The organism is Sphingomonas immobilis (assembly GCF_030580995.1).
Classification (GTDB): Bacteria; Pseudomonadota; Alphaproteobacteria; order Sphingomonadales; family Sphingomonadaceae; genus Sphingomonas; species Sphingomonas immobilis.
The window spans coordinates 113,922-169,534 of sequence record NZ_JAUQSZ010000006.1; the positions used below are offsets into that span (position 1 = coordinate 113,922).

Annotated in this window: 56 protein-coding genes (2 of these 56 cut by a window edge); 27 read left to right on the plus strand and 29 right to left on the minus strand. The window is 67.3% G+C overall.

The window, feature by feature from the left end; genetic code table 11:
- The 3 genes in view from ntrC to dusB are tightly spaced (at most 19 nt apart) and all read right to left on the minus strand, a layout consistent with a single transcriptional unit that may run on beyond the window.
- Positions 1-883 carry the 5' portion of a nitrogen regulation protein NR(I) gene (ntrC, locus tag Q5H94_RS10285; RefSeq protein WP_304561173.1) on the minus strand. The gene continues 539 nt to the left of window position 1, outside the view, so the window shows 883 of its 1,422 coding nt (coding positions 1-883); it begins with the start codon at positions 881-883; its stop codon lies beyond the left edge, outside the window.
- Positions 880-1,941 (minus strand): two-component system sensor histidine kinase NtrB, encoded by a 1,062-nt coding sequence (locus Q5H94_RS10290; protein WP_304561174.1) that lies wholly within the window; start codon positions 1,939-1,941, stop codon positions 880-882. The genes ntrC and Q5H94_RS10290 overlap by 4 nt, the downstream gene beginning before the upstream one ends.
- A 19-nt stretch (positions 1,942-1,960) precedes the next feature.
- The gene (dusB, locus tag Q5H94_RS10295) at positions 1,961-2,965 is read right to left on the minus strand and encodes a tRNA dihydrouridine synthase DusB (protein WP_431312155.1); all 1,005 of its coding nucleotides are present in this window, start codon (positions 2,963-2,965) and stop codon (positions 1,961-1,963) included.
- A 164-nt stretch (positions 2,966-3,129) separates the two neighbouring features.
- On the opposite strand from dusB, the gene Q5H94_RS10300 reads away from it, so the two are divergent.
- The 3 genes from Q5H94_RS10300 to Q5H94_RS10310 are packed head-to-tail and all read left to right on the plus strand — an operon-like array spanning position 3,130 to position 5,344.
- Positions 3,130-4,275 (plus strand): bifunctional 2-C-methyl-D-erythritol 4-phosphate cytidylyltransferase/2-C-methyl-D-erythritol 2,4-cyclodiphosphate synthase, encoded by a 1,146-nt coding sequence (locus Q5H94_RS10300; RefSeq protein WP_304561175.1) that lies wholly within the window; start codon positions 3,130-3,132, stop codon positions 4,273-4,275.
- The gene (locus Q5H94_RS10305) at positions 4,275-4,805 is read left to right on the plus strand and encodes a hypothetical protein (RefSeq protein ID WP_304561176.1); all 531 of its coding nucleotides are present in this window, start codon (positions 4,275-4,277) and stop codon (positions 4,803-4,805) included. The genes Q5H94_RS10300 and Q5H94_RS10305 overlap by 1 nt, the downstream gene beginning before the upstream one ends.
- On the plus strand, positions 4,802-5,344 hold the full coding sequence (locus tag Q5H94_RS10310) for a CinA family protein (protein WP_304561177.1): 543 nt from the start codon (positions 4,802-4,804) through the stop codon (positions 5,342-5,344). The genes Q5H94_RS10305 and Q5H94_RS10310 overlap by 4 nt, the downstream gene beginning before the upstream one ends.
- Here the strand turns inward: Q5H94_RS10310 and Q5H94_RS10315 are convergent.
- Entirely contained in the window at positions 5,269-5,763 is a 495-nt protein-coding gene (locus Q5H94_RS10315; protein WP_304561178.1) for a type II toxin-antitoxin system RatA family toxin, read from the minus strand. The genes Q5H94_RS10310 and Q5H94_RS10315 overlap by 76 nt on opposite strands.
- Before the next feature lie 105 nt (positions 5,764-5,868).
- The gene (gene lipA / locus Q5H94_RS10320; protein ID WP_304561179.1) at positions 5,869-6,795 is read right to left on the minus strand and encodes a lipoyl synthase; all 927 of its coding nucleotides are present in this window, start codon (positions 6,793-6,795) and stop codon (positions 5,869-5,871) included.
- A 56-nt stretch (positions 6,796-6,851) separates the two neighbouring features.
- Here lipA and Q5H94_RS10325 point away from each other — a divergent pair, with 56 nt between their 5' ends.
- A complete protein-coding gene (locus Q5H94_RS10325) occupies positions 6,852-7,481 on the plus strand; it encodes a carbonic anhydrase (protein ID WP_304561180.1) in 630 nt (209 codons plus the stop codon).
- 11 nt (positions 7,482-7,492) lie between these two features.
- Positions 7,493-8,230 carry a hypothetical protein gene (locus Q5H94_RS10330; RefSeq protein WP_304561181.1) on the plus strand — a complete coding sequence of 246 codons (738 nt, stop codon included), beginning with the start codon at positions 7,493-7,495 and terminating at the stop codon, positions 8,228-8,230.
- On the opposite strand, the gene Q5H94_RS10335 is transcribed toward Q5H94_RS10330, so the two are convergent.
- The 3 genes from Q5H94_RS10335 to Q5H94_RS10345 all read right to left on the minus strand — a co-directional run bounded on the left by Q5H94_RS10335 (position 8,227) and on the right by Q5H94_RS10345 (position 10,803).
- Positions 8,227-9,213 (minus strand): cell wall hydrolase, encoded by a 987-nt coding sequence (locus tag Q5H94_RS10335; RefSeq protein WP_304561182.1) that lies wholly within the window; start codon positions 9,211-9,213, stop codon positions 8,227-8,229. The genes Q5H94_RS10330 and Q5H94_RS10335 overlap by 4 nt on opposite strands.
- Positions 9,214-9,385: 172 nt before the next feature.
- On the minus strand, positions 9,386-10,159 hold the full coding sequence (locus Q5H94_RS10340) for a polyphosphate kinase 2 family protein (RefSeq protein ID WP_304561183.1): 774 nt from the start codon (positions 10,157-10,159) through the stop codon (positions 9,386-9,388).
- Between the two features lie 38 nt (positions 10,160-10,197).
- Positions 10,198-10,803 (minus strand): NAD(P)-dependent oxidoreductase, encoded by a 606-nt coding sequence (locus Q5H94_RS10345; protein WP_304561184.1) that lies wholly within the window; start codon positions 10,801-10,803, stop codon positions 10,198-10,200.
- 122 nt (positions 10,804-10,925) lie between these two features.
- Here Q5H94_RS10345 and Q5H94_RS10350 point away from each other — a divergent pair, with 122 nt between their 5' ends.
- The gene (locus Q5H94_RS10350; RefSeq protein WP_304561185.1) at positions 10,926-11,693 is read left to right on the plus strand and encodes a CatB-related O-acetyltransferase; all 768 of its coding nucleotides are present in this window, start codon (positions 10,926-10,928) and stop codon (positions 11,691-11,693) included.
- Between the two features lie 4 nt (positions 11,694-11,697).
- On the opposite strand, the gene aspS is transcribed toward Q5H94_RS10350, so the two are convergent.
- Positions 11,698-13,482 carry an aspartate--tRNA ligase gene (gene aspS / locus Q5H94_RS10355; protein ID WP_304561186.1) on the minus strand — a complete coding sequence of 595 codons (1,785 nt, stop codon included), beginning with the start codon at positions 13,480-13,482 and terminating at the stop codon, positions 11,698-11,700.
- Between the two features lie 179 nt (positions 13,483-13,661).
- On the opposite strand from aspS, the gene rnd reads away from it, so the two are divergent.
- Entirely contained in the window at positions 13,662-14,843 is a 1,182-nt protein-coding gene (rnd, locus tag Q5H94_RS10360; RefSeq protein ID WP_304561187.1) for a ribonuclease D, read from the plus strand.
- 89 nt (positions 14,844-14,932) lie between these two features.
- Here the strand turns inward: rnd and Q5H94_RS10365 are convergent, their stop codons facing one another.
- The 5 genes from Q5H94_RS10365 to Q5H94_RS10385 all read right to left on the minus strand — a co-directional run bounded on the left by Q5H94_RS10365 (position 14,933) and on the right by Q5H94_RS10385 (position 21,411).
- The gene (locus Q5H94_RS10365) at positions 14,933-15,661 is read right to left on the minus strand and encodes a hypothetical protein (protein ID WP_304561188.1); all 729 of its coding nucleotides are present in this window, start codon (positions 15,659-15,661) and stop codon (positions 14,933-14,935) included.
- Between the two features lie 208 nt (positions 15,662-15,869).
- A complete protein-coding gene (locus Q5H94_RS10370; RefSeq protein ID WP_304561189.1) occupies positions 15,870-17,372 on the minus strand; it encodes a Ppx/GppA family phosphatase in 1,503 nt (500 codons plus the stop codon).
- The gene (locus Q5H94_RS10375) at positions 17,369-19,546 is read right to left on the minus strand and encodes an RNA degradosome polyphosphate kinase (RefSeq protein WP_304561190.1); all 2,178 of its coding nucleotides are present in this window, start codon (positions 19,544-19,546) and stop codon (positions 17,369-17,371) included. The genes Q5H94_RS10370 and Q5H94_RS10375 overlap by 4 nt, the downstream gene beginning before the upstream one ends.
- Positions 19,547-19,564: 18 nt before the next feature.
- Positions 19,565-20,179 carry an HdaA/DnaA family protein gene (locus Q5H94_RS10380; RefSeq protein ID WP_304561191.1) on the minus strand — a complete coding sequence of 205 codons (615 nt, stop codon included), beginning with the start codon at positions 20,177-20,179 and terminating at the stop codon, positions 19,565-19,567.
- Positions 20,176-21,411 (minus strand): heavy-metal-associated domain-containing protein, encoded by a 1,236-nt coding sequence (locus Q5H94_RS10385; protein ID WP_304561192.1) that lies wholly within the window; start codon positions 21,409-21,411, stop codon positions 20,176-20,178. Before Q5H94_RS10385 ends, Q5H94_RS10380 begins: the two co-directional genes overlap by 4 nt.
- A 64-nt stretch (positions 21,412-21,475) precedes the next feature.
- Here Q5H94_RS10385 and purM point away from each other — a divergent pair, with 64 nt between their 5' ends.
- From purM to Q5H94_RS10405, 4 genes are all read left to right on the plus strand, one after another.
- Positions 21,476-22,573, plus strand: coding sequence for a phosphoribosylformylglycinamidine cyclo-ligase (gene purM / locus Q5H94_RS10390; protein ID WP_304561193.1), 1,098 nt, complete (start codon positions 21,476-21,478; stop codon positions 22,571-22,573).
- A gap of 128 nt (positions 22,574-22,701) precedes the next feature.
- The gene (gene purN, locus Q5H94_RS10395) at positions 22,702-23,220 is read left to right on the plus strand and encodes a phosphoribosylglycinamide formyltransferase (RefSeq protein ID WP_431312160.1); all 519 of its coding nucleotides are present in this window, start codon (positions 22,702-22,704) and stop codon (positions 23,218-23,220) included.
- On the plus strand, positions 23,217-23,594 hold the full coding sequence (locus Q5H94_RS10400) for an MmcQ/YjbR family DNA-binding protein (RefSeq protein WP_304561195.1): 378 nt from the start codon (positions 23,217-23,219) through the stop codon (positions 23,592-23,594). Before purN ends, Q5H94_RS10400 begins: the two co-directional genes overlap by 4 nt.
- The gene (locus Q5H94_RS10405; protein WP_304561196.1) at positions 23,591-24,214 is read left to right on the plus strand and encodes a hypothetical protein; all 624 of its coding nucleotides are present in this window, start codon (positions 23,591-23,593) and stop codon (positions 24,212-24,214) included. The genes Q5H94_RS10400 and Q5H94_RS10405 overlap by 4 nt, the downstream gene beginning before the upstream one ends.
- Before the next feature lie 205 nt (positions 24,215-24,419).
- Here Q5H94_RS10405 and ndk read toward each other — a convergent pair whose 3' ends face one another.
- The 3 genes from ndk to Q5H94_RS10420 all read right to left on the minus strand — a co-directional run bounded on the left by ndk (position 24,420) and on the right by Q5H94_RS10420 (position 27,113).
- Positions 24,420-24,842, minus strand: a complete 423-nt coding sequence (ndk, locus tag Q5H94_RS10410; RefSeq protein ID WP_304561197.1) for a nucleoside-diphosphate kinase — start codon at positions 24,840-24,842, stop codon at positions 24,420-24,422.
- Between the two features lie 197 nt (positions 24,843-25,039).
- Positions 25,040-25,480: a DNA polymerase III subunit chi gene (locus tag Q5H94_RS10415; RefSeq protein WP_304561198.1), complete on the minus strand. Its 441-nt coding sequence runs from the start codon at positions 25,478-25,480 to the stop codon at positions 25,040-25,042.
- A 160-nt stretch (positions 25,481-25,640) separates the two neighbouring features.
- Positions 25,641-27,113: a leucyl aminopeptidase gene (locus Q5H94_RS10420; protein WP_304561199.1), complete on the minus strand. Its 1,473-nt coding sequence runs from the start codon at positions 27,111-27,113 to the stop codon at positions 25,641-25,643.
- A 170-nt stretch (positions 27,114-27,283) separates the two neighbouring features.
- Here Q5H94_RS10420 and Q5H94_RS10425 point away from each other — a divergent pair, with 170 nt between their 5' ends.
- The 4 genes from Q5H94_RS10425 (at position 27,284) to rsmA (ending at position 32,814) form a co-directional block, all read left to right on the plus strand.
- Positions 27,284-29,524 carry an LPS-assembly protein LptD gene (locus Q5H94_RS10425; RefSeq protein WP_304561200.1) on the plus strand — a complete coding sequence of 747 codons (2,241 nt, stop codon included), beginning with the start codon at positions 27,284-27,286 and terminating at the stop codon, positions 29,522-29,524.
- Between the two features lie 69 nt (positions 29,525-29,593).
- On the plus strand, positions 29,594-30,970 hold the full coding sequence (locus tag Q5H94_RS10430; RefSeq protein WP_431312156.1) for a peptidylprolyl isomerase: 1,377 nt from the start codon (positions 29,594-29,596) through the stop codon (positions 30,968-30,970).
- Between the two features lie 16 nt (positions 30,971-30,986).
- Positions 30,987-31,985 (plus strand): 4-hydroxythreonine-4-phosphate dehydrogenase PdxA, encoded by a 999-nt coding sequence (gene pdxA, locus Q5H94_RS10435; RefSeq protein WP_304561202.1) that lies wholly within the window; start codon positions 30,987-30,989, stop codon positions 31,983-31,985.
- A 10-nt stretch (positions 31,986-31,995) separates the two neighbouring features.
- Complete coding sequence (gene rsmA / locus Q5H94_RS10440; protein WP_304561203.1) at positions 31,996-32,814, plus strand: 16S rRNA (adenine(1518)-N(6)/adenine(1519)-N(6))-dimethyltransferase RsmA; 819 nt, start codon at positions 31,996-31,998, stop codon at positions 32,812-32,814.
- On the opposite strand, the gene Q5H94_RS10445 is transcribed toward rsmA, so the two are convergent.
- From Q5H94_RS10445 to guaB, 3 genes are read right to left on the minus strand one after another with little or no spacing between them, the layout of a single operon-like run.
- Positions 32,811-33,314: a tetratricopeptide repeat protein gene (locus Q5H94_RS10445; RefSeq protein ID WP_304561204.1), complete on the minus strand. Its 504-nt coding sequence runs from the start codon at positions 33,312-33,314 to the stop codon at positions 32,811-32,813. The genes rsmA and Q5H94_RS10445 overlap by 4 nt on opposite strands.
- Positions 33,315-33,358: 44 nt before the next feature.
- The gene (locus Q5H94_RS10450; RefSeq protein ID WP_304561205.1) at positions 33,359-34,573 is read right to left on the minus strand and encodes an RsmB/NOP family class I SAM-dependent RNA methyltransferase; all 1,215 of its coding nucleotides are present in this window, start codon (positions 34,571-34,573) and stop codon (positions 33,359-33,361) included.
- 15 nt (positions 34,574-34,588) lie between these two features.
- On the minus strand, positions 34,589-36,046 hold the full coding sequence (guaB, locus tag Q5H94_RS10455; RefSeq protein WP_304561206.1) for an IMP dehydrogenase: 1,458 nt from the start codon (positions 36,044-36,046) through the stop codon (positions 34,589-34,591).
- 153 nt (positions 36,047-36,199) lie between these two features.
- Here guaB and Q5H94_RS10460 point away from each other — a divergent pair, with 153 nt between their 5' ends.
- Together Q5H94_RS10460 and Q5H94_RS10465 are read left to right on the plus strand one after the other, a co-directional pair.
- Positions 36,200-37,171 carry an SPFH domain-containing protein gene (locus tag Q5H94_RS10460; RefSeq protein WP_304561207.1) on the plus strand — a complete coding sequence of 324 codons (972 nt, stop codon included), beginning with the start codon at positions 36,200-36,202 and terminating at the stop codon, positions 37,169-37,171.
- Entirely contained in the window at positions 37,168-37,620 is a 453-nt protein-coding gene (locus Q5H94_RS10465; protein ID WP_304561208.1) for an NfeD family protein, read from the plus strand. The genes Q5H94_RS10460 and Q5H94_RS10465 overlap by 4 nt, the downstream gene beginning before the upstream one ends.
- Before the next feature lie 3 nt (positions 37,621-37,623).
- Here the strand turns inward: Q5H94_RS10465 and Q5H94_RS10470 are convergent, their stop codons facing one another.
- From Q5H94_RS10470 to Q5H94_RS10485, 4 genes are all read right to left on the minus strand, one after another.
- The gene (locus Q5H94_RS10470; protein ID WP_304561209.1) at positions 37,624-38,301 is read right to left on the minus strand and encodes a hypothetical protein; all 678 of its coding nucleotides are present in this window, start codon (positions 38,299-38,301) and stop codon (positions 37,624-37,626) included.
- Between the two features lie 2 nt (positions 38,302-38,303).
- Positions 38,304-38,621, minus strand: coding sequence for a hypothetical protein (locus Q5H94_RS10475; RefSeq protein WP_304561210.1), 318 nt, complete (start codon positions 38,619-38,621; stop codon positions 38,304-38,306).
- Between the two features lie 66 nt (positions 38,622-38,687).
- A complete protein-coding gene (locus Q5H94_RS10480; protein WP_304561211.1) occupies positions 38,688-39,137 on the minus strand; it encodes a hypothetical protein in 450 nt (149 codons plus the stop codon).
- A gap of 43 nt (positions 39,138-39,180) precedes the next feature.
- On the minus strand, positions 39,181-40,794 hold the full coding sequence (locus Q5H94_RS10485) for a phosphoenolpyruvate carboxykinase (protein ID WP_304561212.1): 1,614 nt from the start codon (positions 40,792-40,794) through the stop codon (positions 39,181-39,183).
- A 167-nt stretch (positions 40,795-40,961) separates the two neighbouring features.
- On the opposite strand from Q5H94_RS10485, the gene Q5H94_RS10490 reads away from it, so the two are divergent.
- The 7 genes from Q5H94_RS10490 to Q5H94_RS10520 all read left to right on the plus strand — a co-directional run bounded on the left by Q5H94_RS10490 (position 40,962) and on the right by Q5H94_RS10520 (position 46,022).
- Positions 40,962-41,669: a response regulator transcription factor gene (locus tag Q5H94_RS10490; protein ID WP_304561213.1), complete on the plus strand. Its 708-nt coding sequence runs from the start codon at positions 40,962-40,964 to the stop codon at positions 41,667-41,669.
- Positions 41,641-43,203, plus strand: a complete 1,563-nt coding sequence (locus tag Q5H94_RS10495) for a sensor histidine kinase (RefSeq protein ID WP_304561214.1) — start codon at positions 41,641-41,643, stop codon at positions 43,201-43,203. The genes Q5H94_RS10490 and Q5H94_RS10495 overlap by 29 nt, the downstream gene beginning before the upstream one ends.
- Positions 43,200-43,631: an HPr kinase/phosphorylase gene (locus Q5H94_RS10500; RefSeq protein ID WP_304561215.1), complete on the plus strand. Its 432-nt coding sequence runs from the start codon at positions 43,200-43,202 to the stop codon at positions 43,629-43,631. The genes Q5H94_RS10495 and Q5H94_RS10500 overlap by 4 nt, the downstream gene beginning before the upstream one ends.
- A complete protein-coding gene (gene rapZ, locus Q5H94_RS10505) occupies positions 43,628-44,578 on the plus strand; it encodes an RNase adapter RapZ (protein WP_431312157.1) in 951 nt (316 codons plus the stop codon). Before Q5H94_RS10500 ends, rapZ begins: the two co-directional genes overlap by 4 nt.
- Positions 44,578-44,985, plus strand: a complete 408-nt coding sequence (locus Q5H94_RS10510) for a PTS sugar transporter subunit IIA (protein WP_304561216.1) — start codon at positions 44,578-44,580, stop codon at positions 44,983-44,985. The genes rapZ and Q5H94_RS10510 overlap by 1 nt, the downstream gene beginning before the upstream one ends.
- The gene (locus Q5H94_RS10515) at positions 44,982-45,257 is read left to right on the plus strand and encodes an HPr family phosphocarrier protein (protein WP_304561217.1); all 276 of its coding nucleotides are present in this window, start codon (positions 44,982-44,984) and stop codon (positions 45,255-45,257) included. Before Q5H94_RS10510 ends, Q5H94_RS10515 begins: the two co-directional genes overlap by 4 nt.
- Before the next feature lie 138 nt (positions 45,258-45,395).
- The gene (locus Q5H94_RS10520; protein WP_304561218.1) at positions 45,396-46,022 is read left to right on the plus strand and encodes a CC0125/CC1285 family lipoprotein; all 627 of its coding nucleotides are present in this window, start codon (positions 45,396-45,398) and stop codon (positions 46,020-46,022) included.
- Positions 46,023-46,141: 119 nt separating this feature from the next.
- On the opposite strand, the gene secA is transcribed toward Q5H94_RS10520, so the two are convergent.
- From secA to Q5H94_RS10535, 3 genes are all read right to left on the minus strand, one after another.
- Positions 46,142-48,874: a preprotein translocase subunit SecA gene (gene secA / locus Q5H94_RS10525; RefSeq protein ID WP_304561219.1), complete on the minus strand. Its 2,733-nt coding sequence runs from the start codon at positions 48,872-48,874 to the stop codon at positions 46,142-46,144.
- A gap of 103 nt (positions 48,875-48,977) precedes the next feature.
- Entirely contained in the window at positions 48,978-49,244 is a 267-nt protein-coding gene (locus Q5H94_RS10530; protein WP_304561220.1) for a hypothetical protein, read from the minus strand.
- Between the two features lie 40 nt (positions 49,245-49,284).
- Positions 49,285-51,198, minus strand: a complete 1,914-nt coding sequence (locus Q5H94_RS10535; RefSeq protein WP_304561221.1) for a glycosyltransferase — start codon at positions 51,196-51,198, stop codon at positions 49,285-49,287.
- A gap of 196 nt (positions 51,199-51,394) precedes the next feature.
- On the opposite strand from Q5H94_RS10535, the gene argJ reads away from it, so the two are divergent.
- From argJ to Q5H94_RS20520, 3 genes are all read left to right on the plus strand, one after another.
- The gene (argJ, locus tag Q5H94_RS10540) at positions 51,395-52,624 is read left to right on the plus strand and encodes a bifunctional glutamate N-acetyltransferase/amino-acid acetyltransferase ArgJ (protein ID WP_304561222.1); all 1,230 of its coding nucleotides are present in this window, start codon (positions 51,395-51,397) and stop codon (positions 52,622-52,624) included.
- 22 nt (positions 52,625-52,646) lie between these two features.
- Entirely contained in the window at positions 52,647-53,255 is a 609-nt protein-coding gene (locus Q5H94_RS10545) for a glutathione S-transferase family protein (RefSeq protein ID WP_304561223.1), read from the plus strand.
- Between the two features lie 151 nt (positions 53,256-53,406).
- Positions 53,407-53,571 (plus strand): SEC-C metal-binding domain-containing protein, encoded by a 165-nt coding sequence (locus Q5H94_RS20520; RefSeq protein WP_431312158.1) that lies wholly within the window; start codon positions 53,407-53,409, stop codon positions 53,569-53,571.
- A 45-nt stretch (positions 53,572-53,616) separates the two neighbouring features.
- On the opposite strand, the gene trxA is transcribed toward Q5H94_RS20520, so the two are convergent.
- Both trxA and addA read right to left on the minus strand, forming a co-directional pair.
- The gene (gene trxA, locus Q5H94_RS10550; RefSeq protein ID WP_304561224.1) at positions 53,617-53,940 is read right to left on the minus strand and encodes a thioredoxin TrxA; all 324 of its coding nucleotides are present in this window, start codon (positions 53,938-53,940) and stop codon (positions 53,617-53,619) included.
- Between the two features lie 65 nt (positions 53,941-54,005).
- Positions 54,006-55,613, minus strand: the 3' end of a protein-coding gene (addA, locus tag Q5H94_RS10555) for a double-strand break repair helicase AddA (protein ID WP_304561225.1). Its footprint extends 1,836 nt past the window's final position; only the last 1,608 of its 3,444 coding nucleotides appear in the window; the start codon falls outside the window, past its right edge; it ends in the stop codon at positions 54,006-54,008.

The following is a 55,613-nucleotide window of genomic DNA, read 5'->3' on the forward strand; positions in this document are numbered from 1 at the left end:
CGCGGAACCCCCCGTTTGCCACGAGCAGCGCGAGATCCTTGTTGGTCGCCGCCACGATGCGCACGTCGGCGCGGATCGTGCGCGCGCCGCCGACGGTGGTGAACTCGCCCGATTGCAACACGCGCAGCAGCCGCGTCTGCGCCTCCATCGGCATGTCGCCGATCTCGTCGAGGAAGAGCGTGCCGCCCGCTGCCTGCTCGAACCGCCCGGCAGAACGCGCCTGCGCGCCGGTGAAGGCGCCGCGCTCGTGCCCGAACAGCTCCGCCTCGATCAGCTCGCGGGGGATCGCCGCCATGTTGATCGCGACGAACGGCGCATGGCGGCGCGGGCCGAGATCGTGGATCGCGCGCGCGACCAGCTCCTTGCCGGTGCCCGACTCGCCCGACACCAGCACGGTGAGGTCGTTCGACACCACGCGCGCGATCACGCGGTAGACGTCCTGCATCGCCGGCGAGCGGCCGATCAGCGGCAGCTCGCGGTCGCCCTCGTCGATCGGCTCCGCCACACCCGCCGATCCCCGCGCCAACGCGCTCTGCACCGCACGCGCCAGCACATCGAGATCGAACGGCTTGGGCAGATATTCGAACGCCCCCACCTCGGTCGATCGCACCGCCGTCGTCAGCGTGTTCTGCGCCGACAGCACGATGACCGGGAGGCCAGGGTGCGCCTTCGTCACCCGCCCCACCATGTCGAGCCCGTTGCCGTCGGGCAGCACGACGTCGGAGATCAGCACGTCGGGCAGCCCGCTCGCCAGCCGCGCGTCGCATTCGCCCAGGCTTGCGGCAGTCGTCACGCGGTGTCCGTCGCGGCGCAGCGCCTGCGCGATGACGGTACGGATCGCATTGTCATCGTCGACGACGAGGATATTCCCGGTACGGTTCAAGCGGCGCCCCTCGGCAAGAGTATTCGGAAAACGGTCATCAGCGGCGATCCTTCGCGCGCGTACTGGACGATCCCGCCCATGTCGCGCACCAGCTTGTCGACCAGCGCGAGGCCGAGCCCCTGCCCCTCTGGCTTGCCCGAGATGAAGGGATCGAACAGGTGATCGGCGATCTCCTGCGGCGCGCCGGGGCCGTTGTCGATCACGCACAGCTCGATCGGCAAGGCCTGGCGCGGGCGCCCCGGTGCGGGGCTGACGGCCATGCCGTGGCGATAGGCGGTCGAGACGACGATGCGCGGATCGGCCTGCGCAGACACCGCCTCGCACCCGTTCTTCAGCAGGTTGAGCACAACCTGCAGCAGCGCATCACGGTCCGCCAGCACCGGCGGCAGCGAGGGATCGAACCGCTCCTCGATCGCGACACTGCGCCCGAACCCCGCGAGCGCGACGCGGCGGCCGTGATCAAGCAGCGGGTAGATGTTGTGCGGCTCCAGGTTGAGCGGTCGCGTGTCGGTGAAATCCTGCATCCGGTCGATCAGCGCGGCGATGCGATCGACCTCGGTGGTGATGAGCGCGGTCAGCCCGTCATCGCCCTTCACGCCCGACAGCAACTGCGCCGCACCACGGATGCCCGAGAGCGGGTTCTTGATCTCATGCGCCAGCATCGCCGCCGCGCCGATCGCCGCGCGCGCGCTGGCGGCGCGATCGGCGGAATGGCCCAGCCGGCGCGACTGCGCGGCGTGGTGCAGCGTGATCGTGCGCCAGCCCGGCCGGTCGGTCACGCGCGCCTCGAGATAATCGACCCGCACCCGCCCGCCCCGGCGCAGCGCGATCTCGGTGTCGAAGGCGGCGAACCCGCGTCCATCGCGGTCGCTCGGCTCGCGCGGCGGCTCGATCACGCTGTCGAGCTTCTGCCCCAGCATCGCGCGTTCGGAGAGGTTGAGCAAAGTCTCGCACTCGCCGTTGGCATAAGCGACGCGCGATTCGGGATCGATCACCATCACCGCGACCGGAAGCGTCGCGAAGAATTCGGCGAAACCCGGTTTCGCCCCGCCGGTCATACTCTCAAGACTCTGGGTCTCACGCCGCCGCGCGGCTCAGATAGGGCGCATAGAATTCTGCAAGCATCGCCAGCACGACCTTATGGTCGGCGATCTGGTTGACCTTGTTGCGGAACTCGGCCGATCCGTGCAGCCCGCGCGTGTACCAGCCGATATGCTTGCGCGCCATGTTGACGCCCGTCACGATGTCATAATGGTCGAGCATCGCTTCGTAATGCTCTTTGATCGCGTGATATTGTTCTTCGATCGTCGGATCGGGAACACGGTGGCCGCTGCGGAACCACTCCATCACCTGACCGAGCAGCCAGGGACGCCCATACGCGCCGCGCCCGATCATCACGCCGTCCGCGCCAGATTGCTCCAGCGCGGCCTCGGCATCCTCGATCGCGCAGATGTCGCCATTGGCGATCACCGGCACCGACACCGCGTTCTTGACGTTGCGGATGAACGCCCAGTCGGCGCTGCCCTTGTACATCTGGTTGCGCGTGCGGCCGTGGACAGTGACGAGCTTGACGCCGAGATCCTCGGCGATCTTCGCCAGTTCGGGCGCGTTGAGGCTCGAATGATCCCAGCCCATCCGCATCTTGAGCGTGACGGGCACGGTGACTGCATCGACCACGCCGCGGATGATCGCGCCGGCATTGTCGAGATCGCGCATCAGCGCCGATCCCGCGTCGCCGTTCGTCACCTTCCGAACCGGGCAGCCCATGTTGATGTCGATGATCGCAGCCCCGCGATCCTCCGAGAGCTTCGCCGCCTCGCCCATCTCATGGGGCGTGCAACCGACGAGCTGCATCGAGACCGGATCCTCGATCGGATGCCACGCTGCCTTCTGGATCGACTGGCGCGTCTCGCGGATCGCCGCCTGGCTCGCCACCATCTCCGTCACGTTGAGGCCCGAGCCATAGCGCCGCACGATCGTGCGGAACGGCATGTCGGTGACGCCGGTCATCGGCGCCAGGATCACCGGCTGGTCGATGCGGACATTGCCGACGGTAATGGGAGCAAGGGTGCGCGCGGTCACTTCTGGTCTGCCTGAAAAACAGGCAGCCTATAGGGGAGAGCGAGGCTGCCCGCAACACGCGTCATCCCAGCGAAAGTTGGGATCTCCCCGTGAAAGCGCGGGACAAGAGCCGCACGAGACCCCAGCTTTCGCTGGGGTGACGGAGGTGCTACGGGCCGCTCCCGATGTCCTCTCCTCCCCGCACCGCCGCGCTGATCGTCGCCGCAGGCCAGGGCCTGCGCAGCGGCAGCCCGCTTCCCAAGCAATATGCGCCGCTCGCCGGCAAGCCGATGCTGGCGCACTCCCACGCCGCGCTGTCGGCGCATCCCGGCATCCACAGCGTGCTGGTCGCGATCGGCGCGGATCAGGCGGCGATGCTGGAGGCGGCACTCGGCCCCGTCGCTCACGTCACCGGCGGCGCAGCGCGGCGCGACTCCGTGCGCGCCGGGCTGGAGGCGCTCGCCGCCGACGCGCCCGACTATGTGCTGATCCACGACGCCGCCCGCCCCTTCCTCTCCGCCGCCGTGATCGATCGCCTCATCGCCGCGCTGGATACCCACGAAGGCGCGATCCCCGCCCTGCCCGTCGCCGACACGCTCGTGCGCCGCTCGGGCGAGACGGTGCCGCGCGACGATCTCTACCGTGTCCAGACCCCGCAGGCGTTCCGCTTCGCCACCATCCTCGCCGCGCACCGCGACTGGCCCGCCGATGCCGAAGCGACCGACGATGCGCAGATGCTCGCCAAAAGCGGCTATGAGGTCGCAATCGTTCAAGGCGACTCGATGTTGGAAAAGATCACCCACCCCGAAGACTTCGCCGCCGCCGAGGCTCGCCACGGCGCGAACCTGCGCGTGCGCTCCGCCAGCGGTTACGACGTCCACCGCCTCGTTACCGGCGAGGATCTGTGGCTCGGGGGCGTGAAGATCGATCACGACAAGGGCCTGTCGGGGCACAGCGACGCCGACGTCGCGCTCCATGCCATCACCGATGCCCTGCTCGGCACGATCGGCGACGGCGACATCGGCATGCATTTCCCGCCCAGTGACCCGCAGTGGCGCGGGGCAAACTCCGCGCAATTCCTCCAGCACGCGGCCTCGCTGATCGCGAAACGCGGCGGCGTGGTCGATTTCGTCGATCTCACCATCATCTGCGAGGCGCCCAAGATCGGCCCGCACCGCGAGGCGATGCGCGCCCGCATCGCCGATCTGCTGGTGCTGAAACCCGGCCAGGTCAGTGTCAAGGCGACCACAACCGAGAAGCTCGGCTTCACCGGCCGCGGCGAGGGCATCGCCGCGCAGGCGGTCGCGACCGTGCGGGTGCCGGAGGCATGATGCGCACCCTCTTTGCCGTCCTCGCCGCCTGTGCCCTCTCCACGCACGCCAGCGCGCAGACGTTGCAGGCGCGCGAATGCCTGACCGCGCCCGAGGCGGAGGCGTTGCTCATCACCGTCATTCCCGACGCGCTGACCGAGGTGAGCCGCACCTGCGCCGCGCAGCTCCCCGCTGGCGCGCTGCTCCGCACGCCGGAGCGCAGCTTCGGCCAGACCTACCGCGACCTTGCCGACGCGAGTTGGCCCGCGACCCGCCGCGCGCTTGCGAAGATGCTCCCGCCCGATGCCGCGCCGATGCTCGACAACGATCTCGCGCGGCTGATGCTGATCTCGGTCGCGGGCCCCATCGTCGCCAAGCAGGTCAAGCCTGCCGATTGCGGCCCCGCCAACCGCTTCCTGACGATGATCGCGCCGCTGCCGCCGAAGAACGCCGCCGCCGCCATCGTCGCCGCCCTGCAGATCGCGGGCGTCGACCGAAAGAACGGGCAAAAGGCGCCCGCCATCCCTATCTGTGCGTTCGAAAGCAAATGACCACCGATTCCATCCTCCCCGAGGAGATCCTCGCCGCCGCCCGCCGCGCGGTCGACGCCAACCGCGCCGCCGGCCGCACCTTCGCGCTGGCCGAGAGCTGCACCGGCGGGCTCGTCGCCGCGGCGATCACCGAGATACCGGGTTCGTCCGACGTGTTCGAACGCGGCTTCGTTACCTATTCGAACGAGGCGAAGATCGAGATGATCAACGTCAGCGCCGACGTGCTCGATACCTTCGGCGCGGTCTCGATCGCGACCGCATGGAGCATGGCGCAGGGCGCGCTGGAAGCGAGCGGCGCGGATATCGCCATCGCCATCACCGGCGTCGCGGGCCCCGATGGCGGCACCGAGAAGAAGCCGGTCGGCACCGTCGTGTTCGCCCGCGCGGAGAAGGGCGCCGATCCCCAGCACGTCGTCGCCGATCGCAAGGAATTCGGCGATCTCGGCCGCGGCGGCGTGCGTTTTCAGGCGGTGCTGTGCGCGCTCGAACTGCTGCTGCCCTCGCATGACGGCGGCGACGGGCTGGACGGCGACGCATAGAGCGCGGCGGCGCGCTCCTCGAACGCGCCGATCATCTTCCGCAGCGCGACGCCGAACACCTGCCCCGCCAGCATCTCGAACATCCGGTTCTTGAAGGCGAAATCGACCGTGAAATCGACCGCGCAGCCGTCGCCTTCGGCGCGGAACACCCAGTCGTTGCGCAGATATTTGAGCGGCCCGTCGAGATATTCGACATGGACCTTGCCCGGCCGCTGCTTGTCGACCTTCGACGTGAAGGTCTCGCGCAGGCCCTTGAAGCCGACGATCATGTCCGCGACCATCTGCGTCTCGCTGTCCGACCGCACGCGGATCGCCGTCACCCACGGCAGGAACTCCGGGTAACGCCGCACATCGGCGACGAGATCGAACATCTGCGCCGAGGTGTACGGCAAGCGGCGCGTTTCGGCGTGCTTAGGCATGAGCCGTCGCCCCGGCGGAGGCCGGGGCCGCCGTGTTCGAGGCACCGCATTCGCCAACCATCCTAACGGCCCCGGCCTCCGCCGGGGCGACGAAAACGCGCGACGTCACGCCCCGACCTTCGCCAGCTTCGCCTCCCGCGCCGCGCGCAGGCGGGCGAAATCGTCGCCGGCATGATAGCTCGAGCGCGTCAGCGGCGAGCTCGCCACCAGCAGAAACCCCTTCGCGCGCGCAATCGAAGCATAGGCATCGAACGCCTTCGGGGTCACGAAATCCTGCACCTTGGCGTGGCGCGGCGTCGGCTGGAGATACTGGCCCATCGTCAGGAAATCGATGTCGGCGCTGCGCATGTCGTCCATCACCTGATGCACCTCCAGCCGCTCCTCGCCGAGCCCGAGCATCACGCCCGATTTGGTGAAGATCGACGGATCGTGCCGCTTCACGCTCTCCAGCAGCCGCAGCGACGCATAATAGCGCGCGCCCGGCCGGATCGTCGGATACAGCCGCGGCACGGTCTCGAGGTTGTGGTTGTAGACGTCGGGCCGCGCCGCCACGATCGACTCGACGGCGGCCTGCGCCTTGTTGCGGAAATCGGGCGTCAGGATCTCGATGGTCGTGTTCGGCGTCGTGCGGCGCAGCGCCTCGATCACCTTGACGAACTGCGACGCGCCGCCATCGGGCAGGTCGTCGCGATCGACCGAGGTGATGACGATATGCTCCAGCCCCATCTCGGCGCAGGCATCCGCCAGATTCTGCGGTTCGTTCCTGTCGACCGCGCGCGGCATGCCCGTCTTGACGTTGCAGAAGGCGCAGGCGCGCGTGCAGGTGTCGCCCAGAATCATCACCGTCGCGTGCTTCTTGGTCCAGCACTCGCCGATATTGGGGCAGGCCGCTTCCTCGCACACCGTGGCAAGGCCCTTGCGGCGCATCAGATCCTTGGTCTCCTCGAACGCCTTGCCCATCGGCGCCTTCACGCGGATCCAGTCGGGCTTGCGCTGGCGTTCAGGCCGGGCGATGGGAGTGATCTCGTTCATGCCTTTGCATCTAGCGACGCCTTGATGCCGATACAACTCGCGCTAAGGAGCACCTCATGACCGATTTTTCCGATCTGCTCGATGGCTATCAACGCTTCCGCACCAGCGAATACCGCCGCCACCGCGAACGGTGGGACGAACTCTCCGAGGGCCAGAGCCCGCGCGTGATGGTGATCGCCTGCTCCGACAGCCGCGTCGATCCCGCGCAGATCTTCGATACCGTGCCCGGCGAGATCTTCGTCGTGCGCAACGTCGCCAATCTCGTACCGCCGTTCGAGGACGATGCGGGACGCCACGGCGTCTCCGCCGCGCTCGAATTTGCCGTCACCCAGCTCGAAGTGCCCGAGATCGTCGTGCTCGGCCACGGCAAGTGCGGCGGTGTCGGCGCGGCGCTCTCCCGGCGCTTCAAGCACGCGGCACCCGGCCACGGCGGCTTCATCGGCCACTGGGTCGACATGCTCGACGACGCGCGCGACCGTATCGTCGCCGATCACGGCACCGGGCCGGAGGCGATCCGCGCACTCGAGCATGAGACCGTCCGCGTCAGCCTCGCGAACCTGCGCACCTTCCCCTTCGTGCAGGCAGGCGAGTCGGCCGGCAAGCTCAAGCTCCACGGCGCCTATTTCGCGATCAGCGACGGCATCCTGCACGTGCTGGGCCAGGACGGCACGTTCGCCGCAGCCTGACGGAAACGCCCGTGTGGTCCGACATTCGCGATGTCTACCGCGCCGCCGGGGCCTTCGCGCTAGCCTGCCCGCTGCTGTTCCTGATCCCGCCGCTGTGCGAGATGCTTCAGCACGTCGTCGAATACCGGATCGGCATGTACGACAGCCTCGCCGCGTTCAAGGCGGTGGCGAACGACAACAGCCGCATGGGCTTCGGCATCCTGAAAGTCGTCGCGACGCTCCTGCCCGGCTATTGGTTCACCCGTTTCATGGGCAACGGCCATGATGTCCGCGCGGCGCACGATTTCCGCGCATTCGGCTGGTGGGGGCTGGTGATGCTGGTCAGCCTCCTCCTCACCGCGACCGGCCTGTTCCTCGGCGATATCCTCGCCCCGCTGCATCTCGGCAAGCAGGCGGCGACGTTCGTCGGCGCGGGCTACAACATCGCCACCGCCGTGCTCGGCATCTATCTCACCGCCTGGGGCGTCGCCTGGGCGCTCGGCAACCGCGCGATCGGGCCGCGCGGCTCGATCCGCATCATGGCGGGCTCGTTCTGGCGGACGATCGGATACGTCATCGCCGGCGCGCTGCCGCTGATGATCGTGCATTATGCGCTGGGTTACGGCGCGCTCGGGCGGCCGCCCGCGCTGCTCTGGCCGATGCTGACGCTCGATGCGCTGGTCGTCGGCTTGCTCGCGCTCACGCTGGCGGGTGCCTCCTTCGTCGCCGCGCGCCACGCCGCCGCCAAGAAGCAGGTGTCGCTGGCTTAGGATTCGTCGGGGATCGTCAGCGTCGCGGTCGCGGGATCGTCGTCCTCCAGCCCCGGCGCCACGCCGCGATGCACACGCACCCCGCCCGAGATCCGCACCGATTTCGCACCCGGAGAGGAGACGGCCACCGCCGCCTTGGCCGCGGGTTCGCCCGGCGCAGATACCGCCTTGGCAGGCGCAGCGCGGAAGATCGTCACGCCGGCGACCTGCTGGATGCCGCTGCTCGGCCGCTCCGACTGGTCCATGCCCGACGCCGCGAGGTAGGACGTGCCGCGATCGGGCACGCTCTCGGAGCCCGAATAGCCCTGCCGGAACGCCAGCGACCGCTCCATCGCGCCCTTCCACTGGTAGAAGATATGCGCGCCGATCTGCGTCACCTGCTTCATGCTCGCCGCCCACCACGGGTTGACGTAATTCGCATGATAGAAGGTCGCCGATCCGACCGGCGCATAGACCGCCCCGGACAAAGCCTCGCTGGCGATGCCCTGCGCGCGCGCCCAGGCGGTCGGCTGGATGGGGTGATCCATCGATCCGTCGCAGGTGAAGCTGAACTGGCAGCCGGTGCGCCGGTTCGATCCCTGATAGACGACGCCGCACACGCTCGGCGGGAAAGCGCGGTCACGGACGCGGTTGAGCACGACCTGCGCCACCGCCCGCTCGCCGTCGTCGGTCTGCGAACGCGCCTCGTAATAGACCGCCGCCGTCAGACATTCGAGCGCGCGGCCCGCATCGTCGGGACTCGCCGAGGCGAGGGTGAACGACGGCGCGGCGCTGGCGGTGGTCGTGATCGCGAGGCCACCGTCCTCGGGATCGTTCAGCGCGATATCGCCGACGTCCTTGGGGATGTTGAGGTCGAGCTTCTTGAGCAGATCGGGCGCGCGGACAATCGGCGGAATGTCCATCACCACCTGCACCGGCCGCGGCTTCGCACAGCCGCTCACGAAGAGCAGCGCGATCAGCGCGATGAGCAGGCGTGCGTACATGAAAGTCCGGGCGCGGTTGTCGACGCTGCCCGCTGTACCGCCCAAGCCTTAGGCTTTGGTTAAGGACGCCAGTCACCCTCACCCTTCCCACCCGGCTGCGCCGGGCGGGCCCCCTCCCTCTCCCATTGGGAGAGGGAGGGAGGAGCGAAGCGACGGAAGGGTGAGGAATAGGCTATATCCCCAAGGCCTCCCGCGCGATCTTCTCCACCGCCGGGTCCAGTTCCGGCGGCGTCATGTCCACCCCGGCCTCCAGCGCGTCCGCGATCGCCGTCAGCGCGGCGATGCGGGCGGATTTCTTGTCGTTGCCGTCGATGATCGTCCACCCGGCCCAGCGCGTGTCGGTGCGCGCGAACATCTCGTGCATCGCCTTCAAATAGTCCTTGCGCTTCGCCCGGTTGCGATAATCGTCCGCCCCGGTTTTCCAGCGCTTCCACGGATGCTCCAGCCGCGCGGCCAGGCGCTTGTCCTGCTCCTTCTGTGTCACATGGACGAACAGCTTGACGATGGTCGTGCCCGAATCCGCCTGCTGCGCCTCGAACTCGTTGATCTCGTCATAGCCGCGCTTCCACTCGGCCTCGGATGCATAGCCCTCGACCCGCTCGACCAGCACGCGCCCGTACCAGCTCCGGTCGAACACGGCGATATCGCCATTGGCCGGAAGTCGCCGCCAGAAACGCCAGAGGAAATGCCGGTCGCGTTCCTCCTCGGTCGGTGCCTTGATCGGCCAGACCTCGAAATTGCGCGGATCCCATTCCGCGGTCAGCCGCTGGATGACGCCGCCCTTGCCCGCCGCGTCCCAGCCCTCGAACAGCACGATCGCGCGCTTCTTGTGGACGATATGCGCGACCTGGATATGCGCCAGCCGCTTCTGCAGCTTCTCCAGCGCGTCCTTGTAGTCGCCGTCATATTTGGCACCGGCTTCGAATTTCTTGAGATCGATCGACATGGCGCGACCCTAAAGCGGATCGCGCCATGCTCAAAGGCTCAATAGCCGACGGTGAAACGCTCGCGGCTGTGCTTCGGGCTCTCGATCTCGTCGGCCATCGCGATCGCATAATCGGCGAAGCTGATGAAGCTGATGCCCTCGGCATCGTGCAGCAGGTCATCCTTGCCGCTGCGATAGCCGCCGGTACGCGGGCCGGTGTCGAACAGCATCGACGGCGACAGGAAGGTCCAGTCGAGCCCCTCGCTCGCCTTCAGCAGGTCGAGAAAGGCGATCCCCGCCCCCGCCTCGGCGCGGTACGCCTCGGGAAAATGAGCGGAGTCGAACAGGCGCTTGCCGTCTGCGGTGCGCAGGCTCGCGGCACCGCCCACGACGAGCAGGCGCGGCACGCCCGACGCCGTGACCGCACCGATCATCGCGGCGGCATCGGTATCCGCGAAGCGCCTCGCGGTGACGACGGCGTCCTGCCCGCGCAGGGCTTCGCTCAGCGCGGCGCTATCGGCGGCATCGAGCGCGAGCGGCGTCACACGCTCCGCCGCCTCGCCCGGTTTGCGTGCGATCGCAAGCACCTCGTGCCCGCGCCGCGCCAGCTCGCCGACGATCTCCGACCCCGCACGCCCCGTCGCGCCGACCACTGCTACCTTCATTGATGCCTCCATCGTTATGCGCCGGAACTAGGGATCGGGCGTCACGAGGATAAGGGCCCGCACGGAAATCCTGCGTTTCAGGGATGAAGCCTTTGTTTACCATGATCGCCTAGACCCGCCCCATGCAGCCGGTCGCCTTCGATCCCGCCTTCGCGCGCCATCTCGAGGCGCTCGGCCTCGCCATCGGCCCGGTCGGCGTGAAGCACGTCCATCCCGAAACCGAACTCGAAGGCCCGGTGTCGATCTACGGCGCGGATATCTGGCGTGACCGGGTGAGCATCGGCGCGTTCAGCTACGTCTGCCCCGGCAGTATCGTCGCGGGCGCGACAGTCGGCCGCTACTGCTCGATCGCGGAAGGGGTGCAGATCGGCATGACCGGCCATCCGACCGACTGGCTGACCACCTCGCCCCTTTCCTACGCGCCCGATTTCCTCAATTTCGAGCGCCACTTCGCCACCTGGCTGCCCGAATGGCGCCGCGGCCTCGCGCTCCATGATTTCGAGATGCGCCCGCACACGAACATCGGCAACGACGTCTGGATCGGCGCGAGCGTTTACATAAAGGACGGCGTCACCATCGGCGACGGTGCGATCATCGGCGCGCACAGCGTCGTGACAAAGGACGTCCCGGCCTATGCGATCGTCGTCGGCAATCCCGCCCGCGTCCTGCGATACCGCTTCCCGGACGCCCTGATCGAACGCCTCGCCGCGCTACGCTGGTGGGACTATGCCATCCTCGATTTCGAAGGTTGGGACGTCCGCGACGTTCCCGGTGCCGTCTCCGCGCTCGAGGACGCCGTCGCCGCCGGCGCGGTCGCGCCCTACGCGCCGCAGCCGGTCAACCTCGTCGACGAATGGACCTGTTTCCGAGAGGCGGGACAGGCCGCCTGACGCCTCAGGCCTTCACGTCCAGCTTCAAATTCAGCTCCTTGAGCTGCTTCGGCGTCGCGAAGTTCGGTGCGCCCATCATCAGATCCTCGGCCTTCTGCGTCATGGGGAAGGTGATGACCTCGCGGATGTTGGGCTCGTCGGCCAGCAGCATGACGATGCGGTCGACACCCGGCGCGGAACCGCCATGCGGCGGCGCGCCGCACTTGAAGGCGTTGATCATGCCCGCGAAGTTCGTATCGACCTCGGCCTGCGTATAGCCCGCGATCTCGAACGCCTTGTACATGATCTCCGGCTTGTGATTCCGGATTGCACCCGACGACAGCTCGATGCCGTTGCAGACGATATCGTACTGGAAGGCGAGGATATCGAGCGGGTCCATCGTCTCCAGCGCGCCCATCTCGCCCTGCGGCATGGAGAAGGGGTTGTGGCTGAAATCGACCTTCTTCAGATCCTCGTCATATTCGAACATCGGGAAATCGACGATCCAGCAGAATTCGAAGCGGTTCTGGTCAATGAGCCCAAGCTGCTCCGCCACGCGCGTGCGCGCCAGCCCCGCGAGCTTCGCCGCCTGCGCTTCCTTGCCCGCCGAGAAGAAGATGCCGTCGTTCGGGCCGATGCCGAGCGCGTCGGCGATCGCCTTCATGCCCTCCTGCCCGTGGTTGTTGGCGATGGGCCCGCCGAACACGCCGTCCTTCTGCGTCGCATAGCCGAGGCCGGGGAAACCCTCGCCCTGCGCCCAGCTATTCATCTCGTCGAAGAATTTCCGCGACTTCTCCGCCGTGCCCGGCGCCGGGATCGCGCGTACGACATCGCCGCCCTCGACCATCGACGCGAACCGCCCGAAGCCCGAACCACGGAAATGCTCCGACACGTCGGTGATCACGATCGGGTTGCGCAGATCGGGCTTGTCGTTGCCGTATTTCAGCATCGATTCGCGGTAGGGGATGCGCTGGAACGGCAACGCCGAAACCTTCCGCCCCTTGCCCTGCCAGTCGGCGAACTCCTCAAACACGCCGTGCAGCACCGGCTCGATCGCGGCGAACACGTCCTCTTGGGTCACATAGCTCATCTCGAAATCGAGCTGGTAGAACTCGCCCGGCGAGCGGTCGGCGCGCGCATCCTCGTCGCGGAAGCACGGCGCAATCTGGAAATAGCGGTCGAAGCCCGCCACCATCAGCAGCTGCTTGAACATCTGCGGCGCCTGCGGCAGCGCGTAGAACTTGCCCGGATGCACTCGGCTCGGCACCAGATAGTCGCGCGCGCCCTCGGGGCTGCTCGCGGTCAGGATCGGCGTCTGGAACTCGGTGAAGCCCTGCCCGATCATCCGCTGCCGCAGCGACGAGATCACCTGCGAGCGCAGCATGATGTTGGCATGAACCTTCTCGCGCCGCAGATCGAGGAAGCGGTAGCGCAGGCGGATATCCTCGGGATATTCGTTCTCGCCGAACACCGGCATCGGCAGCTCGTGCGCGGCCGATTGCACCACGACCTCGCGCGCGCGGATCTCGATCTCGCCCGAGGGCAGGTTGGCGTTCACCGTCTCCGCGGAGCGCGCCACCACGTCGCCGGTGATCGTCACCACGCTCTCCGCGCGCAGCTTGTCGAGCTGGGCGTGCGTCGGGCTGTCGCTGTCGGTCACGATCTGGGTGATGCCGTAATGGTCGCGCAGATCGACGAACAGCAGGTTGCCGTGGTCGCGCTTGCGGTGGACCCACCCGCTGAGCTTCACCGAAGTGCCGACGTCGGCGGCGCGGAGCTGGGCGCAAGTGTGCGTGCGATAGGCGTGCATGACCAAAACTTCTCTCAATCGTCACCCCAGCGAAAGCTGGGGTCTTGTGCGGCAAGGGCGGTGCGCCAGCCCCACGAGATGCCAGCTTTCGCTGGCATGACGGACGTTGGCGGGAACGGCGCGCACTCCCTTCCCGCAGCACCTTTGTCAACCCGCGCAACCCTCGCTATGGGGTCGAGATGCATATCCACCCCCTGATTACCGACAGCGCGACGCTCGCCAATCTCTGCGCCCGCCTCGCCGAAGCCGACTTCGTCTGCGTCGATACCGAGTTCATGCGCGAGAATACCTTCTGGCCGGAGCTGTGCCTCATCCAGATCGCCGACGAGAACGAGGCCGCCGCGATCGATCCGATGGCCCCCGGCCTCGACATGCAGCCGCTGCTCGATCTGCTGGTGAAGAACGAGGATGTGCTCAAGGTCTTTCACGCCGGCGGGCAGGATCTGGAGATCGTCTACAACCTCACCGGCAAGACGCCCTACCCGCTGTTCGACACGCAGATCGCGGCGATGGCGCTCGGTCAGGGCGAGCAGATCGGCTATTCGAACCTCGTCGACGCCTATCTCGGCATCGTCGTCGACAAGGGCGCGCGCTTCACCGACTGGTCGCGCCGCCCGCTCGATGCGCGCCAGATCGAATATGCCATCGGCGACGTGACGCATCTCGCCAAGATCTTCCCCAAGATGCTGGCGAAGCTGCGCAAGACCGGGCGCGGCGCGTGGCTCGATATCGAGATGGAGCGCATCGGCGATCCCGCCAATTACGCCAACGACCCCGACGAGGCGTGGCGCCGCATCCGCATCCCCGGCCGCAAGCCCGACGTGCTCGGCCGCCTCAAGGCGCTGGCGAAGTGGCGCGAGCTCGAGGCGCAGGGCAAGAACCTGCCGCGCGGCCGCATCGTCAAGGACGAGACCATCGCCGACATCGCCGGCCACCCGCCGCGCAAGCAGGCCGATCTCGCCAAGGTCCGTGGCCTCTCCGCCACCTGGGCCGGCAACGATATCGGCGCGCGCATGATGGCCGCGCTGGAAAGCGCCGAGCCGATGAGCGCCGACGAAATGCCCGCTCGCGACGATCGCAAGCCGGGGCTGGGCAAGGACGGCGCGCTGGTCGCCGATCTCCTCAAACTCCTCCTCAAGATCCGCTCGCGAGACATTGATGTCGCGGCAAGATTGCTCGCCCGCGGCGACGATCTCGATGCGCTGGCGGCGGGCCAGCGCGAAGGCCTCGCGATCCTCGAAGGCTGGCGCTACGACCAGTTCGGCAAGGACGCGCTCGATCTGGTCGAGGGCCGCCTGGCCTTCGCGGTGATCGGCGGCAAGCTCAAGATGACGCGGACCGAGGATGTTGTGGAGGGGTAATCGCCCACCCGTCACCCCGGCCGGGGCCCACTAAATCGTTTGCTCGACCGAACGGCTTAGTTGCGATGCTTATAGCAAAGGGACACAATCTATCCAGGTTGGCGGACGAGGACTATGGCTCGGGTGAAAACATCATCCATATATACGCCCGTATCCGTATAGCAGTAATTCCAACGCTCCTGATTGATTCGTAGTTTTTCCCCTTGCCTTTTGACGTACCAGATGCCCGTTGAACCTTGTTCATCGCCCTGATCGTTTGGTCCGAGCTGAGATACCAGCCAGTTATTTGAATCTTTTTCCCAGGCCGAGTATGCGATTTGACCTTCAAAATCGCGTGAGGCGTCTTTTATCGCTTTCGTATAGTCGCCCCCCCCGCCGTAGATAAGTCCCTCGATGCCACACGTCGCCGCACCGCGCGGCTGTTTCTCAGCATTTAACGATGTGACTGTGGAGAGACGCGCGCCGTCCTTAGTCTGCGTGACCGCCGCATATCCGATAAGCGTTCCGGTTTTGTCAGGCTGAACGTAGATATCGCAACGCGATGGCGCGTGCTCGGGTGGCACGTCGAGCGTGCAAGCTACTTGAGCATACTTGGCTAAGTCGCCATCGACCATTTTGAGGTCGCTATTCTGCGGCAAATCCTGAGATTTTAGATCTCCGACGCGATCAACCTTGTAGGCAACACCCTGCGGCGACTTATAAATCTCGTTGGCAGGTGATGAGACAGCGTGGCGTGAATTTTGGTTTCCATCAATTGGCGAAGCACCACAAGAGGATAACCCTAAGACAGCAAGCGCATTTAACCAAGTCGCTCTCATCCAATCCCCCTGTCCTACACGCCTCGCCTCTGCCACACCCGACGCTCGCTCTTTCAAATCGCCAGAATCGGTGCGGTTCCGGAAACGATCGATGCCGATAGTTTCCGATCAGGTGTCAATCGTGTCAACCACGCGTGCTCTTCGGCACAGCACCGGACCCGCCAAAACCCTGCGGATCAGTGTGACCTTAGTGTGACCTTCCGCGCCCTCACGCCGCGAAGATCGCCGTCCGCCCCAGCACCCCGGCCAGCGCCGCGTGCCGCCGCTCCACCGCCTCGCTATACAGCGCCCGGTCCTCGGGCGGTGCCTGGAACAGGATCGCGGCACCGTCGTCGATCAGCTTCGTGCGCTGGAGCGGCCCGGCCAGGCCGCCGCTCATCCGCTGCCCCAGCCGCATCGCCAGGCCCCAGCCGACCGCGCGCTTCAGGTCGGCGGCGCTCGCCAGATCGGGGATCGGCACGGGCGTGTCGGTGCCGCCGCCCAGGCTGGTGAACAGCGCCTGCGCCATCAGCGCCCGGCCGCGCGCGTCGATGCCGACCCAATTGCCGTGCAGCGCGATCTCGACGCCGCGCTCGGCGCGGAACTCCGGGTTCGCGCGCCAGCCCACGTCGGCAAGGTGGCACGCCGCGATCCGCAGCCGCGCCATCGCCGGCGTGTCGCTCGCGAACAGCGGCGCGATCCAGGCGTCGAGCAGGTCGCCATGCTCCGGGAAGCGGCCGTGCCGCCGCCCCTCGTCGCGCGCCGCCACGATCAGCGGATCCTGCGCGCGCGTCTCGTCGTCGAGATCCTGGAACAGCAGCCCTTCGCGCAGGCCATAGGCGGAAACGATCGTCCGCTCCGGTCCGAGATGCTTGAGCAGCGCGGCGAGCAGCGCGGCGGCATCGCCCAGCGTCCCCGCGCGCGCCGAAGACAGGCCGGGGATCGCGCGCAGCCAGCTCTTGTTGACGTGGCTGATCGTCCGCCCCATCCGCACGATCGCCCCGCGCGACATGGCATATTGGTGGATCACCGGCAGCGGATAGCTCTTGAGATGCATGTCGAGCCGCGCCAGCGCGCGCCACGATCCGCCGACCAGATAGAGCGGCAGGCCCTCGCCCTTCCCCGCCCAGCCCGCGCCGTTCAGCGCCTTGAGCAGATGCCGCTCCAGCGCGCCCGGCCCCTTCGCGCGCACCGCGCCGATGCGCAGCACGCCGAGCGGGAAGGACACGCGCTCGTGCACCTCGCCCTTGCTCACGCGGATCAACTCAAGGCTCCCGCCGCCGAGATCGCCGACGATGCCGTCCGCCTCGGGAATGCCGGAGAGTACGCCGAGCCCCGCGCCGATCGCCTCCTCCTCGCCGGAGAGGAGCTGGACGTCGAGCCCGACCGAATCGGCCATGTCGAGCAGGGCCTTGCCGTTGCTCGCATCGCGCACCGCGGCGGTGGCGACGGTCCGCAGCGTCGTCACCTCCATCTCGCGCGCGACGGCGGCGAAGCGCGACAGCGCATCCTCCGCCATCCGCATCGCATCGGGGGCGATCCGCCCGGTTTCGCTCATGCCGCGCCCGAGGCCCGCCATCACCTTCTCGTTATACAGGATCGCCGGCAGCCGCGCCGGGCCCTGATAGACGACGAGGCGGATCGAGTTGGAGCCAATATCGATAATGGCGGTACGCGGTTCTGAAACGGACAGCTTCCACTCTTTGCGCAACAGGAGGGCAGTTTCGCTCAAGACCGCCGCCGCAACGAGAGCTTGGGCACCGCATCGCTCGCCGTCAGCGCGGCACCGCGACCCGACAGCGACGGGTTGGTCATGAAATAGCGGTGCAGGTTGAACGGCCGGTCGCCCGGTTCGACCCGCACATAGCTGCCGTTGGGCTGGAGTTCCCAGCTCTGCTCGTTGTCGATCAGGTTGGCGACCATCACCTGATCGAGGATCTGGTCGTGGACCGTCCGGTTCTCGATCGGCAGCATATATTCGACCCGCCGGTCGAAATTGCGCGGCATCCAGTCTGCGGAGGAGATGAAGATCTTCGCCCCGTCATTGGGCAGCGCCTTGCCGTTGCCGAAGCACCAGATGCGGCTGTGCTCCAGGAAGCGACCGATCACGGATTTGACGCGAATATGCTCGGACAGCCCCGGCACGCCCGGCCGCAGGCAGCAGATGCCGCGAATGATGAGGTCGATCTCGACCCCCGCAGCACTCGCCTCGTAGAGCTTCTCGATCACGGCGGGATCGACCACCGAGTTCATCTTCGCCCAGATCGAGCCCGGCTTGCCCGCCTTGGCATTGGCGATCTCGGCATCGATCAGCCCCATCAGCCGCGGCCGCAGGTCGCGCGGCGACAGGCTCACCTCGGTCATGTTGACCGGCTCGACATAGCCGGTGACGTAATTGAACATCTGCGCCGCATCGCGCCCGATCGCGGGATCGGCGGTGAAGAAGCTGAGGTCGGTGTAGATCTTGGCGGTGATCGGGTGGTAATTCCCCGTCCCGAAATGGCAGTAGGTGCGGTACTGCCCGCTCTCGCGCCGCACCACCATCGATACCTTGGCGTGCGTCTTCCAGTCGATGAAGCCATAGACAACCTGCACGCCGGCGCGCTCCAGCGCGGAGGCCCAGAGCAGATTCTGCTCCTCGTCGAAACGCGCCTTCAGCTCGACCACCGCCGTCACCGACTTGCCGGCCTCGGCCGCGGTGATCAGCGCGTTGATGACGGCCGGCTGCTTGCCCGCGCGGTAGAGCGTCTGCTTGATCGCGACGACATCGGGGTCATTCGCCGCCTGTTTCAGGAAAGCCAGCACCACCTCGAACGTCTCGTAGGGATGGTGGACGACGATGTCCTTCGCTCGGATCGCTGCGAAGCAATCGCCGTCGAACTCGCGGATGCGCTCCGGGAAGCGCGGCGAATAGGGCGGAAACTTGAGATCGGGCCGGTCCTCATCGACGATCGATTCGAGATCGCCCACGCCCAGGAAAGCGCCGCTCTCCGTTACGAAAGCGTCCGATCCACCCAGCTCGTCGCGCAGCACCGCACCCAGCACCTCGGGCATGCCGCTTTCCAGCTCGAGCCGGATCACCCGCCCGCGCCTGCGCCGCTTGATGGCGTTGGCGAAGTACCGGACCAGATCCTCCGCCTCTTCCTCGATCTCGATATCGCTGTCGCGCAACACGCGAAACTCGGCCGCGCCGAGCACGCGGTAGCCGGGGAAGATCAACGGCGCGAACCGCTTCACCAGCGATTCCACCGCGATGTAGCGCGCCGTCTCGCCCGGCACGCGCACGAAGCGGGGCATTGGCGCGGGCAGCATCACCAGCTCGCGGATCGGCTGGTCGTCCGACAGGCGGACGAGATCGAACATCACCGCCAGCCCCTTGTTGGGCATGAACGGGAAAGGATGCGCGGGATCGAGCGCCTGTGGCGTCAGGATGGGGAAGATCTGCTCGCGGAAATGCGTTTCCAGCCACGCCAGCTCTTCCACGGTCAGCGATTCGTCGATCGTGCGAGAACTCAGCACGGCGATCCCGGTCTCGGCGAGCAGACGGCGCAGCTCGCGCCAGACGTTGCGCTGGCTCTCGATCAGGTGATCGGCCTCGGCGACGATGATGGCGAGCTGCTGGCTGTTGTTGAGCCCGTCGACCGAGCGGCGGTCGACCTCCGCGAGTTGCTGTCCTTTGAGACCCGCCACGCGCACCATGAAGAACTCGTCGAGGTTCGATCCCGAGATCGACAGGAAGCGCAGCCGCTCCAGCAGCGGATGCGCGGGGTTGCATGCCTCTTCCAGCACGCGGCGGTTGAACGCCATCCACGACAGCTCGCGGTTGAAATAGCGCTCGCTGCCTTCCGCGCCGGCGAAGGGATCGTCGTCATCTTCGAGATGCGCGATATGGGCCGGTCTCGTCATGGTGCTCCTGCCGATTCGTTAAGTCGAAGCGTCCACCAGCCCTACCCGCGCCAGGGTCGCGCGGGCGAGCGGAATCGACAGCCGCTTACGGCTTTCCAGCGCCGCTTCGTCGAGCAGATCGACCGTGCGCAGCAGGGCGACGTGCGTGCGCTCGATACGTTTCACCAGCCATTCGATCAGGTCCGGCCGTGCATCGAGATGGCGGTGCAGGAACTGCCGCTCGAACAGCGCGCGCATCAGATCCTCGTCGGGTGCGCCGAGCCGCACGGTCGGGCTGGCCGCGAGGCGGGAACGCAGGTCGGGCAGCTTGATCGGCCATTCCGGCGGCGCGGCATCGGCGACGATCACGACCGGCCGCCTGTCCTCCTGCGCGCGGTTCCAGGCATGGAAAATCGCCGTCTCGCTCTGCCGCTCGGCATCGTCGATCAGCTCGCCGCCGGATTTCGCGACGAAGATGCGCGCCAGCAGGCTGCGGCCGGACTTGCGCGGCCCCGTCAGCACCAGCGACATCACCGGCCAGGTACTCCAGCGTTCGAGTTGCTGGACGGCGCGGATGTTCGATCCGGTCACAAGGAATTCGTCGTCGCGCGGATCGGCCGGCCAGTCGAAGGGCAAAGCGAGCTGCCCGCTCACCCCGGATTGCTCTCCGCCCCGGCGCGGCGGATGCGGAAGGTCGTGCCGCTGCCCGACACCGTCCAGCCCCGCGCCTCCAGCTCGGCGCGGAACAGCGCGGGGTCGGCATCGAAGGTCACGCGCATCACCGATACGCCGCCGAGCGCGAGGCTCGTGGTGTTGGCGCTGCGCACGCCCGGCAGGCCGCGCAACGCCGATTCGGTCGCCGTTACCGCGCCCGCGCTAGCGGTATCGACCTGCACGGTGATGCTGGTCATCGTGGACTCGCCCGGCGTCAGCGTGATCGCGCCGGTGGCGGCATCGGTCGGCAGGTCGGTCGGCGTCTCGGTCGGCGTCGGTGTCGGGATCGGCGAATAGAAGGCCAGGCTGCTGTCGGGCTGGAGTCCGCCCGCGCTCAGCTCCGCCTGATAGGCCGCGTCGATCCGCTTCACGCCCTCATCGAGCAGCGCGGCCATCGCGTCGCCATTGCTGACGCGCAGCGTGAAGCGCGTGACGAGCCGGCTGTCGGGCCCATGCCGCGCCTCGAACGCGCCGATGACCGGTCCGCCCGGCCATTGCCGCGACAGCCGCACGATCGGCACGAGCACGTCGTTCGATCCGTACTGATCGAGCACCGTGCGCCACCACGCCCGCCCCGGCCGCGTCACCTGGCCGAGATTGAGCAGCAGCGAGTCGCCGCCGGTCCCGTTCGGCCGGACATAATCGATCGAGGTATTGGCAGTGCGGAAGCGCGCCCACGCCTTCTGCCACTCGCTCTCCTGTTCGAAGGCGATCGCCGCGCCGCCCGAATATTCGATCGGGATCGTCAGCATCTGCGTCGACCGCTGCGTGTCGCCCGCCACGCCCAGGATCGCGCCCGCCTTCCCCCGGCTGAACAGCACGCCGAGCCTGGCGATATAGCGGTTCGGCCCGATCTGCTCGTTCTCGACGATGATGCCCGTCACCATCGAATCGAGCGTGCCGTCAGAAACCTGCCCCGCGCCCACGCCCAGCCGCTTGCCGAGCATCAGCCAGCCCTGCCGCTGCGCGATCCGCCAGCCCGCCAGCCGCGCCGCGTCGGCGGTCTTGCCGGTCACGTCGACGCGAATGCCGCTGACCTCGTAGCTGCCGGTCGCGTCCTGCATCGAAGGCGTCGTCACGTCCGCGTCCTGCGCCAGCAGCAGCCCGCCGCTGGCGACGAGCACCGCTGCAAGCAGCAAGCGGAGCGAAATGGAAAAGCGGCGCGGGGGCATGTCGCGGCCCTTTTGGCGAAGCAGGCGTGGAAATCCAAGCGCGATGTGGCTAGGCGCTGATCGCATGAGCGATACCGAACCCTATACCTACGCCCAGGCGGGCGTTTCGATCGCGGCGGGCAATGCCCTCGTCAAGGCGATCGCGCCGCTGGCAAAGGCGACGCGGCGGCCCGGTGCCGATGCCGATCTCGGCGGCTTCGGCGGCTTCTTCGATCTCAAGGCGGCGGGCTTCACCGATCCGCTGATCGTCGCGGCCAACGACGGCGTGGGCACCAAGCTCAAGCTCGCGATCGAATACAATGCCCACGATGGCGTCGGCGTGGATCTCGTCGCGATGTGCGCCAACGATCTGATCGTCCAGGGTGCCGAGCCCCTGTTCTTCCTCGATTACTATGCCACCGCCAAGCTGGAGGGCGACGTGCCGGAGCGCGTCATCGCCTCGATCGCGGAGGGCTGCAAACAGGCCGGCTGCGCGCTGATCGGCGGCGAGACGGCGGAGATGCCGGGCATGTACGCGCCCGGCGACTACGATCTCGCGGGCTTCTGCGTCGGCGCGGTCGAGCGCGACCGCGTGCTGACGGGCAAGGACATCGCGGCGGGCGACGTGATCCTCGGCCTCGCCTCGTCGGGGGTTCATTCCAACGGCTTCTCGCTGGTGCGCAGGCTGGGGGCGGACAAGGGCTGGAAGCTCGATCGCCCGGCGCTGTTCGATCAGGAAACGCTGCTGATCGACGCATTGATGGCGCCGACGCGGATCTACGTGAAGAGCCTGCTGCCCGCGCTCAAGGCGGGCAAGATCAAGGGCCTCGCGCACATCACCGGCGGCGGGCTCCTCGAAAATATCCCGCGCGTCCTGCCCGCCGGCACCCACGCGCAGGTCGATGCCGATGCCTGGCCGCAGCCGCGCCTGATGGCGTTCCTGCAGGCGCAGGGCGGGATCGAGCCCGAGGAGATGGCGCGCACCTTCAACTGCGGGGTCGGCATGGCGGTGGTCGTCGCGGCGGGCGACGCCGACGCCGTCGCAGCGATGCTGGGCGAGGCCGGGGAGACCGTGCTGCGGATCGGCAGGATCGAAGCCGGGGAACGCGGCTGCACGGTATCGGGCTCGACCGAGACCTGGGGCGGCCGCGACACTTGGTCCGCGACACACAATCACACCTGACCTGTTCCCCGGCGAAGGCCGGGGCCCAGTATCGAGCCGGCCCGTAACTGGACCCCGGCCTTCGCCGGGGAACAAGAATGGCCAGACACAAGGTTGCAATTCTCATTTCGGGTCGAGGCTCGAACATGATGTCGTTGGTGGCGGCATCGCGAGAACCGGACTGTCCCTACGAGGTCGCGATCGTCATTTCGGACAAGGCCGACGCAGCCGGTCTGGAATGGGCCGCGACGGAGGGGCTATCGACTCTTCATATTCCGTGGGATCGCAAGGTCAAAACGCAGTACCATCAAGTACTTGATCTCAAATTGCGCGCGGCCGGCGTCGAAACCATCGCGCTCGCCGGCTACATGCGCCTGCTCTCCGACGCTTTCGTCGCGGCGTGGCGCGGGCGCATCCTCAACATCCATCCCTCGCTGCTACCCAAATACAAGGGCCTCGACACCCACGCCCGCGCCATCGATGCGGGCGACGCCGCCGGCGGTTGCTCGGTCCATGTCGTCACCGAGGAGCTCGACGGCGGCGAAGTGCTCGGCCAGGCCGAAGTGCCGATCCTGCCCGGCGACACGCCCGAAACCCTTGCGGAGCGCGTGCTGGCGGAGGAACATCGCCTCTACCCGCGCATTCTGTCGGAGTTCGTGAAGCGATGAGCCCAGACCCCGAAACCGTTCTAGCCCGTGTCCGGGATCTCGCGCTCGCCATGCCGGAGGCGGACGAGCGGCTGTCGCACGGCTCGCCGGGGTTCTTCATCACCAAAGGCAAGTTCTTCGCCTATTTCTGGCATAATCATCACAGCGACGGCGAGACCATCGCCATCGTCAAGACGAGCGGCCGCGACGAGCAGGCGATGCTGATCGAGAGCGACCCGGCCTTCTATTATTCGCCGCCCTACATGGGCCCCTCGGGCTGGGTGGCGATGCGTCTGGACGGCGAGGACGTCGACTGGGACCGCGTCGGCGACCGCATCGCCTATAGCTGGGAACTGGTCGCGCCGCGCCGCTTGCTGGAGGCGGGCGGGCGTTGAGCGACGACGGCGAGATGCAGGCGGCGGCGACCGAAGCCGTCGCAAAGGCCGAGGCCGCCGCGACCCGGCGGCGCTGGATCAACCTCGGCGAATTCGTCGCGGTGGCGGGCCTTATCATCGCAGGCGTGTCGCTGTGGCTCACGTGGAGCGACCGGCGCAGCGACCTCGCCGACAAGCAGGCCGAAAAGCGCGCCGAGGCCAAGGCGCAGACTCGCTACGAAATCGCCGCGACCGTCGCCAAGGACGGCACGCTGACGCTGGCGCAGGACGAACATCACCCGCTGACCGGCGTGACGATCGCCTTCCCCACCGCGCTCGGCATCGGCACGAAGACGACGCCGACACGGACCGTCCCGAAGGATTGGTACGAAGACGCGCTGCTCAAGGCGACCAGCGGCGAGCCCGACGTCCAGACCGGCACGCTGCCGGTGCTGGTGACGGTCAGCTACATGACCCTCGACACGCCGATGACGGCGAGCGCGCTGGCGGAGATCGTCTGGCAGACGCACGGCCGCCCGCTGCGGCCCCGCGCGCTGGAGATCGTCGGCTTCAACCGCCGCGCGGGCGGCGGCGATCAGGCCGGAATCGACAAACTCTGGAAGGCCCGCAAGCCCCAATAACTGGCGTTCGCCCTGAGCCTGTCGAAGGGCTGCCCTTCTTGCTACGAAGAAAGGGCATTGCGTCGACAAGCTCGGGACGAACGGCGTATCGAAGGCTGATTGGCTGGCCCGACGCGGCAAAGCCGCGTCGTCGGACGGCGCTATGGCGCCGCCGGCCGGGCGAGGCTGAAGCTCGGGACTGGCTTGCGCTAGTCCCGTCGCCGCCTCAGCCCACGATCTCTTCCGGCTTGAAGAAGTATGCGATTTCGATCGCGGCATTCTCGTCGCTGTCCGAACCGTGGACCGAGTTCGCCTCGATCGATTCGGCGATTTCCTTGCGGATCGTGCCGGGCTCGGCATTCGCCGGGTTGGTCGCGCCCATGATGTCGCGGTTGCGCTGCATGGCGTTCTCGCCCTCGAGCACCTGCACGACGACCGGGCCGGAGATCATGAACTCGACCAGCTCGCCGAAGAACGGGCGCTCCTTGTGGACGGCGTAGAAGCCCTCGGCCTGTTCGCGCGTCATGTGGATGCGCTTCGAGGCGACGACGCGCAGGCCGGCTTCCTCCAGCATCTTGGTGACGGCGCCGGTCAGGTTGCGGCGCGTGGCGTCGGGCTTGATGATCGAGAAAGTGCGGTTCGCGGCCATGACCGTGAAGCTCCTGTGTCTGAAAGGTAAGGAAAGTCGCGTCCCCCTAGTCGCGGGGCCGCGGCGATGCAAGCCGGGCGGAGGCCAGCGGAAGTCTTAGCCTCCGTTCGTGCTGAGCGAAGTCGAAGCACGTGTTTCGGGCGGCAGCGTCTGCGGCACGTCCGTCGACTTCGCTCAGGACGAACGGGAGGTGAGGATCAAGCCGCCTGCTCCCAGCGCCCCGTTTCGCCTTGCTTCCAGTAGCGGCGCTCCACGCCTTCCCTGTCGCCCAGCGCCCGCCAGGCGGCGCGGGCCTCGACGATGCGATCCTCGTCGAAGAAGTGAAAGGCGCGGTCGAAGCCGAGCGCCGCGTCGCGCCACACGCCATCGACCAACGCGACGTTGCGCGCGGCGTTGGCGGGCTCTGCCTCCGGGGCGATCAGCACCGGCTGGCGCGCATCACCCTCCCCGCCCGCTTCGCCGTGGGGCAGGAAACTTTCCGGGCTGTAGGTCCACAGCAGGCGGTCGAGCGTCGCCCGCTGGCTCTCGCTCTCCGTGACGATAAGCAGGCGGCCGCCCGTGCCGAGCACCTTCTCCGCGATCTGCGGCAGCGCCCGGTCGAGCGGGGTGACGGTCAGGTGGTAGAAATCGACTTGCATTACGTCGCCCCTTCGCCCTCGCCCCGCTTGCGGGGAGAGGGCAGACCGACCCCGGCCTTGTGCCGGGGGAGGTCGGGAGAGGGGCAGTGCAGACTACTCACGGTGCGATCTGCACTGCCCCTCTCCCCGACCCTCTCCCCGCAAGCGGGGAGAGGGAGACTCACGCTTCGAAATTATCGCTCACGAACCGGTCCAGCAACCGCACGCCGAACCCCGTCGCGCCCTTGTCGAAGGTCGATCCGGCCTTGTCGGCCCACACCATCCCGGCGATGTCGAGGTGCGACCAGCGCACGCCGGTATCGATGTAGCGCTGCAGGAACTGCGCCGCCGTGATCGAACCGGCGTAGCGCGGTCCCACGTTTTTCATGTCGGCGATCGGCGAATCGATCAGCTTGTTGTACGCCTCCGACATCGGGAAGCGCCACAGCAGGTCGCCCGAGGCCTTGCCCGCCGCCAGCAACTGGTCGGCCAGCGCATCGTCGTTGGCGAAGCAGCCGCCATGTTCGCTGCCCAGGCTGATCAGCATCGCGCCGGTCAGCGTCGCGAGATCGACGATGGTCTTGGGGTGATGCGTGCGCTGCACCCAGGTCAGCACGTCGCACAGCACGAGGCGGCCTTCCGCATCGGTGTTGATCACCTCGATGGTCTGCCCCGACATCGAGGTGACGACGTCGCCGGGGCGCTGCGCATTGCCGTCGGGCATGTTCTCGACCAGGCCGCAGACGCCGATCACATTGGCCTTCGCCTTGCGCGTGGCGAGCGCCTTCATCGCGCCGACGACGGCGCCCGCGCCGCCCATGTCCCACTTCATGTCCTCCATGCCGGCGGGCGGCTTCAGCGAGATGCCGCCAGTGTCGAAGGTCACGCCCTTGCCGACCAGCGCCAGCGCGGGATCGCCCGCACCCGCGCCGCTCCATTTGAGCGCGAGCAGCCGCGCCTCGCGCACCGAGCCCTGCGACACGCCGAGCAGCGCGCCCATGCCGAGATCGCGCATCTCCGCCTCGCCCAGCACGGTCACTTCGAGGCCGAGCCCCTCGACCGAGGCGAGCACGCGCGCGACGAAGCTCTCGGGGTAGATGACGTTGGCGGGCTCGGCGACGAGCGTGCGGGTCAGCTCCAGACCCTGCGTCACCGCGTCCTGCTTCGCCCAGGCGGCCTCGCTGCCCTCCGGCGCGCCGTGCAGCGTGACCGCGGCGAGCGTCGGCTTCTGCTTCTCGGGCAGCTTGGTGCGATAGACGTCGTGACGCCACGCACGTTGCGCGGCAGCGGCGGCGAAGCGCGCGACCGCCGATGCGGTCGGCCGTGCGCCCGACAGGTCGACCGCGACATCGGTGACGCCAGAGGTGAGCAGCTTGGCGGTCAGCGCGCCGCCCGCGCGCTCGTAATCCGCGACGCTGCCCGATCCGACGCCGAGCAGCAGCACGCGCCGCACATCACCAGCCGCTGGCAGGAACAGCTCGATCGCGCCGCCCGCTTCGCCCTCGAACCGGCTCGCGCGCGCCGCCGCGACGGCGGCCGCCACCGATGCCGCGTCGAGCGTGGCGGAGGCGAGCCTGGCGATGCCGTCCTTCTCGACGGTGATGGCGAGCGTACCGGCCGGATCCGGCGCAGCGGCGGAAAACGCGATCTTCATGGGGAAATGCCTCGGCAATCAAACTGGAATGAGTCGGTGATCTCTAGGCCAGCCGCGCGCCGCTGGCAAAACGCGGCAACAAAAGGGCGACGTTGCAGCATTGCTTCGCGGATGCGATAGGGCAACCGGGACACCCGCCTTTCGCGCGGACACCGGGGTAAAGTGCCGTCGTGAAGCGTTTCTTCCTACTCGCCAGTTGTGCGCTGTCCGTCGCCTTGTGCCCCGGCGCGGTCCACGCGCAGGATCTGCAAAAGCCGGTCGCCGAGCCGCCACCCCCCTCGACCAATCCGACCCCTTCCGACGATCAGGTCCAGTTCAGCGCCGCCACGCTCGAATATGAGAACGAAACTGATATAGTCACCGCCACCGGCGACGTCCGCATGTACCGTTCTGGCGATCGTCTCCGCGCCGACAAGGTCGTGTGGAACCGCAAGACCGGCAAGGTGGTGGCGAACGGCAACATCGCCGTCACCAACCCGACCGGTGATGTGGCCTACGGCGATTCGATCGAACTGACCGATTCGCTGAAGGACGGCGTGGTCGACAACATGCTAATCGTGCTGGAACGCGGCGGGCGCCTCGCCGCGCGCAAGGGCACGCGCGGCCTCGATGAGGTCGTGACGCTCAACGACGCGGCCTACACTCCCTGCGCGGTCGCCACCAGTTCGGGTTGTCCGAAGGAGCCGTCGTGGAAGATCACCGCCGTGAAGGTGGTCTACAGGCCCGACAAGCAGCGCATCTATTACAAGGGCGCGCAGATCAATCTGTTCGGCCTGCCCACGCTCCCCCTGCCCGCCTTCTCGCACTCGGTCGGCGACGGCAACGCGACCGGCCTACTCGAACCCGATTTCCGTTACGATCGCGTCAACGGTCTCGCGCTGGCTGCACCTTACAACTTCGCCCTCGGCCCCAATCGCAGCCTCATCGTCACGCCGCGCGTATTCAGCGCCGCGCTGCCGATGCTGCAGACGCAGTTCAGCGCGCTGACGTCGCTCGGCGCGTACAAGATCGGCGGCTATGTCACCGTCAGCCGCCGCAGCGACGATCTCACCACCGGCGGCACCGCCTTGTCGTCGGAGAACGCGCTGCGCGGCTATGTCGACGGCGTCGCGCGCTTCCAGCTTTCGCCGGAGTGGAGCATCAGCGGGTCGCTGCGCGTGGCCAGCGACCGCACCTTCCTGCGTCGCTACGACATTTCGCGCGACGACCGCCTGCGCTCGACCGCCAGCCTCGAGCGGATCGATCGCGACAGCTATTTCGCCGTCACCGGCTGGTACGTGCAGACGCTGCGCCTCAACGACCGTCAGGGCCTGCAGCCGTTCGCTTTGCCAGAGATCGATTATCGCCGCCGCTTCAATGACGGCGTGCTCGGCGGCAAGTTCCAATTGCAGCTCAACAGCCTCGCCATCACTCGCACCGCCGGGCAGGACAGCCAGCGCGCCTTTGCCAGCCTGCGCTGGGATCTGCGCAAGCTGACGCCGTGGGGCCAGGAAGTGACCTTCACCGCCTACGGCCGCGGCGACATCTACAATACCAGCGATTCGGCGACGACGGCGATCGCCAGCTACCGCGGGCTCGACGGGTTCCACGGTCGCGCGATCGGCGCGCTGGCGGTCGATATCAAGTGGCCTTTCATCGGCAACCTGTTCGGCGGCACGCAGCGGCTGACGCCGCGCTTCCAGATCGTTGCCTCGCCGCACACGACCAACCTCGACGTGCCGAACGAGGATGCGCGCGCGGTCGATCTCGAGGATTCGAACCTGTTCGCGCTCAATCGCTTCCCCGGATACGACCGCTGGGAGGATTCTACGCGCTTCACCTACGGCCTCGACTGGGCGCTCGATTTACCGGGCCTGTCGATTCAGTCGACGGTGGGTCAAAGCTACCGGCTCGACAACCAGCCGACGCTGTTCCTCAACGGCACCGGCCTCAGCGACCGCCTTTCGGATATCGTCGGGCGGACCGAGATCCGCTTCCACGATCTTTTCTCGCTCACGCACCGCTACCGGCTCGACAAGGACAATTTCGCGGTGCGCCGCAACGAGATCGACGCGACGATCGGCACGCGGGGGACGTATTTGTTGCTTGGCTACCTGCGCCTCAATCGGGATATCACTCCGACGATCGAGGATTTGCAGGATCGGGAGGAGGCGCGCGTCGGGGCGCGGGTGCAGATTTCGCGCTTCTGGTCGGCATTCGGATCGACCGTGATCGACCTTACCAACCGCGACGAGGATCCGCTGTCGGTCGCCGATGGCTTCAGCCCGGTGCGCCACCGCCTCGGCGTCGCGTATGAGGACGATTGCCTCCGCCTCGGCCTCACGTGGAAGCGCGATTACCAGAACACCGGCGACGCGCAGCGCGGCAACAGCTTCCTGTTGACGCTGGCATTCAAGAATCTGGGCCGCTAAGCGGTGGTTCAGGTGCGATCGGCGAAGAGAGCGACCGCCGAACGGGCGGCAGGGCGTTTCGCACGCAGGATGGGAAGATCTAAACACGTGAACAGCAAGTTTCGTAAGGTGACGGCGATCGGCGCTGTATTGGCCGCTTTTGCAGGCGCTGCCCCGATTCCGGCACAGACGGTGAGCGACAATGCCACCCCGGCGGCCTCGCTCGACCTGCCCGCCAACCTCCAGATCTTCGGCAAGGTCGATCCCAACGTCCGCAAGGCGACGGCGATCGTCAACGACAACGTCATCACCGGCACCGACGTCGATCAGCGCGTCGCGCTCGTCACGGCGGCGAACCAGCTCAACCTGTCGGCGGAGGACAAGGACCGGCTCAAGCTGCAGATCCTGCGCTCGCTGATCGACGAGACGCTGCAGATCCAGGAAGCCAAGAACAACGACGTCAAGATCACGCCCGAGCAGATCAATCAGGCGTTCGCCCGCGTCTCCAGCAATTTCGGCCGCACGCCCGCCGACATGCGCACCTATCTGCGCTCGGTCGGGTCGTCGGAGCGTTCGCTCAAGCGCCAGATCGAGGCGGAACTGGCGTGGAGCGGCTTTCTGCGCCGCCGCGTCGAGCCGCTCGCCAACGTCGGCAACGAAGAGGTGCAGGGCATTCTCGATCGCATGAAGGCGTCGCAGGGCACCGAGGAATATCACCTCAAGGAAATCTACGTCTCCGGCTCCGCCGACCGCACGCAGCAGGCCTATACGAGCCTGCAGCAGATGATCCAGGAGATCCAGAAGGGCACCAAGCCCTTCGAATATTACGCGCAATATTCGGAAGCGACGACGCGCGGGACGCAGGGCGATCTCGGCTGGGTCGGTTCGGCGCAGCTCGGTGCGTTGCCAGCCAGCCTGGCAGAAGCGGCGCGGACGATGAACGTCGGCCAGCTCGCCGGGCCGATCGAGGTGCCGGGCGGCTTCTCGCTCCTGTATCTGGTCGACAAGCGCAAGGTGCTGGAGGCCGATCCGCGCGACGCCAAGCTGTCGCTCAAGCAGATCAGCGTGAAGTTCGCCGCCGGCCTGACGCAGGCGGATGCCAACGCCCGCGTCGCCGCCTTCGCCAAGCAGCTCAAGGAAATCCACGGCTGCGGCGCGGTCGCCGGTGCCGCGACGGCAATGGGCGCCGAGGTGGTCGATAACGACGCCGTCAAGGTTCGCGATCTGCCGGCACAGTTGCAGGAAATCATGCTCAAGCTGCAGGTCGGCGAAGCGACCCCCGCCTTCGGGTCGCAGCAGGACGGCGTTCGCGCGCTCGTGCTGTGCGGTCGCGACGATCCCAAGGGCGCGGTCGCGCTGCCCACGGTCGATCAGGTTCGCGACCAGATGGAGCAGCAGAAGGTCAACCGCCGCGCCCAGCAGATGCTTCGCGATCTGCGGCGTGACGCGGTGGTCGAATATCGCTGACCGGGATGCTCCGGGCATGACCTTGCCGCTCGCCATCTCGATGGGCGACCCGGCCGGGATCGGCCCGGAGATCATTGCCAAGGCATGGGCGCTGCGGCGCGAGCATGACCTGCCGCCATTCTTCGCGGTCGGCGATGCCCGCGCCGTGACGGCGGTGTGGAACGGGCCGATCCGCACCATCGGCGATCCGTCCGAAGTGGCGGGCGCGTTCGACCAGGGCCTGCCGATCCTCGCGGTCGATGATGGTGGAGAGATCACGCCGGGCTCGCCCGACGTCGACGGCGCGCGCTGTGCCTTGCACTCGCTGGAGGTGGCGGCGGGCATGGCGCGGTCGGGCGCGGCGCTCGGCCTCGTGACCGGGCCGGTATCGAAGGCGCAGCTCTATCAGATCGGCTTCACCCATCCCGGCCAGACCGAATTCGTCGCCGAACGCTGCGGCATCGCCCGCGAGAATGCGGTGATGATGCTCGCCGGGCCCGGCCTGCGCGTCGTGCCGATCACCACGCACATCCCGCTTGCCGAGGTGGCGGGCGCTCTGACCGTCGAGCTGATCGCCGCGAAAGCGCGCGCGACGGCGCGTGGACTGATCAAGAATTTCGGCATCCTTCGGCCCCGCATCGCCTTCGCCGGTTTCAACCCCCATGCGGGCGAGAGCGGGAAGATCGGCCGCGAGGAGATCGAGCTCATAACCCCCGCCATCGAACTGTTGCAGGCGGAAGGCATCGACGCGACCGGGCCCTTCGCCGCCGATACGATGTTCCACGACCGCGCGCGCGTGACGTATGACGCGGCGATGTGCTGCTATCACGATCAGGCGCTGATCCCGATAAAGACGCTGTATTTCGACGATGGCGTCAACATCACGCTCGGCCTGCCGATCGTGCGGACCTCGCCCGATCACGGCACCGCCTTCGGCATCGCCGGCAAGAACATCGCCGAGCCCGGCGCGATGATCGCCGCGATCCGCATGGCGGGCGAGGCCGCGATCCGCCGCGCCGCCTACGCCGCCCAGTGATCTTGCACGCATGACGGTCGAACTTCCGCCGCTGCGCGACGTGATCGCGCGGCATGGCCTCGCCGCCAGCAAGGCGCTGGGGCAGAATTTCCTCCTCGATGCGCAACTGCTGGCGCGGATCGCGCGGATACCGGGCGATCTCAAAGGCGCGGAGGTGCTGGAGATCGGCCCCGGCCCCGGCGGCCTCACGCGCGCGTTGCTGGCGGCGGGGGCGAAGGTGACGGCGATCGAACGCGACCGGCGTTGCATCCCCGCCCTCGCCGAGTTGAGTGAAGCCTATCCGGGTATGCTCACCGTGATCGAGGACGATGCGCTCACGGTCGATGCGCCTGCGCTCTTTTCAGGCAAGCCGCATATCGTCTCGAACCTGCCCTACAATATCGGCACCGCGCTGCTGATCCGCTGGCTGGAGGCCGATTGGATGCCGTGGTGGGCGAGCCTGACGCTGATGTTCCAGCGCGAAGTCGCCGACCGCATCGTCGCGGGCACGAACGACGAGGCTTACGGACGGCTTGCGATCCTGTCGCAGTGGCGCAGCAGCGCGAAGCTGGCGATGCCCGTCCACCGCTCGGCCTTCACGCCGCCGCCCAAGGTGATGTCGGCGGTGGTGCATATCCTCGCCACCGACGCCCCCGAAGGCGTCAAGCTGGCCACGCTGGAGCGGGTGACGGCGGCGGCGTTCGGCCAGCGGCGCAAGATGCTGCGGCAGAGCCTGAAGTCGGTGGCCGGCGCGATCGAGGCGCTAGAGACGCTCGGTATCGAAGCGACGCGGCGGCCGGAAACGCTGAGCGTTGCGGAGTTCTGCGCGATCGCGCGGGTTTTGGGTTAGTTCTTCGCAGGCACCGCAGGCGGCACTGCCGCGGCGGTCTGGATCGGCGGGCCCTTGACGATGGCGGCGTTGAGCTGCGCGATTTCGGTGCAGGTACGCTTGCCGCAGATCTGCTTGAGCTTGGCGAGATTGGCCTTGGCGCGATCGACCGCGCCGCGCTCGACCAGCGCCTCGCCCTGCTCCTTGAGCGCGACCACGTCGTCTGCGCGCAATTCCAGTGCCTCACGATAATAGCGGATCGCCTTGCCCGGCAGACCGCGGCTGCGCGAGACCTCGGCGAGGCCGATGAAGGCGCCGCGATTGCGCGGATCGACCACCAGCGCGCTCTCGTACGCATCGGTCGCTCCGTCGAGATTGCCTGCCGCCTGCGCGCTCCGCCCGCTTTCGAGCAGCGCCAGCGAGCGCGGGTTGATCGCCTCCTCCGGGCGCTGGCCATGCACCGCGCTGGACACGGTGAGGATCGTCATCGCGGCAGCAGCGGCGACGGGCAGATAACGCATGAGCAACTCCAGCTTGGGTACGATCCTGGGCACAATGCCCGAGGCTAGCATGGTGCCGATAGCCTTGCGACAAAAAAGCCGTCGGTATCATCCCTTAGCGGCGTGAGGCGCAGGCCCGCGCCGTGCGGGGTGCCGGCCGGGAGCGAGAGCGGCTCCGCCGACCAATCGGGATGGTCGCCGAGGAAACGCGCGACCTGCCCAGCGCCCTCGTCATCGAGCAGCGAGCAGACGATGTAGACGAGCGCGCCGCCCGGCCGCACCAGCCCCGCGCCGATCTCCAGCAGCCGCGCCTGCGTCTCGACCAGCTTGGCGAGCCGCGCGGGGGTGAGCCGCCAGCGCGCCTCCGGGTTGCGCCGCCAGGTGCCGGTGCCCGAGCAGGGCGCGTCGATCAGCACCGCGTCGGCCTGCGCCTGCCAGTCGGCCAGCGCCTCTGCCTCGCGATTGGGATCGAGCAGGCGCGTCTCGACGATCGAGACGCCCGCCCGCTCGGCGCGCGGGGCGAGTCGCGACAGGCGCGCGCGGTCGCTGTCGGTGGCGAGCAGCGCGCCGCGGTTCTCCATCGCGGCGGCGAGCGCGAGCGTCTTGCCGCCCGCGCCTGCGCAGAGATCGACGATGCGCTGTCCCGGCTGCGCCCTGGCGGCCTGGGTGACGATCTGGCTGCCGGCGTCCTGCACCTCGAGCCCGCCCGCCTTCCAGAGGTCAAGCCCCTCGACATTGGTGCCGCTCGGCAGGCGCAGCGCATCGGGAAGGCCCGCAATCGCCTCCCCGCCCGAGATCTCGACCGATCCCGCGACCTGCCGATTGATGCGGATATCTAGCGGGGCGCGTTCCAGAAGCGCGGTCGCCTCGCGGTCGTCGTGATCGACTGCGGCGAGCACTTGCGACATCGCCCAGCCTCCGAGCTGGCCCGGACGCCAGACTTCGTTGGCACTCAAAGGCGCGGGGCCGTGGGCGCTGCCGTCGAAGAGATCGGCAGAGAACCAAGGCAGTTCCTTTCGCCAGTCCGCATCGGCAAAGGCGTCGACATACGATGCCAGCCCGGCGATGGCGGCGCGCCCGGATGGTGGCAGTTCGCCATGTTCGCGGATCGCGGCGTACACGAGCTCCCGCACCGCGCGCCGGTCCTTCGATCCGGCGTAGCGACGCGCCGCGAAATAGCGGGCGATCAGCGTGTCGGCGGCCGCCCCGCCCTCGCGCGCCGCCGCGATGATCTGGTCGAGCAGCTCGATCGCCGCCTGCGCGCGCGACGCGGGGGTCATCGGCCGACCGCCACGTCAGCGCGTCGGATAGTTCGGCGCCTCGCGCGTGATGTCGACGTCGTGGACATGGCTTTCGCGCAGCCCAGCGCCAGTGATCTGCACGAAGCGCGCCCGCGCCTGCAGGTCCTCGATGGTGGCGGAGCCGGTATAACCCATCGCCGCGCGCACGCCGCCGACGAGTTGGTGGATCACGTCCTTGGCCGGGCCCTTGTAGGCGACCTGCCCCTCGATCCCCTCGGGCACCAGCTTGAGCTGATCCTTGATGTCGCCCTGGAAATAGCGATCGGCCGAACCGCGCCCCATCGCCCCGACCGAGCCCATGCCGCGATAGGATTTGTAGGCGCGGCCCTGGTACAGAAAGGTCTCGCCCGGTGCTTCCTCGGTGCCTGCCAGCAGCGACCCGATCATCACCGCCGACGCGCCCGCCGCCAGCGCCTTGGCGATATCGCCAGAGGTGCGGATGCCGCCGTCGGCGATCACCGGCACGCCCGCCTTCAGGCCGATTTCGGCGCAGTCCATCACGGCGGTGAGCTGCGGCACGCCGACGCCGGCGACCACGCGCGTCGTGCAGATCGAGCCCGGCCCGATGCCGACCTTGATGCCGTCCGCCCCCGCATCGATCAGCGCCTGTGTCGCCTCGCCGGTAGCGACGTTGCCGGCGATGACCTGCACCGAATTGGAGAGCTTCTTCACGCGCTCGACCGCGCGGGCGACGTCCTTGTTGTGGCCGTGCGCGGTGTCGATCACGACGAGATCGAGCTCGGCGTCGATCAGCGCCTCGGTGCGGGCGAAACCCTTGTCGCCGACAGTGGTGGCGGCGGCGACGCGCAGGCGGCCGGTCGAATCCTTGGTGGCGTTGGGATAGGTGACGGCCTTTTCGATATCCTTGACCGTGATCAGGCCGATGCAGCGATAGGCGTCGTCGACCACGATCAGCTTTTCGATGCGGCGCTGGTGGAGGAGGCGGCGCGCTTCTTCCGATGTGACGCCGGGAGAGACGGTGGCGAGATTGTCGCGCGTCATCAGTTCGGAGACGGGCTGGCGCGGGTTCTCCGCGAAACGCACGTCGCGGTTGGTGAGGATGCCGACCAGCTTGCCGCTCGCTTCGACCACGGGGATGCCGCTGATCCGGTTCGCGCCCATGATCGCCTGCGCCTCCGCCAGCGTGGCATCGGGCGCGATCGTGATCGGGTTGACCACCATGCCGCTTTCGAAGCGCTTCACGGCGCGCACGGCGGCGACCTGTTCCTCGACGGTGAGGTTGCGGTGAAGCACGCCGATGCCGCCGAGCTGCGCCATCACGATCGCCATGTCGGCCTCCGTGACGGTGTCCATCGCCGAGGAGAGGATCGGAATGTCGAGCGCGATACCGCGCGTCAGCCGGGTCGCGGTGTCGGTCTGGCTGGGGACGACGTCGCTCTCGGCCGGGTACAGCAGGACATCGTCGAAAGTGAGGCCGAGCCGAATGTCCATGAGGTGCCGTTTCCTGCGCGTTTGGGGAGGTGCGAGTCGTGGCGGTCCATGTAAACAACGCCCCCGGTTGGCGCTAGGGGCGCGGGAAGGCGATTACATGCGCCGTCGCAATCTGCTAGTTGCAGGGGGAATATCTCGGGGGAGGATCTGACTATGGCGATGACGCTTGCCGGCCTGCTGGTCGTACTGGTCTTCATCTATCTGATGATGGGCATGAAGGTGGTGCGGCAAGGCTATCGCTACACGATCGAGCGGTTCGGCAAATTCACCGCCGTGGCGCAGCCGGGGCTGACCTTCATCATCCCGTTCTTCGACCAGGTCGGCCGTAAGATCAACATGATGGAGCAGGTGCTTGATATTCCGGGACAGGAGATCATCACGAAGGACAATGCGATGGTCGCGGTCGACGGCGTCGTGTTCTTCCAGGTGCTCGACGCCGCCAAGGCCGCCTATGAGGTGAGCGACCTCTACGTCGCGATCATGCAGCTCGCGACGACGAACCTGCGCACCGTGATGGGCTCGATGGACCTCGACGAATTGCTGTCGAAGCGCGACGAGATCAATGCGCGGCTGCTCGCGGTGGTCGATCAGGCGACCGAGGCGTGGGGCGTCAAGATCACCCGCGTCGAACTGAAGGACATCCGCCCGCCCGCCGACATCGTCAACGCGATGACGCGCCAGATGAAGGCCGAGCGCGAAAAGCGCGCGACCATCCTCGAATCGGAGGCCGCGCGTCAGAACGAGATCAACCGCGCCGAGGGCCTGAAGCAGTCGCAGATCCTCGAGGCCGAGGGCCGCAAGGAAGCAGCCTTCCGCGACGCCGAGGCGCGCGAGCGTTCCGCCCAGGCCGAGGCGACGGCGACCAAGATGGTGTCGGACGCGATCGAAGGCGGCTCGACGCAGGCGATCAACTATTTCATCGCGCAGAAATATGTCGAGGCGATCAGCCAGTTCGCGACCTCGCCCAACGCAAAGACCATCCTCTTCCCGGTGGAGGCGACGCAGTTGATGGGCACGCTCGGCGGCATCGGTGAGCTCGCCAAGTCGAGCTTCGCCGCCGGCCCGACGCCCCCGCCCGCGCCGCCGACGCGCCGGCCGGGTCCGTTCGAAGGCGGCGCGCAATGACGCTCGGCGGCGTCCTCTGGACCGAAGGCGCGCTGTGGTTTGCCGCCGCGATCCTGTTCGTGATCGCGGAGATGCTGGCGCCGGGCTTCTTCCTGATCTTCCTTGCCGCCGGGGCGGCCGTCACTGGCGTCGTCGTGCTGGTCGCGCCGGGGTTGCCGGTGCTGGTGCAGGCGCTGATCTATTGCGGCTTTACCGCCGTGGCGGTGGCGATCGGCTGGCGCTGGTACATGCGGGCCAAGCACGCGATGCCGGGCGATCCGTTGCTCAACGACCGCACCGCGCGGCTGATCGGCAAGCAGGTCGAGGTGTGCGAGGCGATCGTCGGCGGTTCGGGCCGCGTGACGGTGGGCGACGGCGCATGGAACGCGGAAGGGCCGGATGCGCCTGCCGGGACGCGGATGCGGGTGACCGGCGCGAACGGAAACGTGCTGCTGGTGGAGCCGGCCTGACGTTCACACCGGGACGGTCGGCTGCCGCACGCGATCGAACGCCCGGTCGCGGTAGCGGCCGTCGGCATCGACCCAGTGCAGGAACAGGTGCGCCGACCAGGCATTGGGATTGGGTTCGATCCGTCCGTGGCGGCGATCGATGCCGCGATAGGCCACCGCGTCGCCGGGACGCATCGGGACCGACGCGAAGGGTCTGTCGTCAAAATCCTCGCGCACCTTCGAATCCGGTCCGTCAGTGGTCGCCAGCGAGAGTGACCAGGGCGCCTCCCCCTCCGCCGCGACGGTGAGCGACAGGCTGTGTTCGCATTCGACGCGGTCGGCGTGAACGCGGCAGATCTCGTCCCGCTGATAGATGCGGAAGAAGGCGAAGCTGGGGAGAAGATCGCGGCCGATAAGCTGCGCCATGCGTGGCGTCAGCCCCCAGTGAAACGTCGTGAGCGGGGCATATTCGGCGGCGTGAATGTTTACCGTCACGCCGCGCAGCAGCTTGTCGGGTGCCATATATCTGACGACATGCCCCTCGGCAAAACCGAGGTCGGCGCGCAATTGCCGGTGAAATGCGTCGAGTACCGCGACCGGGAACAGCGCCGGAAGCGCGAGAAAACCCTGCTGGTCGTAAAGCTCGGTCTCGGTCATCGCCGCGAGAGAACGCGCGGGCGGCATGTCCGCCCGCGCGTGCATCCTTATTCCTTGCCGCCGAACAGGCCGCCGAGCGCACCGGCGATGCCGCCTTCCGCGCCAGCGCCGGCGTGGAACAGGCTGGCGAACTGCGCGAGCGAGCCCTCGCCGCCGATATGGCCGATGATCTGCTGGATCGTATCCGCCGGCAGGCCGGTCGATTCCGCCGCCGTGGTGACGGTGTCGGTCGGCGCGACATGCGCATGGGCCAGCGCCTGGATCGCCGACTCGGCAATCTCCGGCGAAATGCCGACCTTGGCCGCCAGATTCTTGATATCCACGTTCTCAGTGACTTGGCCGAGCAGACCGTCGAGCAATCCCATGTGCGTTTCCTTCGTTGATGGTCCCTGAAAGGCAAGCCTAGCGGCGTTTCGTTACGGGTATAAGCCCTAACGCGGGAGCGGCTGCAGATCAGGCTCCATGAAACCGAGCCGAGCCTCAACCGACATCAACCGTGCCTCGCTGTAGAAGCGCAACGGCCAGTCGCGCCTGCCTGCGGGGCTCGCCAGCAGCGCGTTCACCGCCTCCACCAGCGGCTCGCCTTCGGGCCGGTCGCGCAGACATGCGCGGACGCCGGCGATGAAGCAGCGCGTGATCGTGTCGTGATAGCCCTGGGTCGCGTCGTTCACCCCGCCGACCGAGGCGTTGTAGGCCGAGATCAGCCCGGCGATGCGCGCGTCCACGTCGATATCGGGCCGGTCGCGGATCAGCCACAGCGTGGTCGATAGATGCGCCTCGTGCGTCCATTCCTCCTTGGGCAGCGTGCGCGCAAGGAAACGCTCGCCGGTCTCGCGGACGGCGGCGCAGCTTTCGAACGGACGGTACGGCAGGTCGGTCATCGATCGGGCTTTCACTGGAAGCCCGATCGAGGAACCGGGCAGGTCAGGCGTTGGCGGTGGACTTGGGCGCCGATTGGCGGACGCCCTCGTCGACGTGATCGGCGAATTGCGCGAAATTGGCGACGAACTCATCGACCAGCTTGGCGGCGGTCACGTCATATTCGGCCTTGTTCTCCCACGCCTCGCGCGGGTCGAGCATGTTGCCGGGGACGCCATCGACCGCGACCGGCACCATGAAGCCGAAGTTGGGATCCTTGCGGAATTCAGCATCGTTCAGGCTGCCGTCGAGCGCCGCATTGAGCAGCGCGCGCGTCACCTTGATCGGCATGCGCTTGATGCCCGGCATCGTCGCCTTGCCGCCCGACCAGCCGGTGTTGACCAGCCAGCAATCGACGCCGCCCTTGTTGATTCGCTCCTTCAGCAGATTGCCGTAGACCGACGGGTGGCGCGGCATGAACGGCGCGCCGAAGCAGGTCGAGAAGGTCGCGGTCGGCTCGGTCACGCCGATCTCGGTGCCTGCGACGCGCGCGGTGTAGCCCGAGAGGAAGTGATACATCGCCTGTTCCGGCGTCAGCTTCGCGATCGGCGGCAGCACGCCGTAGGCGTCGGCGGTCAGGAAGATGATGTTCTGCGGCACCGGCCCCATATTCTCTTTCGAGGCATTGGGGATGAAGTCGATCGGATACGACCCGCGGCTGTTCTCGGCGAGCGTATTGTCGTTGAAGTCGAGCTGGCGCGTCTCGGCGTCCATCACGACATTCTCGAGCACCGTGCCGAAGCGCTTGGTGGTCGCGAAGATCTCTGGCTCGGCTTCCGGCGAGAGGTTGATCATCTTGGCGTAGCAGCCGCCCTCGAAGTTGAAGACCGCCGTGTCGGACCAGCCGTGCTCGTCGTCGCCGATCAGCGTGCGGCTGGCGTCGGCCGAAAGCGTCGTCTTGCCGGTGCCCGACAGGCCGAAGAACACCGCCGTATCGCCGTTCGGGCCGATATTGGCCGAGCAGTGCATCGGCATGACCTTCATCGGCGGCAGCTTGTAGTTGAGCAGACCGAACACCGACTTCTTCATCTCGCCGGCGTATTTGGTGCCGCCGATCAGGATCAGCTTCTCAGTGAAATTGACCGCGATCACGGTCTCGCCGCGCGTGCCGTGCTTGGCGGGGTCGGCGCGGAAGCTCGGCAGGTCGATGATCGTGTATTCGGGGTCGAAGCCCTTGAGATCGGCTTCGTCCGGGCGGACCAGCAGGGTACGGATGAAGCTGTTGTGCCACGCCAGCTCGTTGATGACCCGGACACGGACGCGATATTCGGGCTGCGACCCGCCGAACAGATCCTGGACGAACAGCGTCTCCTTGGCGGCGACGGCAGCGAGGAAATCTTCCTTCAGCGCAGCGAACTGATCAGGCGTGATCGATTTGTTGGTGTCGCCCCACCAGACCGTCGATTCGGTTTCGGCATCGCGGACGATGAACTTGTCCTTGGCGGAACGGCCGGTATGCGCACCGGTTTCGACCACGAGCGCGCCGTCGATCGACAGGCGCCCCTCGCCACGTGCGACAGCCTGTTCGACCAGGGCCGCCGTCAACAGGTTCCAATGCACCTTGGCACCGGTCTTGATACCCTGGGCCTCCAGGCCCGCCGCTGGGATGCGTTCGCTCACCAATAAATCTCCTCATCGCGCCGGTTTAGGGACAGCGGTGTATGTGATATCTCTTGCGAGCCATTATCGCTACGTCCCGCTTCGGTCAAACGAGACAAATTGATCTGGTTGAGCGTGTCCCGGCTTTGGACTAATCGGGCATCCGGTAACAAAGGCCACCGCCCAAGATGACGGCTACGATCGCGCTCGTCGATGACGATCGCAACATCCTGACCTCGGTGTCGATCGCGCTTCAGGCCGAGGGCTTCGTCACGCGGCTCTATTCGGATGGCGAGACGGCACTGAAGGCGCTGACCGAGAACCCGCCCGAGCTGGCGATCTTCGACATCAAGATGCCGCGCATGGATGGATTGGAGCTGCTCCGCCGACTGCGCGAGAAGAGCACGATGCCGGTGATCTTCCTCACCTCCAAGGACGACGAGCTCGACGAGGCGCTCGGGCTGGCGATGGGCGCGGACGACTACATCGCCAAGCCTTTCTCACACCGGCTGCTGATCGCCAGAATCCGCGCAATTCTGCGCCGTACGGAGGTCGCACAGGCCCCGGCGGGCGAGAGTGGCGAACCGTCCGAGACGGTGCTGGTGCGCGGCCGGCTGGAGATGGATACCGCGCGCCACCGCGTCACCTGGGGAGGCGGCGTCGTCACACTGACCGTCACCGAATTCCTGATTCTGGAGGCGCTGGCGCAGCGGCCCGGCGTCGTGAAGACGCGCAACCAGTTGATGGACGCGGCCTATCACGACGACATCTACGTCGATGACCGCACCATCGACAGCCACATCAAGCGCGTGCGCAGGAAATTCCGCCAGGTCGATCCAGAGTTCGACTCCATCGAAACGCTCTACGGTGCCGGATATCGATTCTCGGAGGAGTGACGACCGCGAGCTGACGCTGCGCTGGTCCGCCCGGGTTTCGCTGACGCCGCGAATCCTGTTCGTCAACGTGTTCGCGCTGGCGCTGCTGGCGGGCGGGTTCTTCTACCTCGATTCGTACCGCAGCCGCATCGTCGACTACCGCGTGGCGCAATCGGGGCGCGAGACCCGGCTGATCGCCGAGGCGCTGGGCGCGGCACCGACGGCGGAGCGGCCTGCCCTCGCGCTCAGGCTGGCGCGCGATACCGGCGTGTGGGTTCGGCTCTACACCACCAACGACGCGCCCGCGCTCGACACGCGCGCGCTCGGCCTGCGCAATTTCGGGCTGGCCGATCCCGACAAGCAACCCTGGACGCTTGGCGCAGCGCGTTTCCTCGACGCGATGATCGACACCGTGGCAGGGGCGCCGCGCGCGCCTTTGTACCGCGAGCGTCGAAAAGCGCTCGACTGGCCCGATGTGCGCCCGGCGCTCGTCATGTCGCGGGCGCACGCGACCGTCTGGCGCGCGCCGGATCGCACGCCCGTGATCACCGCCGCCTCCGCCATGCCCGGCGGCGGCGTGGTGATGACGACGGTCAACGCGCGCGACATCACGCAGACGGTGCGGATCGAGCGCTACCGGCTGGCCATCATCCTGCTGGTCGTCTCGATCGTGTCGATCCTGTTGTCGCTGTTCCTCGCGCGCACCATCGTGCGGCCGCTGCGCCGCCTCGCCCGTGCGGCGGTGCGGGTGCGGCTCGGGCGCGCGCGCGAGGTGGTGGTGCCGCGCCTCCCCACCCGCCGCGACGAGATCGGCATGCTCGCCCGCGCGCTCTCCGACATGAGCCTCGCGCTGCGTGCGCGCATCGACGCGATCGAAGCCTTCGCCGCCGACGTGACGCATGAGATGAAGAACCCCCTCGCCTCGCTGAGATCGGCGGTGGAGGGGCTCGCCAGCATCCGCGATCCGGCGTTGCAGGAGCAGCTGATGGCGATCGTGCGGGACGACGTTCACCGGCTCGATCGGCTGATCACCGACATTTCGGAAGCCTCGCGGCTCGACGCGCAGCTCAGCCGCGTGAAGTTCGAGCGCGTCGATATCGGCGCGATGATCGCCGCCTTGCTTGCGCAGCGCGACGCGCGCGGCGTAGAACGCGGCATCACCTTGCGCTTCGACCGCCTCGATGCCGAACAGCTCGTCACGCTCGGCGAAGGCGCGCGACTGGAACGGGTATTCGAGAACCTGATCGACAACGCGATTTCCTTTTCGCCCGACGGCGGCCTGATCGTCATCGCGGCTGCAGGGGCCGAGGGCGACCTGCTCATCCGCGTCGAGGACGAGGGCCCCGGCGTGCCCGAGGATGCGCGCGAACAGGTATTCCGCCGCTTCCAGTCGCTGCGCCCCGATGGCGAGGCGTTCGGCAAGCACAGCGGGCTCGGCCTCGCCATCGCGCGGACCGTGGTCGAGGCGCATCACGGCACGATCAGCATCGAAAACCGCGCGGACGGCACGCCCGGCGCGGCCTTCGTCGTGCAGCTTCCGTTGGCGCAGGCGTGACGCCGCCGCTGCGCATTCACGCGACCGCCGTCGCGATCGGCGGGCACGGCGTACTGCTGCTCGGCGGATCGGGCGCGGGCAAGTCCGACCTCGCGCTGCGGCTGATCGATCGCGGCGCGCTGCTGGTGAGCGACGACCAGACCAACCTCACCACCGACGACGGGAGCCTGCTCGCCTCCCCCCCGAATACGATCGCGGGCCTGATCGAGGTACGCGGCATCGGCATCGTCACGGTGGCGCACCGTGCCAGCGCGCGCGTCGCCCTGCTTGTCCGGCTCGAAGGCGAGGTGCCGCGCATGCCCGACAAGGGCTTGTCTGAGGAGATCGCGGGCGTCCGCCTGCCGGTGATGACGGTCGATCCCGCCGCGATGTCCGCCCCGATCAAGGTAGAGCTCGCCTTGCGTCTGGCGACGGAGGGGGCCACATGACGATCGACATGAGCAGCGATCGCCAGGACATATTGCTCGTCACCGGCATGTCGGGCGCGGGCAAGTCGACGGTATTGCGCACGCTCGAGGATCTCGGCTGGGAGGTGGTCGACAACCTCCCGCTGCTGTTGCTCGACCGGCTGCTGAGCGCACCCTTGCCCAAGGGGGCCGAACGCTCGACCCAGCCGCTGGCGATCGGCTTCGGCGCCAAGACGCGCGATTTCGACCCGGCGCGCATCGTCGCCCGCATCAAGGCGCTCGGCGAGGAGCAGGGCCGCGATATCGGCACGCTGTTTCTCGATTGCGCGGGCGGCGAACTGGAGCGGCGCTATTCGGAGACGCGGCGGCGGCATCCGCTCGCGCTCGACCGCCCCGCCGCCGACGGCATCGCCCGCGAACGCGAACTGCTCGCGCCGATCCGCCGCTGGGCGAACCGGCTGATCGACACGACCGATCTCAGCGCCAACGAACTCGCGCAGCAGGTGCGCGCGACCTTCGGCGGCGAAGGGCTCGGCGAGCCGACGTTGCAGGTCATGTCGTTCGGCTTCGCACGCGGCCTGCCGCGCAACGCCGATCTCGTGTTCGACATGCGCTTCCTGCGCAACCCGCACTGGGTGCCCGAGCTGCGCCCCGGCACCGGCCTCGACGCCGACGTCAGCGCCTATGTGGCGGCGGATCCGGCCTATGAAGGTGCGGTCGGGCAGATCGAGTCGCTGCTGCTGCTGTTGCTCCCGCGCTACAGGGCGGAAGGGAAATCATACGTTACCGTCGCCTTCGGCTGTACCGGCGGGAGACACCGGTCTGTCCACGTGACGGAACGTGTTGCTGGCCGGTTGCGCGAGGCGGGATTTTCGCCCACGGTCCTGCATCGCGATCTCGCCACAGCGCCGCAGGACTCACTGGAGGGCGCGTCCGGGAACGCCGACGGGGTCGGGAAACAGAATTGATGATCGGGCTTGTTCTGGTAACGCACGGTCGGCTCGCCGACGAATTCGTGATGGCGATGGAGCATGTCGTCGGCAAGCAGGAGCGGATCGCCGCGGTCGCGATCGGCCCCGACGACGACATGGAAGCGCGCCGCAACGAGATTGCCGAGGCGATCAAGGCGGTGGACGCCGGGCGCGGCGTGATCGTTCTGACCGATCTGTTCGGCGGCACGCCCTCCAACCTTGCCATCTCGCTGATGGAACGCGGCCGGATCGAGGTGATCGCCGGCATCAACCTGCCGATGCTTATCCGGCTGGAATCGGCGCGAAAATCGATGAAGGTGGTTGACGCTGTCGCCGCCGCGCGTGAAGCTGGCCGCAAATATATCTCGGTCGCGTCCGAGGTGCTGGGAGAGGCGGCTGCGTGAGCCAGGTTACCAAGACGGTCCTCATCACCAACAAGCGCGGCCTGCACGCGCGCGCTTCCGCGAAATTCGTGACGCTCGCCTCCACGCAAGCCTGTGAGGTCGCCGTCGAGAAGGACGGTTCGGGATCGGTCACCGGCACCTCGATCATGGGATTGATGATGCTGGGCGCGGCGATGGGCGATTCGATCATCATCAGTGCCGACGGCGACGGTGCCGAAGCCGCCGTTAGTGCGCTCGCAGAACTGGTCGAGGCGCGTTTCGGCGAGGAATGACCGCAGATCGTTACGCTGGTGAATTCTTGGTCATAAACCGTTCAGCCGCGAGACTTTATTTGCGCTCGATCGTTCCCTCATGCGATGGCGCTTTCGGCTCGTTTCACCGCAAGCGCTGACTGGACTGGAGCTCTTCAGATGTTGAACACAAAGAACGCACGCCGCGGCATGATCGGGGCGTTGCTGGCCGCTACCCTGCTGACGGCGGGTTGCGCGACCGAGACTACCTATCGCCCAGCGACCGGCCAGGGCTTCGCGCGCAGCGGCTATAGTGACCGCCAGATCGAATCGAACCGCTTCATGGTGAGCTTCGCGGGCAACAGCTACACCTCGCGCGATACCGTCGAGCGCTACCTGCTCTACCGCGCCGCCGAGCTGACCGTGCAGCAGGGCTTCGACAATTTCGTGATGGCCGAGCGCCAGACCGACAAGCGCCAGCGCACCTACACGACGCCGGGAATCGGCTACGGCGGCTATGGTGGCTTCGGCGGCGGGTTCGGCTTCGGCTACGGCGGCTGGGGCCCGAGCTGGCGCTACGGCGGGCGCGGCTTCGGCGGCTGGCGTTCGTGGGATCCGTTCTGGGGCGATCCCTTCTTCGATCGCAGCATCGACGTCCAGACGATCGACAAGTTCGAGGCCAATGCCGAGATCATCCTCGGCCACGGCCCGAAGCCCAGGGACAACATCCGCGCCTTCGACGCGCGCGACGTCATCAAGAACCTGGGCCCGACGATCGTGATGCCGGAAACCGGCCCGAAACGCTGATGTCTTTCTAGCCCCTCCCCTTCAGGGGAGGGGTTGGGGTGGGGCCGCGTCGCAAGCGATCTCTCTGCGAGACGTCCCCCGCCCCTTGCCCCTCCCCTGAAGGGGAGGGGTTTTCCATGTCACACCGCCCCGTGGCAGTGCTTGTACTTCCGCCCCGATCCGCACGGGCACACCGCGTTGCGGCTTACCTTGCCTTCCCAGCTAGCAGGATCCTGGCCGATCTCGTCGCCTTCTGGGCGCGGGATCGACAGCGGCGGTTGCATCGTCGTCGTAATCAACCCGCCACCGTCGAGATCGAACGTATCGTCCTCGCCGCTGAACGGGTCGAAATGCGTGGTGATGAAGTCGGGCAGATCGGGCAGCGTGGGCGGCGGCTGGATCTGGAACTCGGCATAGGCGATCGTCTTGGTCACGTCCTCGCGGATCTGGTCGAGCATGCGCTGGAAAAGCGAGAACGCCTCCTGCTTGTACTCGTTGATCGGCGTCTTCTGCGCATAGGCGCGCAGATGGACGACCTGACGCAGCGCGTCGAGCGTCGCGAGATGCTCCTTCCAGTGATGGTCGAGGTTCTGCAGCAGGATCGACTTTTCGACCTGGATCCAGGTCTCGGGATCGAGCGACGCGGCCTTCTCCGCCACCAAGGTATCGGCGGCGGCCTTGACGCGCTCCTCGACGATCTCGGGGTCGATGGCGTCCTCGCTCAACCATTCCTCGACCGGCGGCACGACGTTGAGCAGCTCGCCCGCGCGCACCTTCATGCCTTCGACGTCCCACTGCTCGGGGTATGATCCCGGCGGGCACGCCTCGCCGACAACGGCGTTGACCGTCTCCGTGCGCATGTCCTCGACCACGTCGCCGACGGTATCGGCGTCCATGATGTCGCTGCGCTGCTCGTAGATGACCTTGCGCTGGTCGTTCATTACGTCATCATATTCGACGACCTGCTTGCGGATATCGTAGTTGCGCGCCTCGACCTTTCGCTGCGCCGTCTCGATCGCCTTCGACAGCCAGGGCGAGCCGATCGCCTCGCCGTCCGGGATGTTCGAGCGCATCATCTTGGCGAACAAAGTGTCCGGGCCGAAGATGCGCAGCAGATCGTCGTCGAGGCTCAGGTAGAAGCGCGAGAGGCCGGGATCGCCCTGACGGCCCGAACGGCCGCGCAACTGGTTGTCGATGCGGCGGCTCTCGTGCCGCTCGGTGCCGAGCACGAACAGACCGCCCGCGTCGAGCACCGCCTGTTTCTCCGCCGCGATCTCGAGCCGGATGCGCTCGATCGCCGCCTCGCGTTCGGGCCCCTCGGGCATTTCCGCGAGCTCGTCGTTGATGCGGAATTCGAGATTGCCGCCAAGCTGGATGTCAGTGCCGCGACCCGCCATGTTGGTGGCGATCGTCACTGCCGACTTGCGACCGGCCTGCGCGACGATATGCGCCTCCATCTCATGGAAGCGGGCGTTCAGCACCTTGTGATCGACCCCTTCCTGCGTGAGAAATTCGCTCAGCAGTTCCGATTTCTCGATCGAGACCGTGCCGACCAGCACCGGCTGGCCGCGCTCGGCATGCACGCCGATCTTCTTGGCGATCGCGGCGAACTTGTCCTGCGTGTTCTTGTAGAACTCGTCCTCCTCGTCGACGCGCTTCACGTCGACGTTGGTGGGGATCGTGACGACGTTCATCTTGTAGATTTCGAAGAACTCGGCCGCCTCGGTCGCGGCGGTGCCCGTCATGCCCGAGAGCTTGGGGTACATGCGGAAATAATTCTGGAAGGTGATCGAGGCCATCGTCTGGTTCTCGGGCTCGATCTCGACGCCCTCCTTGGCCTCCACCGCCTGGTGCAGGCCGTCCGACCAGCGCCGCCCGTCCATCATGCGGCCGGTGAATTCGTCGATGATGATGACCTTGCCGTCCTTCACCAGATAATCGACGTCGCGCTTGAACATCATGTTCGCGCGCAGTGCCTGGTTGGTGTGATGCACGACCTGCGTATTCTCGAAATCGTAGAGGTTCGCGCCCTCCAGCAGCCCGGCGGTCTCGAGCATCCGCTCGACCTTCTCGGTGCCGTCCTCGGTCAGGATGATCGACTTCTGCTTCTCGTCCTTCTCGTAATCCTCGGGCGCGAGCTGCTTCACGACGGCATCGACCAGCTTGTAGAGATCGGACTTGTCGTCGGTCGGGCCGGAAATGATCAGCGGCGTGCGCGCCTCGTCGATCAGCACCGAATCGACCTCGTCGACGATCGCCATGTTGAAGGCGCGCTGCACCATCGATCCGCGATCATACTTCATGTTGTCGCGCAGATAATCGAAGCCGAACTCGTTGTTCGTGCCGTAGGTGATGTCGGAATGATACGCCGCCCGGCGCTGATCGTCGCTGAGATTGGGAATGATGACGCCCACGGTCAGGCCGAGGAAGCGGTAGACCTGCCCCATCCACTCGGCGTCGCGCGCGGCGAGATAGTCGTTGACGGTGATGACGTGGACGCCGGTGCCCGGTAGCGCATTGAGGTAGGTGGCGAGCGTTGCCACCAGCGTCTTGCCCTCGCCGGTGCGCATCTCGGCGATCTCGCCGCGGTGGAGGACGATGCCGCCGATCATCTGCACGTCGAAGTGGCGCATGCCCATCGTGCGCTTCGCAGCTTCGCGCACCGTGGCGAAGGCCTCGGGCAGCAGATCGTCGAGCGTCTCGCCCGCCGCCAGCCGCTCGCGGAAGCGTGCGGTCTGCTGCGAGAGCTCCTCGTCCGACATGGCCGAGAGCGACGGTTCGAAGGCGGCGATCTTGTTGACGATGCTGCCGAGCGATTTGACGTAGCGATCGTTCGAGGAGCCGAACAGGGTTTTGGCAAGGCCGCCGAGCATGGGCAATTCCAGTGTTTTCGAATTTGAGGAGAAGCGCCCGCAGGCACTGCCGGGGCGCGAAATGCAGGAGCAGTCAGGACGGCACCCGGCCGTCAGGGCGCGATCAGATCCGCAGGCGGCTCGCGAAGATCGGCACCGCACGCGGGAGCGCCACGACGACCTGCGGCATCGCCGCGAGAGTCCGCAGGCCCGGCAGTTCGAATGGGACGGCCCGCGCGAGCGCCGGGCGGGCGCGCGAAACCTGACGAACCTCGCCCTGCGCGAGCGACACCGTGTGCGCGCTCACCGCGACCGCACGCCCGCCCGAGATCGCGCCGGTCAGCGCGGTCATCAGGGCCGAGAGGATGAGCAGCAGGTTCACAAGGCGCATCTATGAAGTCTTGCGGCTCCCGTCCAGTCGGGTCGCACGGTCAAGCCGCGCGCGCGGCCGGGACCGGGAACGTCACCACGTCTCCCTCGGCTGCCGCCGTCGTTGCGAACCGCCGTTCGCTGAGCAGCGCCATGACCGGCGCGCAGAGGAAACGCACGCCGGACACGGTCGCGCCGAGTGCGATCAGAAGGCCGACATCGTCGTTCGCCCCCTGCCGCAACGCCAGCGCGGCGATCGCCAACGCGACATGCGCGAGGCCGATGAGCGTCTCCGGCATCGTCTCGGTCAGCGCGCGCAGGCCCGCCGCCTGACCGCGGAACTTCGGGGTGCGTCGCCACGCCAGCGGCTTGGCGGAGAACCCTGCGAACCCGCCGACCATCTGGATATGCGTCAGCGACATGCGCGCGATTTCGCCGAGCAGCATGTCGCCCATATCGTTGCAGTCGCTCAGACGGTAGCGCAGCCATGTCGCGGCGAGCGAGCCGCCTGCCGCGATCAGCGCCGCCGTCCAGAACACCGGGGGCAGATCGAGCGTCGGCACGTAGCCGGCGGCGATCGAGACAACCCCCGCAATCGCCCCGACGAAACCGAGGATCGTGCCGATTGCCCCGAGCAACGGCTCGACGCCGCGCTGCCATTCGAGCACCTTCGACCAGCGGTTGAGCTGCGCCGATCCGCCCAGCACGCGCGGCAGGTACATCCGCCAGTGGCGCCGCAACTGCTGCACCGGCCCCGCCGTCCAGCGGAAGCGCTGCTTCTTGTAGTCGGCGAAATTCTCCGGGATCAGTCCGCGCCCGAACGTATCGCGCAGATAGATGCCGTCATAGCCGAGCTCGCGGAAGCGCACCGACACTTCCGAATCCTCGGTCAGGCACCATTCCGCCCATTTTCCTGCGGCGAGCAACGCATCGCGGCGCACGATGCACATCGTGCCGATCGTGATCGCGGCATTGTATTCGTTCAGGCCCGACAGCTCGATCTTGTTGTTGGGCATATATTCCCAATAACACGAGGTCAGATACGCATCGCCCTCATAGGCGCGGTAGTCGTGCGGGGTCTGCACGTAGCCGATCTTGGGATCGTCGAAGAACCCGGTCAGGCGCGACAGGAAATCGGCGTCCGACACGTAATCGGCATCGATCACCGCGACGAGATCGGCATCCGATTCGACATGATCGAGCAGCCAGTTGAGCGCCCCCGCCTTTGCGCCCGGCAGCGGCGAGACGTGGAAGAAGCGGAAACGCGCCTCGCCCAGGCCGCGGTTGAGCCGCTGGCAATGCGCCTCCACCGGCATCCACAGATTGCGATCCTGCGTATTGTTGTCGCAGATCAGCACCTCGAAATTCGGATAATCGAGCCGCGACAATGCATTCAGCGTCGCGATCACCACTTCGGGCGGCTCGGCGTACGCGGGCAAATGGATCGACACCTTGGGCGCGCGGCGCGCGGGGATCGGGTCGGCGGGCATGATCGGGCGTCGCCAGTCGCGATGCGTCAGCACCGCCTGCCGCGCCAGCGATACCGCGAATGTCAGGCCGAGCAGCAGCGCCGACACCGCGCTCGTCAGCGCCATCGCGATGAGCATCCACGTCGGCATCGCGGCTTCGGTAAACAGCGAATAGGTCCACAGCGTGCCGACGATCCAGCCGAGCGGCAGCAGCGCGAGTTGCTGTGCGCCCGCGATCGTCAGGCGCGGGAGCGCGATGCGGATGCCGAGCGTCAGCAAGGCACTGACCGCCGCCACGAGGATCGCTCCGCTAACCACGCCGCTCACCAGCGCCGCCACGAGCGCGCTCACCAGCGCACAGACCGCGAGTTGCGCCGGCTCGCGAGCAGGATCGTCCTCGATCGCGAAGGCCCGGCGGATGGTGATCGCCATCAGCGCTGTCGTACACAGGCTCATCATGGCCAGATAGATCAGGCCAGGATCAAGGATTTCACGGGTAATCGACATGCGGCTCAGAAACTCCGAGTGATCACGATGGTCCGGGCGACAGCCCGGACCCCCGACCTGCCGCAATAGTCGTTACGTTGGTGCAGCGCACAAGTTCCGCGGTCCAGTAGAAAGTCTGGCTTTTACCGCACATGAACACCCGTCCGCCTTCCGCGCGGCCTTTTCGTGGGCTCGGCCACGCGATAAGGGGCCGCGCATGACTTCGCCCCTCTCCCCGCTCGCGCCCGCCGCGTTCCCGAACCTGCCCGCCGTCGCCGGAGTCGTGCCGCACGTGGCGCGCGCGCGGTACAAGACCTGGGACCGTTGCGACCTCACCTTCGTGGCGCTCGATGCGGGCACGACAGTCGCGGGCGTGACGACGACGAGCAAGTGCCCATCGCCCGAGGTGGAGTGGTGCCGACAGGCGCTGACGCTCGGCCAGGCGCGCGCGCTGGTGGTCAACGCGGGCAACGCCAACGCCTTCACGGGCCATCGCGGACGCGCGGCGGTGGAGGCGATCGCGGCGCGCGCGGCCGTGCACCTCGGCTGCCAGCCCTCCGACGTGTTCGTCGCCTCGACCGGGGTGATCGGCGTGCCGCTGCCGATCGACAAGGCCGAGGCCGGGCTCGACGCCGCCTTCGCCGCCGCAGAATGTTCGTGGGAAGAGGCCGCCGTCGCGATCAGCACGACCGACACTTTTCCCAAGGGTGCCGTCACCACCGCCATCGTCGACGGGCGGACCGTGACGCTCACCGGCATCATCAAGGGATCGGGCATGATCGCGCCGGACATGGCGACGATGCTCGGCTTCATCTTCACCGACGCGGCGGTTTCGCCCGCCTTTCTGCAAACCGCCCTCGCCGAGGCGAACCGCGCGAGCTTCTCGTGCATCACCGTCGACAGCGACACATCGACCAGCGACACCGTCCTCGCCTTCGCCACGGGCAAGGCGGGCAACGCACCGCTCTCCGGCGACGACGATGCGGGGGCCGACGCCTTCCGCGCGGCGCTGTCCGACCTGTGCCTGCAACTCGCGCACCTCGTCGTGCGCGACGGCGAGGGTGCGACCAAGTTCATCGAAATCGCCGTCACCGGCGCGGAGAGCGACCGCAGCGCGCACCGCATCGCGCTATCGATCGCCAATTCGCCGCTGGTCAAGACCGCCATCGCCGGGGAGGACGCGAATTGGGGCCGCGTCGTCATGGCGGTGGGCAAGGCGGGCGAGCCGGCCGAGCGCGACAGCCTCGCGATCCGCTTCGGCGACACGCTCGTCGCGCGCGAGGGTCTGGTGGTGGCGGGCTATGACGAAGCCCCGGTCGCCGCGCACCTGAAGGGCAGCGAGATCGAGATCGGCGTCGACCTCGGCCTCGGCGACGGCAAGGCGACGGTGTGGACCTGCGACCTGACGCACGGCTACATCTCGATCAACGCCGACTACCGGAGCTGAGCGCGATGCTGACGAGAGTCCTATGCTGAAGATTTGGGGCCGCCTCAATTCGCACAACGTCAAGAAGGTCGCGTGGCTCGCCGAAGAGATCGGCGTCGACTATGTGCGCCATGACGTCGGCGGGCAGTTCGGTTTCCCGGAAGATTACGCCGCCAAAAACCCCAACCGCCTGATCCCGACGATAGAGGATGCCGGCCTGGTCTTGTGGGAATCGAACGCGATCCTGCGCTACGTCGCCGCGAAATACGCGCCCGACTTGTGGCCCGCCGATCCGGCAGCGCGCGCGGCCGGCGACAAATGGATGGACTGGCAGTTCAGCTATGCCGACGCGCAGCGCGACGCCTTCGTCAATCTGGTGCGCCGCACGCCCGACGCGCGCGACATGGCGGCGATTGCCGCGTCGGCGGAGCGCGCGGGACAGGCGATGGCGATCCTCGACCGCTATCTGGCGGAGACGCCCTGGCTGTCGGGCGATGCGTTCGGCATCGGCGACATTCCGATGGGCGTCTATACGCACACCTGGTTCACGCTCGACATCGAGCGGCCCGAGCGGCCGCGTGTGCGCGCGTGGTACGAGCGGCTGATGGAGCGGCCTGGCTTCGCCTCGCAGGTGATGATCCCGCTGACTTGACGTCCACGCGACCCGCGTTCATCTGCGCGAGGCCGGTCCGTACCGGCCGAACCAGAGGAGGCGATCATGCGCACTATCGATCACTTCGCCGACCTGCCCTGCTTTCGAGGTCAGCTCGAAGCGGCGTAAGGGTTTCCCGTCCGAAACGCATGTGAAGCGCGGCCTCCGCGTCGTTCACGGCGACGTCGAACTCGTCGAAAAGCTGGGCCGTAACGATCCCTGCCCCTGCGGTTCGGGACGCCGGTTTCAAGGCCTGTTGCCTCACCAGCGGCCGGTTTCGACGGCGCAGAGCGGCATGACTATTACCGATAGATAGAAAACGGGCCGCGATCGGTGAGGATCGCGGCCCGAATTGCGTGTTTTACGCCAGCTCGCCTTCGAGCCACGCCTTCAGGCGGCCCTTGGGCTCCGCGCCGACCTTGGTCGCGGCGGGCGCACCGTTCTTGAACAGGATCATCGTCGGGATGCCGCGCACGCCGTACTTGCCCGGCGCATCGGGGTTCTCATCGATGTTGAGCTTGGTGATCGTGACCTGCTCGCCGAGCTCCTCGGAGATTTCCTCCAGGCTCGGCCCGATCATCTTGCACGGCCCGCACCATTCCGCCCAGAAATCGACCAGCACGGGGCCGCTCGCGTTGATGACGTCGGCTTCGAAGCTCGAATCGGTAATCGCCTTGGTGGCCATGATGTATCTCCTTGTCGGGGCGCAATCTAAGTGTGCAACGCGCCTCGCTCAAGCCGGGTCCGCCCCTAGCTTTGCTCCGTGCCTGCGAAGCCGGGCTTGTGAGGTGCGAGATCGTCGGCCGAAAGCGCGATCAGCGACGGGCCGGCGGTGTAGAGCAACGCCGCTTCCACCGTGCGGCCGGGGAAGATCACGCCGAGTGCCGCGACATAGGCCGCCATCTGGCGTAGGTGATAGGGCGGCGCATCGGCGGCGGTAGCGGGCGCGTGGCGGCCGGTCTTGAAATCGATCACGCGGATGCGCTCCGGCGTCACCAGCAGCCGATCGACCGTGCCCGACACGACGATGCCATCGCCGACCACCGCCGCGATCGGCGCCTCGGCCAGCGCGTCGGCTGCGAACAGATCGGCGAAGCGCTGATCTTCGAGCACGGCGAGCACCGTGGCGATGATCTCGGCGCGTTCGGGCTGTTCCGCGACACCGCCCGCCGTCGCCAGCCAGCGATCGGCCGCCTGACGTCGCGTCTCGGGCGCGACCTGCGGCAGGCGTTCGAACAGCGCATGGAGCAACCGCCCGCGTTCGGCGGCGGCGCGCATCGCCGGGCCGGGCGGCGGATCGGCGACCGCATCCTCACCCAGCGACGACGGAGCGAGCGGACGCGGCGGGCGCGCCTCCTGCGGTGCCGCGCGCGTGGCCCATTCCGGCAGCGGATCGGGCACGACGATATCGCGGGCGCGCGGGGTGCGCGGCGGCACCGGCTTCAGCGCGACCGTGCCGGTGAAGGCGCGTGCGGCCTCGGCCGGGCCGTCTATACCCAGCGCCGCCATCGCCGCTTCGGATGCCGCATACCAGCTATCGGGCGGCGGCACGCCCTTGGCGCGCGCGCTGAGCGACCCGGCGATCTCCAGCCGCTCCTCGGCGCGTGTGGCCGCGACGTAGAACAGCCGCCAATGCTCCTCCAGCTCGCGCGCCTCGGCGGCATCGACGATCCCGGCGAGCGGACCGGCTTCCTCCTTCTTCGGGCGGAAGATCGGCACCTTCACGTCCTCGCCCAGTTCCCAGTCGAGCGTCGAGCGGGGGCTACGCGTGGGATCGACGGCGGCATCGGCGAGGATCACCAGCGGCGCCTGCAAGCCCTTCGCGCCGTGCGCGGTCATCACGCGGACGGCATCGAGCGGCGCGGACGGATCGCGCTTGATCTCGACTTCGCCGCGATCGAACCAATCGAGGAAGCGCTGCAGCGACGGCGTGCCTTGCGATTCGAACTGGAGTGCTGCGGTCAGCAATTCCTCGATCGGATCGCGTGCCTCCTGCCCCAGCCGCCGCAGCAGCGCGCGCCTGCCGCCGAGCCCGCCCGACAGCAGCTCCTCGAGAAACTGGTAGGGCGTGGCGATATCGGCGCGACCGAGCATCGCGCGCAGGGGGGCGAGCGCGTCGCCCTTGGTGCGGAGCAGATGCTGCCACAGGCTCCCGCTTTCGCGCGGGGCGGCGGCCATCAGCGCGTCCTGGCTCCAGCCGATCAGCGGCGAGACCAGCAGGCTCGCGAGCGACAGATCGTCTTCGGGCTGCAACACGAAGCGGATCGCGGCGAGCAGATCCTGCACGCTGAGCGGCGCGTTGAGCCGCAGCCGGTCGACCCCCGCGACCGGCACGCCCTCCGCATAGAGCCGCGCGAC

Coding starts and splice junctions, on each gene's coding strand:
- guaB (WP_304561206.1), bottom strand. CDS start 36,046: ATGGACATTCGGCTCGGCCTCACTTTCGACGATGTCCTGCTGTACCCG.
- Q5H94_RS10365 (WP_304561188.1), bottom strand. CDS start 15,661: ATGAGAGCGACTTGGTTAAATGCGCTTGCTGTCTTAGGGTTATCCTCT.
- Q5H94_RS10530 (WP_304561220.1), bottom strand. CDS start 49,244: ATGCGCCTTGTGAACCTGCTGCTCATCCTCTCGGCCCTGATGACCGCG.
- rnd (WP_304561187.1), top strand. CDS start 13,662: ATGCATATCCACCCCCTGATTACCGACAGCGCGACGCTCGCCAATCTC.
- Q5H94_RS10520 (WP_304561218.1), top strand. CDS start 45,396: ATGTTGAACACAAAGAACGCACGCCGCGGCATGATCGGGGCGTTGCTG.
- Q5H94_RS10510 (WP_304561216.1), top strand. CDS start 44,578: ATGATCGGGCTTGTTCTGGTAACGCACGGTCGGCTCGCCGACGAATTC.
- Q5H94_RS10490 (WP_304561213.1), top strand. CDS start 40,962: ATGACGGCTACGATCGCGCTCGTCGATGACGATCGCAACATCCTGACC.
- pdxA (WP_304561202.1), top strand. CDS start 30,987: ATGACCTTGCCGCTCGCCATCTCGATGGGCGACCCGGCCGGGATCGGC.
- Q5H94_RS10470 (WP_304561209.1), bottom strand. CDS start 38,301: ATGCACGCGCGGGCGGACATGCCGCCCGCGCGTTCTCTCGCGGCGATG.
- Q5H94_RS10545 (WP_304561223.1), top strand. CDS start 52,647: ATGCTGAAGATTTGGGGCCGCCTCAATTCGCACAACGTCAAGAAGGTC.
- Q5H94_RS10325 (WP_304561180.1), top strand. CDS start 6,852: ATGACCGATTTTTCCGATCTGCTCGATGGCTATCAACGCTTCCGCACC.
- Q5H94_RS10450 (WP_304561205.1), bottom strand. CDS start 34,573: ATGACCCCCGCGTCGCGCGCGCAGGCGGCGATCGAGCTGCTCGACCAG.
- purN (WP_431312160.1), top strand. CDS start 22,702: ATGTCGTTGGTGGCGGCATCGCGAGAACCGGACTGTCCCTACGAGGTC.
- Q5H94_RS10420 (WP_304561199.1), bottom strand. CDS start 27,113: ATGAAGATCGCGTTTTCCGCCGCTGCGCCGGATCCGGCCGGTACGCTC.
- Q5H94_RS10415 (WP_304561198.1), bottom strand. CDS start 25,480: ATGCAAGTCGATTTCTACCACCTGACCGTCACCCCGCTCGACCGGGCG.
- purM (WP_304561193.1), top strand. CDS start 21,476: ATGAGCGATACCGAACCCTATACCTACGCCCAGGCGGGCGTTTCGATC.
- Q5H94_RS10445 (WP_304561204.1), bottom strand. CDS start 33,314: ATGCGTTATCTGCCCGTCGCCGCTGCTGCCGCGATGACGATCCTCACC.
- Q5H94_RS10385 (WP_304561192.1), bottom strand. CDS start 21,411: ATGCCCCCGCGCCGCTTTTCCATTTCGCTCCGCTTGCTGCTTGCAGCG.
- Q5H94_RS10430 (WP_431312156.1), top strand. CDS start 29,594: ATGGGAAGATCTAAACACGTGAACAGCAAGTTTCGTAAGGTGACGGCG.
- lipA (WP_304561179.1), bottom strand. CDS start 6,795: ATGAACGAGATCACTCCCATCGCCCGGCCTGAACGCCAGCGCAAGCCC.
- Q5H94_RS10465 (WP_304561208.1), top strand. CDS start 37,168: ATGACGCTCGGCGGCGTCCTCTGGACCGAAGGCGCGCTGTGGTTTGCC.
- Q5H94_RS10535 (WP_304561221.1), bottom strand. CDS start 51,198: ATGTCGATTACCCGTGAAATCCTTGATCCTGGCCTGATCTATCTGGCC.
- Q5H94_RS10290 (WP_304561174.1), bottom strand. CDS start 1,941: ATGACCGGCGGGGCGAAACCGGGTTTCGCCGAATTCTTCGCGACGCTT.
- trxA (WP_304561224.1), bottom strand. CDS start 53,940: ATGGCCACCAAGGCGATTACCGATTCGAGCTTCGAAGCCGACGTCATC.
- Q5H94_RS10475 (WP_304561210.1), bottom strand. CDS start 38,621: ATGGGATTGCTCGACGGTCTGCTCGGCCAAGTCACTGAGAACGTGGAT.
- argJ (WP_304561222.1), top strand. CDS start 51,395: ATGACTTCGCCCCTCTCCCCGCTCGCGCCCGCCGCGTTCCCGAACCTG.
- Q5H94_RS10305 (WP_304561176.1), top strand. CDS start 4,275: ATGCGCACCCTCTTTGCCGTCCTCGCCGCCTGTGCCCTCTCCACGCAC.
- Q5H94_RS10460 (WP_304561207.1), top strand. CDS start 36,200: ATGGCGATGACGCTTGCCGGCCTGCTGGTCGTACTGGTCTTCATCTAT.
- Q5H94_RS10310 (WP_304561177.1), top strand. CDS start 4,802: ATGACCACCGATTCCATCCTCCCCGAGGAGATCCTCGCCGCCGCCCGC.
- rsmA (WP_304561203.1), top strand. CDS start 31,996: ATGACGGTCGAACTTCCGCCGCTGCGCGACGTGATCGCGCGGCATGGC.
- Q5H94_RS10315 (WP_304561178.1), bottom strand. CDS start 5,763: ATGCCTAAGCACGCCGAAACGCGCCGCTTGCCGTACACCTCGGCGCAG.
- secA (WP_304561219.1), bottom strand. CDS start 48,874: ATGCTCGGCGGCCTTGCCAAAACCCTGTTCGGCTCCTCGAACGATCGC.
- Q5H94_RS10350 (WP_304561185.1), top strand. CDS start 10,926: ATGCAGCCGGTCGCCTTCGATCCCGCCTTCGCGCGCCATCTCGAGGCG.
- Q5H94_RS10335 (WP_304561182.1), bottom strand. CDS start 9,213: ATGTACGCACGCCTGCTCATCGCGCTGATCGCGCTGCTCTTCGTGAGC.
- Q5H94_RS10480 (WP_304561211.1), bottom strand. CDS start 39,137: ATGACCGACCTGCCGTACCGTCCGTTCGAAAGCTGCGCCGCCGTCCGC.
- rapZ (WP_431312157.1), top strand. CDS start 43,628: ATGACGATCGACATGAGCAGCGATCGCCAGGACATATTGCTCGTCACC.
- Q5H94_RS10375 (WP_304561190.1), bottom strand. CDS start 19,546: ATGACGAGACCGGCCCATATCGCGCATCTCGAAGATGACGACGATCCC.
- ndk (WP_304561197.1), bottom strand. CDS start 24,842: ATGGCCGCGAACCGCACTTTCTCGATCATCAAGCCCGACGCCACGCGC.
- Q5H94_RS10340 (WP_304561183.1), bottom strand. CDS start 10,159: ATGTCGATCGATCTCAAGAAATTCGAAGCCGGTGCCAAATATGACGGC.
- Q5H94_RS10345 (WP_304561184.1), bottom strand. CDS start 10,803: ATGAAGGTAGCAGTGGTCGGCGCGACGGGGCGTGCGGGGTCGGAGATC.
- Q5H94_RS10300 (WP_304561175.1), top strand. CDS start 3,130: ATGTCCTCTCCTCCCCGCACCGCCGCGCTGATCGTCGCCGCAGGCCAG.
- aspS (WP_304561186.1), bottom strand. CDS start 13,482: ATGCACGCCTATCGCACGCACACTTGCGCCCAGCTCCGCGCCGCCGAC.
- Q5H94_RS10400 (WP_304561195.1), top strand. CDS start 23,217: ATGAGCCCAGACCCCGAAACCGTTCTAGCCCGTGTCCGGGATCTCGCG.